At 40.4% G+C, this 53104-nt stretch carries 40 protein-coding genes and 2 pseudogenes; 19 read left to right on the plus strand and 23 right to left on the minus strand.

Features of this window, described 5'->3' with window-relative positions; genetic code table 11:
• The first annotated feature begins 336 nt into the window (after window positions 1–336).
• Both RMZ95_RS27530 and RMZ95_RS27535 read left to right on the plus strand, forming a co-directional pair.
• The gene (locus RMZ95_RS27530; RefSeq protein WP_322685842.1) at window positions 337–846 is read left to right on the plus strand and encodes a hypothetical protein; all 510 of its coding nucleotides are present in this window, start codon (window positions 337–339) and stop codon (window positions 844–846) included.
• A gap of 48 nt (window positions 847–894) precedes the next feature.
• Entirely contained in the window at window positions 895–1782 is an 888-nt protein-coding gene (locus tag RMZ95_RS27535) for a hypothetical protein (protein ID WP_322685843.1), read from the plus strand.
• Between the two features lie 45 nt (window positions 1783–1827).
• On the opposite strand, the gene RMZ95_RS27540 is transcribed toward RMZ95_RS27535, so the two are convergent.
• From RMZ95_RS27540 to RMZ95_RS27560, 5 genes are all read right to left on the minus strand, one after another.
• On the minus strand, window positions 1828–2550 hold the full coding sequence (locus tag RMZ95_RS27540; protein WP_322685844.1) for a hypothetical protein: 723 nt from the start codon (window positions 2548–2550) through the stop codon (window positions 1828–1830).
• A 214-nt stretch (window positions 2551–2764) separates the two neighbouring features.
• On the minus strand, window positions 2765–3103 hold the full coding sequence (locus RMZ95_RS27545; RefSeq protein ID WP_322685845.1) for a hypothetical protein: 339 nt from the start codon (window positions 3101–3103) through the stop codon (window positions 2765–2767).
• Between the two features lie 380 nt (window positions 3104–3483).
• The gene (locus RMZ95_RS27550) at window positions 3484–4842 is read right to left on the minus strand and encodes a Rieske 2Fe-2S domain-containing protein (RefSeq protein ID WP_322685846.1); all 1359 of its coding nucleotides are present in this window, start codon (window positions 4840–4842) and stop codon (window positions 3484–3486) included.
• A gap of 575 nt (window positions 4843–5417) precedes the next feature.
• Window positions 5418–5783, minus strand: a complete 366-nt coding sequence (locus RMZ95_RS27555) for a Lin0512 family protein (protein ID WP_322685873.1) — start codon at window positions 5781–5783, stop codon at window positions 5418–5420.
• A 105-nt stretch (window positions 5784–5888) separates the two neighbouring features.
• Entirely contained in the window at window positions 5889–6257 is a 369-nt protein-coding gene (locus RMZ95_RS27560) for a cyclic nucleotide-binding domain-containing protein (RefSeq protein ID WP_322685847.1), read from the minus strand.
• A gap of 434 nt (window positions 6258–6691) precedes the next feature.
• Between RMZ95_RS27560 and ileS the strand changes: the two genes are divergently transcribed.
• Together ileS and RMZ95_RS27570 are read left to right on the plus strand one after the other, a co-directional pair.
• Window positions 6692–9622, plus strand: a complete 2931-nt coding sequence (gene ileS / locus RMZ95_RS27565; protein WP_322685848.1) for an isoleucine--tRNA ligase — start codon at window positions 6692–6694, stop codon at window positions 9620–9622.
• A gap of 785 nt (window positions 9623–10407) precedes the next feature.
• Window positions 10408–11559: a histidine decarboxylase gene (locus RMZ95_RS27570; protein WP_322685849.1), complete on the plus strand. Its 1152-nt coding sequence runs from the start codon at window positions 10408–10410 to the stop codon at window positions 11557–11559.
• A gap of 74 nt (window positions 11560–11633) precedes the next feature.
• Here RMZ95_RS27570 and RMZ95_RS27575 read toward each other — a convergent pair whose 3' ends face one another.
• Together RMZ95_RS27575 and RMZ95_RS27580 are read right to left on the minus strand one after the other, a co-directional pair.
• Complete coding sequence (locus tag RMZ95_RS27575; RefSeq protein ID WP_322685850.1) at window positions 11634–15017, minus strand: amino acid permease; 3384 nt, start codon at window positions 15015–15017, stop codon at window positions 11634–11636.
• Between the two features lie 421 nt (window positions 15018–15438).
• Complete coding sequence (locus tag RMZ95_RS27580; RefSeq protein ID WP_322673996.1) at window positions 15439–16323, minus strand: ParA family protein; 885 nt, start codon at window positions 16321–16323, stop codon at window positions 15439–15441.
• A gap of 538 nt (window positions 16324–16861) precedes the next feature.
• On the opposite strand from RMZ95_RS27580, the gene RMZ95_RS27585 reads away from it, so the two are divergent.
• From RMZ95_RS27585 to RMZ95_RS27595, 3 genes are all read left to right on the plus strand, one after another.
• A complete protein-coding gene (locus RMZ95_RS27585; protein ID WP_322673997.1) occupies window positions 16862–17272 on the plus strand; it encodes a 2TM domain-containing protein in 411 nt (136 codons plus the stop codon).
• Between the two features lie 340 nt (window positions 17273–17612).
• Complete coding sequence (locus tag RMZ95_RS27590) at window positions 17613–17939, plus strand: phasin family protein (protein WP_190941652.1); 327 nt, start codon at window positions 17613–17615, stop codon at window positions 17937–17939.
• A gap of 78 nt (window positions 17940–18017) precedes the next feature.
• Entirely contained in the window at window positions 18018–18539 is a 522-nt protein-coding gene (locus RMZ95_RS27595) for an FKBP-type peptidyl-prolyl cis-trans isomerase (protein WP_322685851.1), read from the plus strand.
• Window positions 18540–18724: 185 nt separating this feature from the next.
• Here the strand turns inward: RMZ95_RS27595 and RMZ95_RS27600 are convergent, their stop codons facing one another.
• The 4 genes from RMZ95_RS27600 to gloB all read right to left on the minus strand — a co-directional run bounded on the left by RMZ95_RS27600 (window position 18725) and on the right by gloB (window position 23578).
• Window positions 18725–19243, minus strand: coding sequence for an alpha-ketoglutarate-dependent dioxygenase AlkB (locus tag RMZ95_RS27600; protein ID WP_322685852.1), 519 nt, complete (start codon window positions 19241–19243; stop codon window positions 18725–18727).
• A gap of 24 nt (window positions 19244–19267) precedes the next feature.
• A complete protein-coding gene (gene dnaB / locus RMZ95_RS27605; RefSeq protein WP_322685853.1) occupies window positions 19268–21883 on the minus strand; it encodes a replicative DNA helicase in 2616 nt (871 codons plus the stop codon).
• A gap of 144 nt (window positions 21884–22027) precedes the next feature.
• Window positions 22028–22486 carry a 50S ribosomal protein L9 gene (gene rplI, locus RMZ95_RS27610; RefSeq protein WP_322674026.1) on the minus strand — a complete coding sequence of 153 codons (459 nt, stop codon included), beginning with the start codon at window positions 22484–22486 and terminating at the stop codon, window positions 22028–22030.
• 318 nt (window positions 22487–22804) lie between these two features.
• A complete protein-coding gene (gloB, locus tag RMZ95_RS27615) occupies window positions 22805–23578 on the minus strand; it encodes a hydroxyacylglutathione hydrolase (protein ID WP_322685854.1) in 774 nt (257 codons plus the stop codon).
• 432 nt (window positions 23579–24010) lie between these two features.
• Here gloB and RMZ95_RS27620 point away from each other — a divergent pair, with 432 nt between their 5' ends.
• The 8 genes from RMZ95_RS27620 to RMZ95_RS27655 all read left to right on the plus strand — a co-directional run bounded on the left by RMZ95_RS27620 (window position 24011) and on the right by RMZ95_RS27655 (window position 34149).
• Complete coding sequence (locus tag RMZ95_RS27620) at window positions 24011–25375, plus strand: glycosyltransferase (protein WP_322685855.1); 1365 nt, start codon at window positions 24011–24013, stop codon at window positions 25373–25375.
• Between the two features lie 122 nt (window positions 25376–25497).
• Window positions 25498–26661, plus strand: a complete 1164-nt coding sequence (locus tag RMZ95_RS27625) for a glycosyltransferase family 4 protein (protein ID WP_322685856.1) — start codon at window positions 25498–25500, stop codon at window positions 26659–26661.
• A gap of 41 nt (window positions 26662–26702) precedes the next feature.
• Window positions 26703–28943 (plus strand): ATP-binding cassette domain-containing protein, encoded by a 2241-nt coding sequence (locus RMZ95_RS27630; RefSeq protein WP_322685857.1) that lies wholly within the window; start codon window positions 26703–26705, stop codon window positions 28941–28943.
• Between the two features lie 68 nt (window positions 28944–29011).
• On the plus strand, window positions 29012–30229 hold the full coding sequence (locus RMZ95_RS27635; protein ID WP_322685858.1) for a glycosyltransferase: 1218 nt from the start codon (window positions 29012–29014) through the stop codon (window positions 30227–30229).
• Between the two features lie 31 nt (window positions 30230–30260).
• Window positions 30261–31220: a glycosyltransferase family 10 domain-containing protein gene (locus RMZ95_RS27640; RefSeq protein WP_322685859.1), complete on the plus strand. Its 960-nt coding sequence runs from the start codon at window positions 30261–30263 to the stop codon at window positions 31218–31220.
• 3 nt (window positions 31221–31223) lie between these two features.
• Entirely contained in the window at window positions 31224–32204 is a 981-nt protein-coding gene (locus RMZ95_RS27645; RefSeq protein WP_322685860.1) for an Npun_R2821/Npun_R2822 family protein, read from the plus strand.
• A 3-nt stretch (window positions 32205–32207) separates the two neighbouring features.
• Window positions 32208–33098, plus strand: coding sequence for an Npun_R2821/Npun_R2822 family protein (locus RMZ95_RS27650; protein ID WP_322674007.1), 891 nt, complete (start codon window positions 32208–32210; stop codon window positions 33096–33098).
• Window positions 33099–33114: 16 nt separating this feature from the next.
• Window positions 33115–34149 carry an Npun_R2821/Npun_R2822 family protein gene (locus tag RMZ95_RS27655; RefSeq protein ID WP_322685861.1) on the plus strand — a complete coding sequence of 345 codons (1035 nt, stop codon included), beginning with the start codon at window positions 33115–33117 and terminating at the stop codon, window positions 34147–34149.
• Between the two features lie 225 nt (window positions 34150–34374).
• On the opposite strand, the gene RMZ95_RS27660 is transcribed toward RMZ95_RS27655, so the two are convergent.
• From RMZ95_RS27660 to RMZ95_RS27675, 4 genes are all read right to left on the minus strand, one after another.
• Window positions 34375–34749: a hypothetical protein gene (locus RMZ95_RS27660; protein WP_322685862.1), complete on the minus strand. Its 375-nt coding sequence runs from the start codon at window positions 34747–34749 to the stop codon at window positions 34375–34377.
• Window positions 34750–34778: 29 nt separating this feature from the next.
• On the minus strand, window positions 34779–36503 hold the full coding sequence (locus tag RMZ95_RS27665) for an AarF/ABC1/UbiB kinase family protein (RefSeq protein WP_322685863.1): 1725 nt from the start codon (window positions 36501–36503) through the stop codon (window positions 34779–34781).
• A gap of 506 nt (window positions 36504–37009) precedes the next feature.
• Complete coding sequence (locus tag RMZ95_RS27670; RefSeq protein WP_322685864.1) at window positions 37010–39652, minus strand: M1 family metallopeptidase; 2643 nt, start codon at window positions 39650–39652, stop codon at window positions 37010–37012.
• A gap of 412 nt (window positions 39653–40064) precedes the next feature.
• Window positions 40065–40358, minus strand: a complete 294-nt coding sequence (locus RMZ95_RS27675) for a hypothetical protein (RefSeq protein WP_322685865.1) — start codon at window positions 40356–40358, stop codon at window positions 40065–40067.
• A 378-nt stretch (window positions 40359–40736) separates the two neighbouring features.
• On the opposite strand from RMZ95_RS27675, the gene RMZ95_RS27680 reads away from it, so the two are divergent.
• Entirely contained in the window at window positions 40737–42413 is a 1677-nt protein-coding gene (locus RMZ95_RS27680) for a DUF3352 domain-containing protein (RefSeq protein WP_322674012.1), read from the plus strand.
• A 93-nt stretch (window positions 42414–42506) separates the two neighbouring features.
• Here RMZ95_RS27680 and mscL read toward each other — a convergent pair.
• Window positions 42507–42938: pseudogene (mscL, locus tag RMZ95_RS27685) on the minus strand (large conductance mechanosensitive channel protein MscL).
• A gap of 328 nt (window positions 42939–43266) precedes the next feature.
• Between mscL and RMZ95_RS27690 the strand changes: the two are divergent.
• From RMZ95_RS27690 to RMZ95_RS27700, 3 genes are read left to right on the plus strand one after another with little or no spacing between them, the layout of a single operon-like run.
• Window positions 43267–44190 (plus strand): class I SAM-dependent methyltransferase, encoded by a 924-nt coding sequence (locus tag RMZ95_RS27690; protein WP_322685866.1) that lies wholly within the window; start codon window positions 43267–43269, stop codon window positions 44188–44190.
• Complete coding sequence (locus RMZ95_RS27695) at window positions 44183–45151, plus strand: PrsW family intramembrane metalloprotease (protein WP_322685867.1); 969 nt, start codon at window positions 44183–44185, stop codon at window positions 45149–45151. The genes RMZ95_RS27690 and RMZ95_RS27695 overlap by 8 nt, the downstream gene beginning before the upstream one ends.
• Before the next feature lie 32 nt (window positions 45152–45183).
• A complete protein-coding gene (locus RMZ95_RS27700) occupies window positions 45184–45741 on the plus strand; it encodes a Uma2 family endonuclease (protein ID WP_322674016.1) in 558 nt (185 codons plus the stop codon).
• Window positions 45742–45845: 104 nt separating this feature from the next.
• Here RMZ95_RS27700 and RMZ95_RS27705 read toward each other — a convergent pair whose 3' ends face one another.
• The 7 genes and pseudogenes from RMZ95_RS27705 to RMZ95_RS27735 form a co-directional block, all read right to left on the minus strand.
• Window positions 45846–46718 carry a 6-carboxytetrahydropterin synthase gene (locus RMZ95_RS27705; protein WP_322685868.1) on the minus strand — a complete coding sequence of 291 codons (873 nt, stop codon included), beginning with the start codon at window positions 46716–46718 and terminating at the stop codon, window positions 45846–45848.
• A 163-nt stretch (window positions 46719–46881) separates the two neighbouring features.
• A complete protein-coding gene (locus RMZ95_RS27710) occupies window positions 46882–47583 on the minus strand; it encodes a J domain-containing protein (protein WP_322685869.1) in 702 nt (233 codons plus the stop codon).
• Window positions 47584–47598: 15 nt separating this feature from the next.
• The gene (gene cysK / locus RMZ95_RS27715) at window positions 47599–48561 is read right to left on the minus strand and encodes a cysteine synthase A (RefSeq protein ID WP_322685870.1); all 963 of its coding nucleotides are present in this window, start codon (window positions 48559–48561) and stop codon (window positions 47599–47601) included.
• 84 nt (window positions 48562–48645) lie between these two features.
• Complete coding sequence (locus tag RMZ95_RS27720; protein WP_322685871.1) at window positions 48646–49083, minus strand: Rrf2 family transcriptional regulator; 438 nt, start codon at window positions 49081–49083, stop codon at window positions 48646–48648.
• Window positions 49084–49473: 390 nt separating this feature from the next.
• On the minus strand, window positions 49474–51204 hold the full coding sequence (locus RMZ95_RS27725; protein WP_322685872.1) for an iron uptake porin: 1731 nt from the start codon (window positions 51202–51204) through the stop codon (window positions 49474–49476).
• 488 nt (window positions 51205–51692) lie between these two features.
• Window positions 51693–51974, minus strand: coding sequence for a 4a-hydroxytetrahydrobiopterin dehydratase (locus RMZ95_RS27730; RefSeq protein ID WP_322674022.1), 282 nt, complete (start codon window positions 51972–51974; stop codon window positions 51693–51695).
• 777 nt (window positions 51975–52751) lie between these two features.
• Window positions 52752–53104: pseudogene (locus RMZ95_RS27735) on the minus strand (photosystem II D2 protein (photosystem q(a) protein)); the annotation flags it as partial.

Consider the following 53104-nt stretch of genomic DNA (forward strand, 5'->3'; position numbering starts at 1 on the left):
CTGCTGGCGATTCTGCTCCTGTAGCAATAAGCGCTCCTGCTATCAACGGTTAATTATAATCTGAGATACGCTCTTCACGATTCTCTATAAATAAAAGACGCTCTCCCGAAAGGGGGGGCGTTTTTGCATTGGGTTAATTGCTACGTTACAGCTATTTTCAGATAAATAGACAACGCGGTAGGGGCGCAAGGCTTGCGCCCCTACTTTTTTGAAGTGCAAAATCGCCTTTATCGGTGAGAACTTAGGAAATAATTATCAAAAAGTAAATTTTACGGGTAATAATTGCTAGCAGCGCAGATAATTGCCTGAAAGCTAAAGTATAAGGAGAAGCCAAAAATGATTTTACACCGTGGGCATAGGGTAGTAGCCGCTTTGTTGCTGTCGGTGGTACTACTGACAACAGCCTGTAGTCCAAAAACACCGGGACGTTTTGACCAGGCACAAAAAGAAAGCACTCAACAAAAAAGCGGTCAATCGGTAGCTAAAACCGCAACTCAGGGTAGCGAATTTAATCAACTTTTTCCAAAAGCTGGTGATGGCTACCAACGCGTCTATACCCAAGAGAAAAAAGGCTTTGCGGAAGCGAAGTTGAAAAAAGGCGGTAAAGATATAGCGTTGCTGTCTATTTCTGATACCACTAGCACACCCAATGCAGCAGCAAAGTTCTCGAAAAGCACTAAAAAAATTGGCGGTTATCCCGCAATAGAAGTTGGTAAAACGCAAACTGCAATTTTGGTTGGTAAGTACCAAGTAAAAGCACTTTCTCGCGATTCGTCATTTACAGCTAGCGATCGCGAAGATTGGCTAGAGAAGTTTAATCTTAATGGTTTGGCTAGACTGAAATGATTTGCACTCCTAACATTCAGATAATAAAACCTAAATAAGGAGATTTTTGTGAGTAAATCGATTGTTGAGTTAGTCGATCAATTGCCAACTGGCGGCTTGACTGTTTCTATGTTGAAGTCTCTCGATTTTGTTGCTCCTGGAGAGTGGCAAAATACCGTTGGCTTTGTTAACACTATCAAGAAAGTCACTGGCGAAGACGACGAAGATTTAATTCAGCAAATTGGCGAACGAGCGATTTATCTATTCAATGATAAATCCCAAGGATACCAAACAGCCTTGTGGTTATATCAAACTGTTGATAATACAGATAAAGCGCTTGGTGCAGCAGCTTTAGCTAACAAAGTCGGCGAAAAAATTCCTTTGTTGGGTTTTTTAAACTCTGTCACTCCCAAACCTGATAAAGCCCAAACTATCGATCTGACATTAAAATTAGTGGCTGAGTTAGTAGCCTTCTGTCAAATTAACGGCATTCCGGGAGACAGTATTGGGGATTTTGTCGCCTCTTTAGGAGAGTACAGTGGTGAGTCGCTGATCCGCATGGTGGCATTAGTTTGCGTTGATGGTTTGATACCTTTGGGCCCAGATTTTATCAGCAAAGCGATATCTGGGCTGAATCAAACAAATCCACAGGAGTTAGAACAAAACTCGACTTTCCAAAACATCAAAGATGTAATTCCAGGGAACAATGCTGGCAGTAAACTCAACTTTATCGGTGAAAGCTTTGACTCTGTGAAAGGTTGGATGAGTGGGTTAGTTAGCGCCAATAATTTAACGCCGCAAAAGGTTGTCCACAACTTGCAAAGTTTTACCGATATTGCTGATGACAAGTTGGACTACCTCGCAGCATTCCTGGATGTAGCAACAAATTATTATGAGCACACTGGCACGCAAACTTTAGCACATCGCTTGATTGAACGCGCGGTGGCTGAGATTTAGGTTGATGGGAAGTGGGGACTGGGAAGATTTCCCAATCTCCAATTCCTATTGGGGTAAATGCAAATCTGCTGCGATCGCATATAAGTAAGGTTGAAAAATAGCCAAGTTCTCTAGTTTATCAAATTTACCTGTTTGCGTACCTGTGTCAAATGCAGTAGTAATTACGTAAAGTTGAGTGCCATCAAAGGCAACATGACCGATATGTTGCTCTTGTACTTCACCTTGCTGCTTAAGTCCGACGAACCCATAGCGAATTCCCTGAAGCTTACCAATGGTTACTGGTTGCGGTGGGTAGGCTGAGAAAATAATTTGTTTTCCATATTTACCCTGTCGATCTTTGGCAAACGCAGTGTAGCGATCTACAACCCAAGTCTTAAGTACTGGTAATAACTGGGTTTGGTACTTGGGACTTTGGTAGTCTACTAAAGAAGCAGTTGGAATACCAGCTGCTAAGAGTTTCTTTCGGAAATCCTCATTGTTTGCTAGGGGATAAATGTTAATCTCAACTGTACCCAAACGTTTTCCTTTGGAGGAGACACACAACAGAGGTGCATTTCCTTCACAGGGAGCAACTTGCCAGTTAGTTGGAGCAGCAGCACTTCCCAGAATTTTCTGCCAAATATTTCCTTGATTAGAGTTGGGAAGTTTGGCAACGGTAGGAGATTTTACTACTTTAGGTGAAGAAAATTGGGGTAAAAAAAATTTGGCTCCCACCGGTATTGACACCAGCAAAATAGAACCTAGTAATAAATGATAAAGTCGTAACATTTTTTCAATATCCAGAGCCAGGGATTGCAGACTAACGATATCTACAATACTTTATGGATCTCTACTTCGGGAGAGTTTCTGGCTATGATGTATATCTAAGAACATCAATCAAGTTGTTCTTAGATTACATCTTATGGTTTATTGCCTAAGTTGACACATTAAGCAATACTGTACTCCTAGAAATAATTTGTATTGCTTTCAATGGTTCAGCCGTTTAATCTTCGTCAAGGGCTGGGAAAGCTTCTTCAAGCTGCCACAACCGATCTTTATTTTCAACGAACCAAATACGAGTTTCTGGAGTTAATTTACTCCAAATGTCTTCAACCGGGATGTGAGGAGATGCGTACTGATAATGCTGACCAAGTGATTTAAGATTGTCCGCTACATCATGGGGAATTCCAAATTGTTCCCAGTCAACTGTGATATGTCTTCCCGAAACTCCGGCTGTGGGGTCGAAAACCAATTGTGCCGATCTGATTAAATCAGCAAAGTGTTTCGGTTTGAGTTTGGTGATTTCCTGAATTTGGAGTGATTCGTTATGCTCTTGAGACATGATCGCCGCAGTGGTAAAGATTAGTGATTCAGTTGAATTTACTGCCAGAGATTTTTATCCCAATATTTTTACTTTAGCGCAGAGCCACTAACTCGATCGCGACTTAACCACACAAGGGGTTTAAGTAAATCGTTTAAGGTGATAAAATTTACCACACATATACCAGTACAATGTCTAAGTTAGTAATGAAAAGTTTGTAGTAAGCACTAAAGTGCTTAGAAAATAAGGACTTTAGTCGAATGGCACTAAGTTAAGATACAGCCCTTGCCCCAACTGGTTCCCAGCCTGGAGGCTAGGAACAAGGATACAATAAGTCTTTGGGCTTTACAAGCGTGCCATTCGACTAAAGTCCTTACTACGAACTGTTCCCAGTACCTATTTTAGTGACGAGTATAGGAATGCTCAAAGTGAGTTTTGAGTGTATGAGCCATAACAGAGATGACAATTGCTGCTATGGAAACCGATATTGCTGCGATTTTGATTCTAGAATCATCTGCAAGTATTGCTACAGCAGCTAGAGCGATCGCTATCCCAATACAACCTTGTTTAACCCTATTTGTCAGCTTATAAGCTCGATTGCAAGAATTACAAATAAGTGTGTGTCGTGAAAATCTGTCTAGCAAAATCGGCTTTGAATTCAACTCGTCATTCTCAACATTTTTAAATGTAGAATAGCCTTGATAAAAAGGCAAAGATGAGCCAAATTTATCTAGCCACTTACGGAACTCAATCACTAATGTGTCAGATGTTTTCAGCGGCAAATATAATTCTTTAAGACTTCTTCCCAAGCGCTCAATTTCTGCCTGTTGTCCTGCAATCAGAGGCAAATCCTGCTCCAATATTTTGTTCGTATTCAAGTGATCGAGCCAGCGCGGCCTCAGCTTGACTCCCCAAGTCATGAAATTACGATAACCTCTAGCTAAAAGACGACATCGCCCTTTACCTAAAGGAATTGAATACAAAGCTAGTCCAAATGTCCAATCTTTTTTTTCAATATAAGCAGTATTTAACACAAGACTTGGAGCAACAAAATCAATATATTTCCAGGCTTCATTTGATTTGTTAGCTCCCCGCCACCTGCCTTTAACCCCCTGAGCCGAATTCTCTAGCACTTCCATTTCTAATGGTTGGGCATTTTTACGATTACCACCACCCCTAGTGCCACTATGGCTAATAGCAACATGAGCAGGATCGATGACGTTTTCTACTAGATATGTTTGGTCATAAGGCAGATCCAATATAAAGTCTGCACACACAAATCCTGGCTTGTCTAAATCTGGCAAAATTGGAATAATTTCATCAACAGCAGTTTCTTTTTCGCCAGCCCACACCCAAATCATGCCTTGACGTTCCACAACCTTAAAAGATGGCACGCAAGCATTGACTGGAATTTTTGCATCTGCTGCTAATTGGGGAATGTGCAGACATTCACCATCACTGCCAAACTGCCAACCGTGATATAAACACTCAATTTTGCCGTCAATAATTTGTCCTTCAGAAAGTTTGGCTGTACGGTGAGGACAACGATCTGTTAAACAGATAAGCTGTCCATTTTGGTCTTTGAACAAAACCAAAGGTTCATCGTACAAGGAAAAGCTATGAGGGCGGTTGGCAGGTAAGTCTTTGACGAAGGTGACGGGATACCAGCATTGCCTCCAGTTAAATTCTTGCTTTTCCTCTAGTTTCTCAAAAGTAGAAGTTGGTGGTATCGCCTGTAGTGTTTCTGTTTCTAATGACATATTTATCTCCAGGTTTCTATTATTTTATACTTTTGGATTAGCAAATCTTTAGTCCTATAGATAGAACATTTCTAGAGTGAAACTTCAAAAATTAACCATGAGAAAGCATTCAAGCATTTTGAGAAAATCAAAGATCGTTTTGCTTGCGGAAAACACCCAAATGAGAAAGCAAACTGGGGTTTGAGTAAGTCAAAGGTCATTTTGCTTGCTGAAAATACCGAAATGAGAAAGCATTCAAGCATTTTGAGTAAGTCAAAGGTCATTTTGCTTGCTGAAAATACCGAAATAAGAAAGCATTTAAGCATTTTGAGTAAGTCAAAGGTCATTTTGCTTGCTGAAAATACCGAAATGAGAAAGCATTCAAGCATTTAGAGTAAGTCAAAGGTCATTTTGAGAAAGTATTTAAGTATTTTGAGCAAGTAAACGGGTATTTTTAGCAAGAAATAAGGCTTTTTGATAAAGTAATCAGCAAATATACTTGACAATGAAAAATAGCGCCAGCACAAATAAAGTAGGCGCTCAAATCACTTAATAACTTTTTTATAAGTTTCTGATTTCTAGAAGGATTGCCTCAGCTACTCATCTTCGATTAGAACTGTAACAGCAGCGATCGCAATCAACATTTCGTCATTTTTATCGTTGAGTTCGGGAATCGCCCGCCCTTGAACTATCATCCCCCCAGATTCTACGGTGAGGGTTTTTCGCCCAAATGGTAATACAGCGAGTACTTCTTCTTCTCTAACTTGTTCTGGATATGGCACTGCCACCTGAACTTCTATAATCATTTGATTGGGATGATTTAAACCTGCAACCTCCCAAACACCAGGTAAGGCATTGTGAGCGATCGCATTACGTACTGCCCTAGATGCTGCTACTGTTGGTTCTTGTCCGTGTTGATCGATTCCCATCCCCATTTCGATAATCAAGCGTTTACGCGCCATTGCTAACTCCGGTAAATCTTGCATCTTGACACTAAAAAAGGCAGAAGTTAAAGAAGCTACTTGGAAAAACACTTTGCTACTTACTGCATCCTCCTGCCCTCTGCCTCACAGCATACGTTGCAAGCGATTCAGACGCTCTGAGTAACTTTTCATTACCTGTAGAGCAAATACAGGTGTTTCCTGAACGGCAAAGAGAAACCCTTGCTCATTAAGGAAACCCAGCTTGGTATCCACCTTGGCAATAGCTGCGTAAGTTCTACTTTTTACTCCTACAAGTACCCCTGCACCAAAAATGTCGCCTGTTTCAATGGTTTCTACAATCTTGCCATTGACTAATATATCTACCTCTCCTTCGATAATTCCATACATTTCATCACCAGACTGCCCTTCTTCAAAGATGACTTGGCCTGCTGAAAATACTTTAGGGTCGGGTTGTTTTTGAAAGATACTGACTGTGACTACAGGACTTAGCATTAGAGCAACCCCAAAATTATTTATTTTTAGACGAAACTTTTTGATAGCTTTAGGCGAACCCAGAAAAGTATACTACTTTCTGTTGGTTAACTCTCAATCTCCGCAAAATTCCTGATTAGTCTGCTTATCGCCTAGAAACTTCTCTCTGGTTTTACTACGCAAAACCGTCTCTCTCTTCGTCAAAGAGACAGTTTTACCCCACCCTAACCCTCCCCTTATAAAGGGGAGGGAACTAAATTTTCTATTTCCCCCCAAAACATCGGGGGGATTAAGGGGGGTAATTCGACTTGTGTATGCACGGTAGCCGAAGCTGAGAGGGGCTGGGGGAAGGTCAAATAATACTTATCAAACTCAGGTTAAAATAGCGAATTTTGGTTTTCATGCCATCTTCTATAATTAATAAAACCTGCACACCTAATTTTAGGCATGAGACTGTGACCGAATCAGGAAGTTACAAAGATACTGTAAACCTACCCAAGACTAATTTTGATATGCGGGCAAACGCAATCAAGCGTGAGCCTGAAATCCAAAAATTTTGGGAAGAAAATAAAATTTACGATCGCCTCTTTGAAAATAACCCCGGCGAATTATTTATACTCCACGATGGGCCTCCCTACGCTAATGGCTCACTCCATATTGGTCATGCCTTAAATAAAATTCTCAAAGATATTATTAACCGCTACCAAATGTTACAAGGGCGTAAAGTTCGCTACGTTCCAGGTTGGGATTGTCACGGATTGCCAATTGAGTTGAAAGTTTTGCAGAATATGAAGTCAGCAGAACGGCAAAACTTAACATCTTTACAACTGCGGCAAAAAGCGAAAGAATTTGGTCTAGCGACGGTAAACGACCAGCGCCAAAATTTTAAACGCTACGGTATTTGGGGTGATTGGGATAACCCTTATCTAACTCTAAAGCCGGAATATGAAGCGGCTCAAATTGGCGTGTTTGGTCAGATGTTCTTAAAAGGCTACATCTATCGCGGTTTAAAGCCGGTTCACTGGAGTCCCAGTTCTCATACCGCTTTGGCAGAAGCTGAGTTGGAATATCCTGAAGGTCACGTTTCCCGCAGTATCTATGCAGCTTTTGCAATCACAAGTTTGGCGGAAACTGTAAAACCACTGTTGGCGGAATATCAGTCAGATTTGGGTGTGGCTATCTGGACGACTACACCTTGGACAATTCCAGGGAATTTGGCTGTAGCGGTGAATGCAGATTTGAATTATGCAGTGGTGGAAGTGGAACCCCACCCCCCAACCCCCTCCCCGCAAGCAGGGAGGGGGAGTGAGGAAGTTTCTTCCCTCTCTCCGTTAATGGTGAGGTTCCGTTATCTTATCGTTGCTGCTGATTTAGTGGAACGTTTATCTTCAACCTTAGGAGTTGAGTTAACTGTAAAAGCCACCTTCAAGGGGAATGATTTAGAACATACTACTTATCGTCATCCTCTATATGACCGCGAAAGTCCGATTGTTGTCGGCGGCGATTACATCACAACTGAATCGGGTACGGGGTTGGTACATACTGCTCCCGGTCATGGTCAAGAAGACTACATTGTTGGTCAGCGTTACGGTTTGCCCATCCTTGCACCAGTGGATGACAATGGCAATTTTACCGAAGAAGCGGGAGAATTTGCAGGGTTGAATGTTCTGGGTGATGGAAATCAAGCGGTAATTGATGCACTGGCTGCGGCTGGTTCTTTGTTGAAGGAAGAACCATATCCCCATAAATATCCTTATGATTGGCGGACGAAGAAGCCGACAATTTTCCGCGCCACGGAACAATGGTTTGCCTCTGTGGAAGGATTTCGGGAAGAAGCATTAAAGGCGATCGCCACGGTAAAATGGATTCCAGCCCAAGGTGAAAATCGCATCACGCCAATGGTAGCGGAACGTTCCGATTGGTGTATCTCTCGTCAACGCGTTTGGGGTGTACCCATTCCCGTTTTCTACGACGAAGCCACGGGAGAACCACTGCTGAACGAAGAAACTATCAACCACGTCCAAGGAATCATCGCAGAAAAAGGTTCCGATGCTTGGTGGGAACTTTCAGTTGAGGAATTATTACCAGAATCTTATCGTAATAATGGCAAGTCGTACCGCCGGGGTACAGACACAATGGATGTATGGTTTGATTCTGGGTCATCTTGGGCAGCTGTTGTCCAACAGCGTCCATTACGCTACCCTGCTGATATATATTTGGAAGGTTCCGACCAACATCGCGGTTGGTTTCAATCAAGTTTGCTCACTAGTGTAGCGGTAAATGACATTGCGCCTTACAAAACTGTACTAACTCACGGCTTCGCTTTGGACGAACAAGGGCGAAAGATGAGTAAGTCTGAAGGAAATGTAGTCGATCCAAATACAATCATTGAAGGCGGAAAAAATCAAAAAGTAGAACCGCCTTACGGTGCAGATGTATTGCGATTGTGGGTATCATCGGTTGACTACTCCGGCGATGTTCGCATTGGCAAAAACATCATTAAGCAGATGAATGATGTTAGAGGTAAAATTCGCAATACGGCGCGGTTTTTGTTGGGTAGCTTGGATGATTTTGACCCAGAAAAAGATGCAGTTCCCTTTGAAGAATTGCCAGAACTTGACCGTTATATGCTGCACCGCATCACCGAAGTGTTTGAAGAAGTAACCGTTGCCTTTGAGAGTTTCCAATTCTTCCGCTTCTTCCAAACAGTGCAGAATTTCTGCGTGGTGGATTTATCCAACTTTTATTTAGATGTGGCCAAAGATAGGCTGTACATCAGTGCAAAAGATGCTTTCCGCCGTCGCAGTTGTCAAACGGTGCTGAAGATAGCAATAGATAATTTAGCACGAGCGATCGCACCAGTGTTATCTCACACTGCCGAAGATATCTGGCAATACCTCCCATACAAAACACCTTACAAATCGGTATTTGAAGCCGGTTGGGTGCAGGTTGAGGAAAAATGGCGTAATCCAGAGTTAGCAGAATTTTGGGAAACGCTGCGACAACTCCGCACCGATGTGAATAAAGTGTTGGAACAAGCCAGGATAGAAAAACTCATTGGTTCTTCTCTGGAGGCGAAAGCTTTGATTCATATACCTAACAAACAATTAGGCGATGCTATCAAAGCCTTTAACCCGGTTAAGGGTAACGGGATTGATGAACTGCGGTATTTATTGCTGACTTCCCAGGTGGAATTATTAGATTCTGCTGAAGGGTTGCAAGGATTGAAATATACAGCGCAGACGGAAGACTGGAGAATTGGGGTAACGAATGCAGACGGGCAAAAATGCGATCGCTGTTGGAACTACTCTATTCATGTGGGAGAATCAGCAGAACATCCCTTAATTTGCGAACGGTGTGTTGCAGCCTTAGCTGGAGAGTTTTAAAAGCAAAAATTCCCCGGCACTAGCAAACTAAAAATGGCTAAATGCACTGACAGCAGTTTTCTTTTACATGAAGTACAAAACTACAGGATTTGAGGCAAAAGACAGAAACAAGCAAGTAGAAACTCTTGATGTTTGATGCCTGAGTCCTGCATTTTGTGCCTCATCTACTGGAAAACTGCAAGAATATAGAGACGAGCAGTGCTAAGTCTCTATTAGAGGATGTTTGAAAAGTCCTCTTGTTGGTAGCAAAACGTTCCAGATCCCCCTAAATCCCCTGATAAATTAGGGGACTTTAATTCCGGTTCCCCCCAATTTATCGGGGGGTTAAGGGGGATCAACAAGTGCCTAAAATCATAGGTAACTACTTTTCAAACAACCTTTTAGCGTTCTATATAACCGATATTTAATTTATAGAAATCTCTTTTTAACACGATGAAGTCCGCATAAGCGGACTTCGCTGTATAGCCTAGTCATTCCCAGAAATTACGCAACTGACACAAAGTTAAATATGTAATTAAATCAGGTTGCAGTCAGCGAGTGAAAGAATATTTTACGTAATACGTATTATAGTTATTTCGTATTATGCAGAAGTTTCAAGTGTAATATACTATAGTAAAAAAAAATTGGGTATTATTACTGAATATTTATCAGTATTTTCACTGTATTATCTTCTCTTAAATCGATAAATTAGGTTATTATTAAAAAAAAATAAAGGTATGGATTAATACGTGTAATCTGGTTTAAAACATCCATTAACTCAATCAAAATTTAAGAGATAGAGAGATATGTCAAACAAAATTGCTAAGGAATTGGCTGATTTTCTGGTGCAAATAGAACAGCGATCGCAGTTTCATACAGGCTATCCATATAATTTAAGTTGTGATTACAGTGCGATCGGTAAATTTTTCAATTTTCTGTTAAATAATGCTGGAGATCCATATATTGAACCAGATTTTGGTCTCCATTCTCGTAAGTTTGAGCAAGAAGTATTATCTTTTTTTGCCCAACTTTATAAAATTCCAGAAAATCAGTTTTGGGGTTATGTTACTGCTGGCGGAACTGAAGGTAATTTATATGGAATGTTCTTAGCAAGAGAAATCTACCCTGATGGTATTCTTTACTCATCACAAGACTCTCATTACTCCATACCAAAAGCAGCAAAATTATTCCGCATTCAACACAATGTTGTTAACTCACAAATTAATGGGGAAATGAATTATGAACATTTTGAAAAACTGATTAGCGAAAATCGCAATTATCCTGCGATCGTAAATTTGAATATTGGGACTACTGTCAAAGGCGCAATTGATAACTTAGACAAAGTTCTTGAAATTTTAGAGCGCAATCAAATTAAAGACTACTACATTCATTGTGATGCCGCCCTTTCAGGATTAATATTACCCTTTCTAGATGGCGCTCCACAAGTTAACTTTCAAAAACCGATAGATAGTATAGCTATTTCTGCTAAATTCATTGGTTCACCCTTGCCTTGCGGTGTAGTTTTAACCAAGAAAAAATGGGTAGAAAAAGTTGAAACAGCAATTGAATATATTGGTTCATCAGATACAACCATTTTGGGTTCTAGAAACGGTCATACCCCTCTGATTCTTTGGTATGCAATGAAAACAAGAGGTTATGATGGATTAGCCAAAGAAGCAAAGACTTGTATAGATAATGCTCAATATCTTTTCCAACAACTTAAAATCAGAGAATATCCATGTATGCTCAATAAATTTTCCAATACCGTAGTGTTTCAAAAACCTTCTCAAAGATTAATTAAAAAGTGGCAGCTAGCGATTTATGAAAATTGGGTACACATTATAGTCATGCAAAATATCGATCGGCACAAAATAGATGCTTTTGTTAACGAACTTTTGTTAGAAGAAGGATTAGTTGATAACGTAGATAATTTCCACCTACAATCAACACTACACTAAAAATAGATTCCCAAGTGAAATTAATCACCCAGTTTAACAAAGTGTTTCTTTAAAAAGAATTTGCTCTCAAGATTTTATCTTTTTAAAAAGTTTTTTCCGCACAAGTTAGCAGCAAGGAGTATTTCTACTTCAGACCGTTCCATAGGTGGTAAGAAAAAATACCCTTGCCCATAATCACATTCTAAAGCCTTCAATTGTGTTAATTGGTCTACAGTTTCTATGCCTTCTGCTGTTACAGACATATTTAAATTATGGGCTAATGTCACAATCGCTCGAATAATTTCTAAATTTTCTCCTCGACTACCTATACTGGTGACAAAAGAGCGGTCAATCTTAATGGTTTTGATTGGTAGGCGATGTAGATAACTCAAGGATGAATAGCCAGTCCCAAAATCATCCATGTGCATTTCAACATTCAGCGCTGTTAATTGGGAAAGCACAGTGGTAGCTAATTCAAAATTATCCATCAACAAGCTTTCAGTAATCTCCAATTTCAAACAGCATGGCTTCAGTCCAGTTTGCTGCAAAATATGTTTAACTTGTTTAAACACATCGGGTTGTGTGATTTGTTTACCAGAAAAATTTACGCTCATCGTCAAAGGTTGTGAGGTAGGAAATTGTTTATGCCATTTCTGCATTTGGTGACAGGCTTCATAAAGCACCCATTGCCCGATACTAACAATCATTCCAGTTTCCTCAGCTAGGGGAATAAAATCTTGAGGGGAAATAAGTCCTCGTTCTGGATGATACCAACGTATCAGTGCTTCAAATCCAATAATTTTGCCAGTTGTCAGAGAAACAATTGGCTGGTAATTAAGGCGAAATTCTTCTTGCTTGAGCAGCGCATTTCGCAGAGCAGTTTCTAACTCTAAAAGCAAAGCTGCACCCTCGTGCATCTTTGGATCAAAAACCTCATAACGTGCCTTACCAAGTGATTTAGCACAATACATTGCCACATCAGCATCGCGTACAATCTGTGCTGCTTGCTCATAATCTGCTCTACTCAAAGCGATGCCAATACTAACATTAGTAAACACGCGATGCTCATTTAATTGAAATGGCAAAGCTAGCACCTTTTTAATTCGCTCGGCTACCTGTATTGCGGTGTTGATATCCTCAATTTCCTCAATTAAGATTGTGAACTCATCTCCGCCAAAACGAGCTACTATGTCTCCACCTCGCAGAACTGACTTGAGCCGATGAGAAATTGCAATCAGAAGTTGATTTCCTAGTAGATGTCCAAGGCTGTCATTAACAACTTTAAAGCGATCTAGGTCTAAGAATAGTACAGCAAATAAATAATTATTTTGCTGTTTAGACTGTTCTATTGCCTGCTGCACCCGCTCCATAAATAACCGTTGATTAGGTAATCCAGTTAGCCCATCATGAAGACTATTGTGCAGTAATTGTTCTTGTGCTTCTTGACGTTTAACAATGTCTTGTTGAAGTTGTTTATTAACCCTAATAAGTTCAATAGTGCGTTCTAGCACCAACTGCTCAAGTTGATAACGATACTGGATTAATTCTTTCTCTGCTAGCTTCCGCTTAGTGATATCACGGACAATAACAATATACTCCCGTAGCAAAGAATTAAATGGCTGGGAAATCGTTGATTCAACAATTCGCAAACCTTGGTTAATTTTCAAGCTTTGCTCGCTTCTAGTAGACCATTGCTCCGGTTTGCCGCGATAGCATATTAGAAGTTGATTTAAGTTTCGCCCAAGTAGCTGCTGAACACTTGTTTGAAATAATTCTTCAGCAGCGGCATTTGTCTGAGAAATTGTCCCATCTTCATCTAATACTAAAACAGTATCTGGAACAGTATCGAGAGTAGTGATAAATAGGTTTCTTGCTTGTTTGCGTGCTTCATCAATAGCAATGATTTGTGGTAAGGTTGTCCAACAAGCGATCGCAACCCCTGTAAAAGAAAGCGTCACTAATAAAATCGCTAGAAAGGAATTTTGAGGATGATTAGAAAATCTATCTAAAAAATCGCGAATAACCCAACTGATTGTGGCAGTAATACAAATTAATGATACTAAAACAATCACTTGTAATACTACAAAATCTGGATTATTTCTACTAGGCTTAGTATCGTAACGCTGTGTCCACCAATTTGGATGTAATGGCGCAAATCTTAACTGCCTTAGAACTAAATCTCCAATTGTCAAAATAATGGGTAATAATAATCCCACTAAGAAATCTCTCCAGTTCCAAGCTAAACCTCCCACTATTAGAACTACCGCTTCGACCATGAAAAAACCAAGTGACCACCAAGGCCATAACACGTATGGTTTGCCACGACACATCCATAATCCCAGATGTAGCCCCATAATAGACATGAGATAACAGGTGCCTGCTACTGTGACAAGTTGAGATATATTTCCCAAATTTAGACAAAGCAAACTGAGTAGAAAGGTAACTAAAATAGCAGGAACAAGGACACCTTGACGGGAAACTAATGCAAATATAGGAGAAAGCTGTCTGTCTAGGGCAAGCTGGTATAATATCCGAGGAGAGTTAGAAACTGCTGTAGCAGAACTTAGAAGGCAAGATATAGTAATCAGAAGTGTTACTAGAAAAGGGGCAGATTCACCCCAAAAAGGTTTAGAAGCTTCTACTAGATTTAAGAATGCATCCTCACCTATTGTTGAATTTGGAGCCGAACGCATTAATACCCAAGAACCACCTAGAAACACCGGAGGAATTAACCAAGCAGCTACGGTTAAAAACTTTAAAGTTTTATATGGGTGGCGGCTATCAGCAACAAAAGAAGAAGTGGTTTCACAAGCATAAATTGAATAGCTAGCTAGAAAAAACCATTTTGTCCATTCTTGAAAGCTCAGGCTATGGGTGCTAGTTGGGAGAAAATTTAAATTAGCAGATGAGAAGGCTAACCATAATACGCCTTGAACACAAAACAATAACAGTAATAAAATCGCTGGAAATACAAAAAATAAATGTAGAAGCGCCAAAGCACGGGTGCCACTGAACGCTAAAACAAATGGAATCGCTGTAAATAAAACTTTTAAGAAAGTTTCTGGACAAGAAATACCTAATGTTTCAAAATTGACTTTAATTAAGTTGGTGAGAATAATTGCATACAGTGCAGGTGCTGCTGCCCAGCTAAAAAAGTATCCTAATGCTACGTAACGGCCTAAGCCAGGAAACTTCTTTAATAGCCTAGTGGTATAGTTTGGTGTTCCTCCGGCAACATCTGACCAATGCCTACCTAGACTTTGTACCTGCAAGTTAAGCAAAAAGGAGATAATCGTGCCAAAAAACCAAACTAAGATAGCTTTCGGCCCTAACGCTGCATGAATGATAGGGGCAGTACCAATCCATCCAACATGACCAGTTAACCCAAAGCCCCAGGTTTCGAGATAACTTAGAGTCCGTGGTAGGCGCATTAGCAAGTGCTCATTGTTCTGTGCCCGTGCAGAATCGTTACTAACCATTGTTTCTTAGTGAGATTTACTGACCTTTTCACTCAATAGCTGAATCTCACCAATTATAGCTTCCGTATAACTGCTGAACTTTAAAAAAGGATAACTTATTTGTTACTGAATTGGGGATTTTAGATTTTAGATTGACCTTATGCCTAAAGAGCTTTCTGGAATAGAGAATTTTCAATTGGTTATTTGAGATTTATTCCATATAGCTTGTTTCTCACTGAGTAAGTATAAATTCTCTTTCTTTAGACCGTTAAAAAAATGAAAGGTTCAGATTTGTGACCTACTTAATAGACATAGACATCTCCAACAATCAATTATTCATTGCCTGAAACCCTTGTAAAGACGTAGCATTACTACGTCTTTACATTGATATCTCTAATTTAATAAATCGGAAATCGTGTTGTTCATCAATAATTAACTAGAGCTATAGCTTTTGCAACAACTCCTGAGTTAATTGCAAGAAAGCTTTTGAACCTGCTGATTGGGGAGCAATTAAAACAGCTGGCATAAAACTATCAACAGCCTTAGCAACATTGACATCAACTGGTATTTGTACCTTACAGATTTTTTCGACACCAAAATCTTCGACAACGCGGTGCATTACTTGTTTATAGTATCTGCCAGTGAGCAGGTTAGCACTGGACATACTAAATACAATTCCCAACATTTTTATATCTATCTTGGTTTCATGTCCGTGACTATCTTTTAATTGGGCAATCCGTCTTTCTAAGAGTTGAATACCCACTACAGATAATGGTTCTGGTTTTGCAGGAAGTATGTAGAAATCACTGGCAGCTAAAGCGCTACGAGTCAAGAGATTATAGCCCGGTGCGCAATCGAGAAGGATAAAATCATATTCTTGATGTACTGGTTTTAAGATATTATTAATTAAGACCCTTTCAAAGCGATTCCAAATTGTTTCAAAGTCTTGTTCGCCCAAAGCAGTTGCTTGCTGATGCAGCATTTCTGAAACAACAAATTCATCATATAAATCGATATCTCCCGGCAATAAATCTAGTCCGGGAAGATTACAAACCTGGGATTGAATAATATCCTGAATTGTAAATTTTGCTTGGGGATCTGGATTGATAACTTCGTCTATCAGATACCTAAATGTCTTACTTTGTTTACGAAGCTTGGCAAAATCTAAAGGCGACATCAAACTGAGTGTGGCACTAATTTGGCTGTCTAAATCAAGGACAAGCACCCGCTTGCCATGATTTTTAGCTAAACAAGTAGCTAAGTTGACAGTGAGGGTGGTTTTACCAACACCACCTTTCATATTGGCAGTAGCAATTACATATCCCATTGATTGAGTCCTCTATTGACGCATTCCCATTAGTGGTCTGTCCCATTAAATATTATGGGTTTGTAGTAAGCACAAAGCGTGCTTAAAAATCCAGGACTAAAGTCCTTATTACGAACTTATTCACCCCTCGTAACTAATGGGACAGACTACTAGGTAGCGTACACCTCTGCTGATATTTTAAATCTTCCATTAAATTTAATATTTTCAGAAATTCAAAAGAGTGATTTCAGCGATTTTTACTCATTGAGGCAGTAACATGTAGTTGGCTCTTTACCTGGAATCGAGCTATCAGCCTCCTTTACTCCATAATGACAATAGTTTGGCTTAATCCTGTAACAGCTCGCTCTCCAAAGCAATTATAGAGGTATTGACAAATACAGTAGCCCTAAATCAATTGTGAGAAAATAATAGTGTTGTGAATATCACTAAGTATTGGGTGCAAAATGTGGATGCATTTGCTAATTGAATTGAACGAAGCCGATCGATAATTTCGTGAAATCAAAGGCGCATTTACACACAAACTTATAAGGTAATTAAAATGACTTACGATTCAGAAGATGTAGAACAAATCCTGCAAAAAGCACTCACTCGTAAAGACAAAGGTGAATTTTCACGAGAACAGCTTTTAGAAATGGCATCTGAGTTAGGTATTTCTTCTAATATTTTGGAAGCAACTGAAAAAAAGTGGCTGGTTCAACAAGAAGAGGAACGTTCGCGACACACATTTAATACTTTCCGACGCAGAGCCTTTTGGACACACTTTGTTTCTTTCGTAGCGGTGAATTTATTCCTCATTCTTTTAAATTTAATCACTAGTCCTAGTTATTTTTGGGCTATTTTCCCAGTATTAGGATGGGGGTTAGGATTATTTTTTCATTGGTGGAGTGTTTATCAGAGTAAATCAGAGGATGACGAGATCGCTTTTCAGAAATGGCGTACACAAATTTAACTTCTCCTTTAACGATCAATCTCAGATATTTAGCGATCGCTGTTATCCAAATTTGTGCGTCCTTCTAAATAAAATCTTCTCATGAACTACTCACATTCACCGCCAGGGGTGAGTGTGAGCTTTGTAATTTATAGGGAATTGCCTGTGACATTGCAAAATATATAAATCTGGGCAACCTTAAACTTGAGGAGTTGTATAATCACGACCTTTGATCCTTATCTTTGTGCTTGCCAATTTGCCAAAATAGAGCTGTAGGCTAGAATAACTACGCTTTAAGAAGCTTGATTGCCTAAACTCAGGAGCAAGGGTCGGCTGGTTAATAAGATAAGAGGAAGGGAGTATGGACAACAACAACAACTGGTTGCAACAGCTAATGATGGTGGGTCTTGGCACAACGTCTATAGTCGCAGAAAAACTGCGGCAAGTCAGCGATGATTTAGTCAAAGACGGTAAGCTCAATCCTGAGCAAGCCAAGGCGGTAATAGATGATATTGCCCAGCAGTTAAAGTCGGAACAGGGAAACTTCGATGTGCAAATGCAACGGCAAATGCGAAACATGATGCAGGATTTGGGGGTGGCTCGTCAGTCAGAAGTGGACGAACTTAGGGGTAGAATTGACCGTTTAGAGCGTCAATTACGCGATTTAGAAAATAAGCTTTGGCGTTAGAATGCCCTTTCTGATTTAAACTAAATGTGTCCTGTTGGTAATCTTTTTGCCAGGATACCTAAGTAAGGAGAACTGATTTTGAAACCAATTTTCCTCAGCGTGGCGTTCATGCTGGTGTGTGTTGTGCTTTTGGTTGTGGGGCAAGTAAGCAGTAAACAGAATACTGCAATTGCTGCCGAGTTAACCCAAACGCCGCCAGTATCCACAACTGTAACTGAAAACAATATCTTAATAGCGAGTAATCCTATGTCTGATGCTAATGCCGTAACCACTCCCTCTGGATTAAAGTATGTGGAGTTAAAAGAGGGGACTGGGGCGACTCCTAAACCGGGACAAACGGTTGAAGTTCACTATGTCGGCACTTTAGAAAATGGTACTAAGTTTGATAGTTCACGCGATCGCGGTCAACCGTTCAGCTTTAAAATTGGTGCTGGACAGGTAATCAAAGGTTGGGATGAAGGACTTAGCACTATGAAAGTAGGCGGTCTTCGTCAGTTAATCATCCCCTCTGAGTTAGGCTATGGTGCTCGTGGTGCTGGTGGCGTGATTCCACCCAATGCCACTCTAATTTTTGAAGTGGAATTGCTGGGAGTTAAATAGGGATTGGGGACTAGGGATTGGGTACTGGGAACAAGGAGGAGTTATTAACATAAGTTTCTATTCTCTGTGTTCTGAATGCCCAATACCCTATCAGATAAATTAGGTATTTCAAACTACAGATGGGACAGAAGTATAGCTAGAAAAGATGAGAAAAAATATCTGTAACTTTAATCGGACTGCCGCAACTATACTAACAACCTAAAAGCCAGACTGATACGCCCGAATGTTTCTGGTTGCTTGAGAATTCCATGCTTCCAGTATTGCTGCGTCTTTTGAGACATAAAAAGTAGAGAACCACTTTTGAGTAAGTAACTATGTTCAATGGTTTTGTCTAGTTTATTTTGAAATGTAATTATTCTTTCAGCCCCTAACGAAATAATAGAGATACCAGTATCGTCCATGAGTTCATCAATTGAATCGGAGTGAAATCCCATTGTTGAGTTACCATTTGTGTAATAATTGACTAAACAATTGTTTGGTCGAAACCCAAAGTGTTTTTCAAGCCTATCAATAATAGGAATTAACTCATTCAGCATCGGGCATGAGTCGTAAGAAATGTTTGAGTAATTATATGGTGAACCAAAGCTAGCTGTTTTTCGTGCCTGTATACGCTCATCCCAGTTAATTATGGATACAAGACTATTAAATAGAGAATGACTATTCGGCAAAAATAGATCACTAATGAGTAAATCAGGCTCATTCATTGCTCAAATAATTACTTAGTCTGGCTAAATTTTTAAATTTTGAAACTTTGTAAACTGTGGATTAAACAAAAGTTTCGCAGTACCTGTAGGCCCGTTGCGATGTTTAGCTATAATTACTTCTGCAATGCCGCGATCGGGAGTATCGGGAGAGTAGTACTCGTCGCGGTATAACATGATTACTAAATCCGCATCTTGTTCGATCGAACCGGATTCTCTCAAATCAGATAACATCGGGCGTTTGTTAGTACGTGCTTCCACTCCTCGACTCAACTGAGATAAGGCAATAACTGGTACAGATAATTCCCGCGCTAAACCTTTGAGTTGTCGCGTAATTTTTGATAATTCTTGTACGCGATTATCACCTGCTCCTTCCATCAATTGCAAGTAATCTATTACAATTAATCCTAATTCAGTTCCAATTTCAGCTTGCAGTCTTCTTGACTGACTACGCATTTGTGTAACTGTAATATTCGGCGTGTCATCAATATAAATTGGCATCTCGGAAAGTATACCAATAGCACGGCTTAAAGGTTCCCACTGTGTTTGACTGAGGCGACCAGTTCGCAAATAACTACTTTCAATTTGCGCTTCACTAGCTAATAGACGTTGCGTCAGTTGCTCTTTGGACATTTCCAAGCTGAAAAAAGCAACTGGTAACTTATAAGAAGCAGCGATATTATGAGCTAGATTCAGACAGAACGCGGTATTGTGAACACAGATATCATTGGCGACAAAATTGTGTGTTTCTGGGATTGTTAAGTCATAAACTTGTTTGCATCCCATCGATTCAATCGAAACTATTTCATCCCAGTACACATCACTCGCTGCTAACTGTTGAAGTTGCGAATTTTCTAAAGTACTTGCTAATATCCAAAGCCTTTCTCGTGTTAAAGCACGTTTCCCAACATGGATATTTAAATATCCTTGAATTCCGGCACGTTGAGCTAAAAGAGTCCAAGGTTCATTACCTTTAGCTGTTGTTATCTGTTCCCAAATTTCTATTGGAATGAGGTCATGATTTGTTTGATATCTCTTTTTAGCTATTGCATCTGCGACCTTAGTTAATGCCTCTTCTTTGCCAAAAATACCAATTTCTGAGATAAAATTTTTGATGCTCTGGGCATCAGTAATATCTAATTGCCAAGCTTGTCTGCGAGTGTCTTTATATTTCACAGAGCGTTCTTTCAGACTGGCAATAATTCCAAATCGCAATAATAAATGTTGTATTTGTCTAGCTAATTTTTCGCTGACAGTACAGTAGCCTAACTGCGATTGACCGCTTGTAAGTACTGTAGCCCATCCATCGGTTGCAAATAAACGATTGAGGAATAAGGAAACTTGCGATCGCTCCAATTTAAAAATAGCTTGCGGAATGATTTTGGCATCAGCTTTTTTGCCCCATAGTCCTATGTTTTCCAACCATGTTGTTAAAGGATTCTTTTGCCCTTGAGACATAGCTGCATAGAGTATTGGGGTGCGTTCACTCCTAATTTCTATCCTAACTTTCAAGTTGGGTGAAAAGCTGATAACAGCGTATGTGAAATCATTTTGGATGCGAGAGTTAATATTAGTAAATTCTGGTGTTGAATCTGTTAAGCACCCATCACCTATGAAATATGCCAATAATTTAACTTCACACTCGCGGATAGTTTCTGTACCAAATACATTAAGTTTACGAGCTACAGCAATTTTATCCCCTACTCTTAATTCTGAAAGTTGTCGCCATCCATTGATGGTTAAATAAGGATGGGTGATAGTACTTTCAATATATCGTCCTAAGCGAGTAGTAACACTAAAAACTGGTTTAATGCCGTCATTAACAAAGGCTGAAGCTTGAGTTAAATGAAACTTCCAATCATTTCCTAAAGTTATTAACTCAGCTTGCCGACGATGATATATTTCTTTAATAGTTGAGATACTCCCGTCACTCAAAAGTATTTCCACATTTTCATGCAAACATTTCCCCATCGATGGACGGCCCGCAATAATAATTAAATCAGAACGCTGAAAGCCGCTAGTCATGGCATCTAAATCGTAAAATCCGCAGGGAATTCCAGGTAAAGCAATGCCTTGATTTCTATCTTCAATATCCTGGAAATTATTAATTAGAGTATCAGAAATATGAACTAAACCCGATTGGGGACGCTCTTGAGTAACACCAAAAACTTTCTGTTCTGCCCGATCTAAAACTTGTGGTAACTCGGTTTCTGTTTCGTAACCAAGATGTACAATTTCATTGCCAGCTTTAATTAATTGTCGCCGCAGGTATTTTTCCATCACTAACCCTGCTAAGGCGTCGATATTCACGGCTGACACTGTACGGTCTACCAGAGTTGCTAATTTATTTCTACCACCTATCCGGGCTAGCATTTCATGGTCGGTCAGCCAACTTGTCACAGAGAGTAAGTCTGTGGGTTTACCTTGGGTGTGGAGCCTCACAGCTGCTTGATAAATATCTTTGTGAGCGCTAATGTAAAAAGCTTCGGGAAGAAGGCGATCGCTAACTCGACTAATCGCTTCTGGATCTAGCAAAATACCCCCCAAAATCGCTTCTTCCGCCTCAATATTTTGTGGTGGAAGGCGTAGTTGACCGCCGTAGGCATCGCTACCATCGCCTTGAAAACTCAATTCTTCAGCCATAAACGATTTTATTTTGAGATTTTGCTAGAGACGCGATTAATCGCGTCTGTGTAGGATTAGAGACGCGATTAATCGCGTCTGTACAAGAGTTAGGAGTTTCTCTTGCTCCCTCATCCCCCTTATCCCTTTGTCCCTCTTTTGAGATTAACTAGCTACTACTTGAATATCGACTTGCGCCGCTACTTCCGAATGCAGCTTGATTTCGGCTTGATAAGTACCAAGGTGGTTAATATCAGGGATGGTAATTCCACGCCGATCGATTTCTTGACCAGTGGCTGCCTTAATTGCATCTACAACATCTTGGGTGGTGATAGTACCGAAAATTGCTTCGTTTTCACCAACTTGTTTGGCAATTGTCAAGCTGCCAACTTTTTCTAAAGATTCTTTTTGCTCAAGAGCTTGTTGTCTGAGTTCTAATTGCCGTTGACGCTCTTGCTCGCGACGGCGTTCTACTTGCTTGAGAATACCAGGAGTGGCATTGGTTGCCAATTTCTGGGGAATCAGATAGTTACGAGCGTAGCCAGGAGCTACTTCCACTAAGTCGCCAGATTTTCCCAGCTTGCTGATATCCTGATTTAAAACTAACTGCACGCGTTTCGCCATCGTTTTTCGTTTTTCCGGTAAAATATGATTAATTTGGGTTTGGGCAGCATAGCTCACAATCTCAGTGCTGTATTCCAAGCTTTTTGGCCTAATACCCTAAAGCTTACAGATCGTAGCGAAAGAAAGGGTGCGATCGCAACTATTAGCGCTAGAAAGTTGAGGAGTGGAGGCAGGGGAGCAGAGGAGCAGGGGAGACAAGGGAGACAAGGGAGACAAAGGGACAAGGAGATAAACAAAACTCTTAACTCTTAACTCCTAACTCAGCACTCAGCACTCAGCACTCAGCACTCAGCACTCCTAACGTCCAATGCCCAATACCTAAAAGTTATTTTTCATTTCCCGTATCCGCGCAAAGGTTTCCACTCCATCGCTACCCTTAACGGTTGATTGTAATGATGGTTGATCCCAACGTAAAAAGGGATTGGTTTGCTTCTCCATTCCCAGCAGCGAGGGTATGGTAGCTTCTCCTCGACTACGGAAAGTTTTCACTTCATTGAAGCGTTTTTGTAAGTCGGCATTGTCGCCATCCACAGTGAGGGCAAATTGCAGATTTCCTAAAGTGTATTCGTGGGCACACCAAATACGCGTATCATCTGGTAAAGAGCGTAGTTTGCTTAAAGAATCTACCATTTGGGTTGGTGTTCCTTCAAATAAGCGACCGCAACCGCCAGAAAATAAGGTATCGCCGCAAAATAAATCGCCTGTCTCACCAGATTTTTCGGGGGGAAAGTAGTAAGCGATGTGAGCGCGGGTATGTCCGGGAACAAAAATAACTTCAGCTATGCGGCCTGCAAACTCAACGCGATCGCCTTGTTGCAAAAACACTTGCTGTCCCGGAATTCGCCCGCGATCTTCGACACCACCGTAGACTGTTAGTTGCGGGAAGTGTTCTATTAATTGCTGATTTCCACCTACATGGTCATTGTGGTGGTGTGTGTTGAAAATTGCCACCAACTCAGCTTTTAACTGTGCAAGTTGCTTTAGTACTGGTTCAGCCTCTGCTGGATCGACAACCGCAGCAATTTGTTTCTGGCGATCTACCAGCAAAAATATGTAATTATCTGAGAGTGCCTCAAGCCTGATTACTTGCATTACTTAATATCTCCCTTTCAAGTAAATACTTTGGAACTTTTCAACAATCTTAAATATCTCAGTCAGAAAAGGTTGAGAAAGTCTATAAATACTATGATAGTACACAACCGTAATAATACTTAAAAATATGATAAGTAACTATAAATTATGATTTGGGTATATCAGTAAAATTTCTCTGGGAGGAAGTGTAAAAGCTAAGTTAGATTTATTCTGTTCTTTTTGTCCTAAATTGTCTTTTTTACTCAAAAACACCAAATCAGTTATCGAAAAACTTTTATTTATACATATTAACTATTAATACGGATAATACGGAATTTTATAGATTCACCTTGGATTATTTATAAAAGATAGATGTTAATAACAACTAAATAGAGCAATCAATCGTGGTGAAAAAAAGATGAGCTTTCCAATTTTTCATTTGCAGGTTCATAAATGAAGCTAATCCATACAACTAGCTGGTATTTTCCAGATTCATCAGCCGGTGCTGAAGTATACTTAGATTCACTACTGCATGGCTTACAAGTACATGGACTAGAAAGTATTGTCGCTGCTCCTAAACAAGGTACAGAGGAAGATACTTACGAATACAATGGCATCTGTGTTTATCGTTATCCTGTTTTTCCTAACCCCAGCAAGATACAGGTACACAAACAGCTACCCCACGGCGGCTTTAAAACTTTTGCTAATTGGCTAGAAAACAATCGAGTCGATATATACCATCAACATTCATGGCGATTTGACTGCGGTTTACATCATCTTGCTCTCGCCCGCCAGTTAGGGATGGCTACTGTAGTCACCGTCCACATACCTGAACCTATATGTCTGCGTGGTACGATGATGCGCTGGGGTGAAGAACCTTGCAATGGGCTGATTGACTCTGTTAATTGTAGTCAATGTTTGGGAGTAGCAAAACAAGTATCGCCTTGGATACTTAAGGCTTTAGGTGAAGTTCCCTTGGATGTTGGCATCGCAGCAGAAACAAAATTACTTACTTCTAAAAGTTTTAAGCTACGCCTGCTTGGTAAAACTCTTGGTATTCCTACCCTAGTGTCTCAACATAGACGCAATTTGATGCAACTAGCAAAACTAGCCGATCGCATTGTTGTAACAAGTAATTGGCAATACAATGCTTTTGTTGCAAACAATGTTCCTCCCGAAAAACTTACTGTCTCTCGGCAAGGTGTTGCTAACACTTTCAAACGTGAAGTAACATCAAATAAACTACAAAACTCTACATTAAAAATCGGCTTTTTGGGTCGCTGGCAAGAAACTAAAGGGGTACAAGTTTTAGTAGAAGCGGTACATAGTCTACCAAATGATATACCTGTAGAGTTAATTCTTCATGCTACTCATCCGGGAAAATACGGTGCTGCCAATCGTGAAAAAGTTATGGCGATCGCTGCTCGTGACAGCCGGATTCGGATTGCTGAACCACTTTCACGCGAAGCAGTACCAGATGCATTAGCAGGTTTCGATATACTAGCAATACCGTCGCAGTGGTTAGAAACTGGCCCCATAGTTGCCTTAGAAGCACAAGCTATGGGCATTCCCGTACTAGGTTCAAATTTAGGAGGGATTGCTGAGTTAGTCAATCACGGCATCGATGGTTGGTTAGTTCCAGCCAAAGATGTCCAAGCATGGGCACAAGCGATCGCAACTTTAGCCAAAGACGCCGATTTACTAGCTAAGTTACGTCAAGGTATCCAGCCAGTACGTACAATGGATACTGTTGCTTCAGAGATGTTGGCACTTTACCATGAAATCTTAAAAATTCCTCAGAAAAACTTTATATCTTGATGGATTGACACCGAATTTCTTTAGTTGCTTCAACTCCGACAAAACAAATTAAATTAATATTTGCAGATTTAGCAACATCTGACAAATATTGGAAAAATTAAATAAAAATAAGTATAAAAATAGTGAAAAAGTTTTCTAAAATATCCTTGTTGGTTTCCGATTTATCAAGTGCAGCAATTCTGCGTGCATACTTGATAGCAAAAGCTCTTAATCAGTTAGGATATGAAGTTGAAATTATGGGTTTTTTATTTGGAAATAACTTTTATTTAAATTTACCATCAAAATTCAACGTTTATAACTTACCAGGCAAAGACTTTCCAGAGTTTTTTGGCGAAATCCAAAAATTTTTACCAAAAATAAATGGCGATATAATTTATGCTATCAAACCACAAATAGCAAGTTTTGGAGTTGGACTATTAAGGAAAATATTCACTAGAAAGCCATTAATTTTAGACATAGATGATTGGGAACTTAGCTGGCATGGCGGTGATAACTGGCATTATCATCCTACACCCAAAGAATTAGCTAGGGATTTGTTGAAACCACAGGGCGCACTCAAAAATCCTCATCATACTTTATATGTGAAATGGATGGAAGGTTTGGTAAGCCACGCTGATGCAGTGACAGTGCATACTAAATTTTTGCAGCAGCGTTTTGGTGGTACATTTGTTCCAAATGGCAAAGATGTTTCCTTATTCGATCCCGCTCAATATGATGCTGAGTCTAGTAGAAATCGTTATGGTTTATCTGAATATCGGATTTTAATGTTTCCCGGTGCGCCAAGACCTTATAAAGGTTTAGAAGATGTTCTGATCGCGCTCGATAAACTTAATCAACCAGACTTGAGACTAGTAATTGTAGGTGGTAGTCCTTATGATGATTATGATAAACAACTTCAACAAAAGTGGGGACGTTGGATTATCAAATTACCTAAGTATCCAGCCGACGTTATGCCTGACTTGGTAGCAGCTGCTCACATTGTAGTTGTTCCCCAGCGAGATACTCCAGAAACTCGCGCTCAATTTCCCTTGAAGTTGACAGATGGGATGGCAATGGCTAAACCTGTATTATCAACACGCGTTGGAGATATTCCCCAACTTTTAGGTGATACTGGTTATTTAGTCGAGCCTGGTTGTCCTGAGCAAATTGCTGAACAAATTCAATTGATTTTTCAGAATTTAGAGTCAGCAAACCAGAAAGGTATCAAGGCAAGAGAAAGATGTGTGGAACACTATAGCATCGAGGCTATGGCTTCTGTGCTCAAATCAGTAATTGCTCAGTTGTGAATAATATTATTAATTAAGTTAAATTGGCATAAAAATACCCAATGTCTACCAGAAAACTAATACTAAGATTCGCCAAACCCTATCCAGGTTTAATTATCCTAACAATGCTGTTGGGATTTTCTGGTGCTTTATTTAATGGTGTCGGTGTAACTTTGATTGTGCCAGTAATTTTGAGAATTGTCGGACAACCAGTAGATTTAACTGGTTTTCCTCCGATTCTCAAAGCTGTGATGTTTCCATTTGATAATCTTCCCGAAAATTCTCGGAATTTGGGAATGGCTGGAATAATTATATTAATAATTTTCTTAAAAAACTTATCTAGTTATTTTAGTATTTTAACATCGAGTGTTTTCACTCGGAGATTAAATGCGGATATTCGCGAAGCTAGCTTAGAGCTATTGCTAGATATTGATATAGACTATTATTCAAAAACGAAAGTAGGCGATATTATTAATCGCCTTGGTTCGGAAACTGCCCGCACTTCTAGCGCTATCGGGAGTATTATTAATTTAATTATTTTAATAATTACAATTTTAGTTTTCGTTGGTTTATTATTAGCAATTTCTTGGCAGCTAACCATCGCAGCAACAATTTTATTGGGTTTTATAACATTAATCAATCAATACACAATTAGTAGAGCGAAAAAATTTGGTCAACAACTATCAGAAATGTCTACATCTTATTCCATCAGTGTTTTAGAAACATTGAATGGAATTCGTTTAGTAAAGTCAACTGCCAATGAAGACAGAGAATATCAAAAAATTACTAAATTAATCCGCGATCGCGAGAAAGCAGATTTTCAATCTCAGATAAACTCACAAGCGATCGGGCCGATAAGTGAGGTGATGGGAGTTATAGCCTTACTTTTGATTGTATTCTTGAGTAAAACTTTCTTTGCCAACCAGGTTTCTTTCCTTTCAACAGTACTACTGACATATTTATTAGTATTACTGCGACTGCTACCTTTGGTCTCTCAGTTAAATAGTCTTCGTAGTAGCTTTGCCAATAGTGCTACTAGCGTAGAAATAGTGAGTGAGTTTTTAAGTCGCGATCGCAAGCCGTTTATGAAAAACGGTAATATTATATACACAGAATTAAAAGAAGGAATAGGTTTTAATTCACTTTCCTTTGCCTACCCCAGTCATGAAAAGTTAGTACTCAAAGATGTAAATTTATTTTTACCCCGTGCGACAACTCTCGCTTTGGTAGGTGGTTCTGGTGCAGGTAAGTCAACCTTGGCTGACCTCTTACCCAGATTTTACGATCCGACATCTGGCAGTATCTCTATCGATGGCACAGACCTGCGTGATTTTGATATCAAATCTCTCAGATCGCACATGGGAATTGTCAGTCAAGATACATTTCTCTTTAATGACTCGGTGCGAAATAACATTGCTTATGGAAGACCGGAAGCTACTGAAGATGAAATTATCTCAGCAGCCAAACGAGCAAATGCTTATGAATTTATTGATAAATTACCTCAAGGATTTGACAGTCAAATTGGCGATCGCGGTGTGATGTTGTCTGGTGGACAAAGGCAAAGATTAGCGATCGCTCGCGCCCTCCTGCAAAATCCAGAAATTTTGATTTTAGATGAAGCCACCAGCGCTTTAGATACCGTTTCCGAACGCTTAGTACAAGCTGCACTCGACGACTTAAGTCGCGATCGGACAACCCTTGTCATTGCTCACCGCCTTTCCACAGTCCAAAAAGCCGATCAAATTGCCGTATTAGACCAAGGACAGGTGGTAGAAGTAGGAACCCATGAAGCACTTTTACAAAAAGGGGGTTACTACTCACGCCTCTACTCAATGCAATTTGCCGCTCAAACTGAAGTTTCCACCAAAACTAATCCCAGCTTTAATCGCATTTCTCACGAACTGCGTACAAGGCTTAATTCAATGATTGGTTTCCTCGGACTATTAGTTGACGATCTAGTAGACAATTCTCAAGAACGCCAGGAATTAATTGACCACTCATACAACTCAGCCTTAAGAGTTCTCAACGCCATCGATCTCTTCAGCGATGTAGTTAACCTGAAAATTAACTGGCAGTCATCGTCAGATATAGACCAAAATCCAGATGAACATAACCAATATCAAAACTTTAGTCATATCTCGGATGAGTTTCGCACGCGTCTCTATCCTCTAATTAGCTCTCTGCACTTGCTAGCCGATAGATTAGAATCCGAACCCCAAAAACAAAATCTATTAATTGCAGAATCTTATCAATCTGCTATTTACCTATTAGATGTATTAAAGCTTTTTGAAAATAAAGTTTAATTTTAATTAATGTCAGGAACAAAAGTACTTATACCCCAATCTTAAAAAACTTATCATCCCCAAAAAAAATGGTAAATTCTTCCAAGAAAAATCAATATATTTTCTACACCGGAGAGCTATCATTCAAGCCGGACACAGCACACGAAATTCATGATGTTCTTTGTGCCAACGCCGCAGCTAACTTAGGCTACTCGTCAGTTTTAATTTATCAAGATAAAAAAAATTCTTCTGTTAATCTACTATCGTTAATTTATCCTTATAAGCCCAAAAGACCCGGAAAAGAATTTATCGAATTTTACGATGTGCAAGAAAAACTTAAAATTGCAGCATTGCCAATGCCTTGGCCTATCGATCGAATCGGTGGTAAATTTACTAACTCTAGTACAGTAGTAACTAAATATTATTTACCAGTTCATATCCTACCTCATACTAAAGTTGTCCACACGCGAGATTGGAACTTTGTCAAAGCCGCAGTCAAAAATAAAGTTCCGACAATTTATGAACGTCACTACTTTCAAGACCGAAAATTTGAGCAAGAAATTGTCCACAGTCCCTATTTTCAAATAGCTATAACTCAGTCAGAACCCATCCGGCAAAGCCTAATAGAAAATGGAATGCCACCGGAAAAAGTAGTTTGGCTACATAACGGATTCAATCAATCATTTTCAATCAGACAGCCCGAATCAGCCGAAAGGTGGCGGCAAGAATTGCTTATAAATGGACGTAAGCATTTAGTTGTCTATTCAGGCGCTTTGTATCCTTTCAAAGGAGTCGATCTCTTAATTGATTCTGCCAAAGAATTACCAGAAATTCAGTTTGTCATCACAGGAGGAACAGAAGCACAAGTACAAGCATATCAACAAATAGCCAGAGATAAAAATGTCGAAAACGTTAAATTTTTAGGCTGGATACTTCCACGAGAACGATTAGTCAGCTTGTTTCAAGCAGCTGATATTTTGGTTCATCCTCACTGCGCTGGAAAATCAGCAGATTTCACGAATCCAGTTAAGTTTTTTCAGTACATGGCTGCTGGCACTCCTATAGTTGCAACTGAAATTCCACCTTTAATGGAATTCAAAACATCACCTTTGATTGCCAGTTGGTGTACACCAGATAACCCGCAAAAACTTGCCCAATCCATTCAACATACTTTAGAAACCTATCCCAGAAAAATAGAGGGTTATGCAGCTAGTATAGATTTTGCCCAGCAATTTTCTTGGGAAAATAGAATTACCAAAATATTAAGCTACGTAGAAGAGGATCAACGTCCACCAATTTTAGGGTAACGGTACAAAAATAACCGAATAAATACGATTTATGACTATTAAAACTGTTGGCATGATTAGCAGCTATTCAGGCCTTGCTAAAAATAAAGATTGGTTATGGCAACAAACTCCGCACTATTTTGGTGTTTGGAACAATATTCAAATGTTGAAAATGGCAGAAAAGCCAGACTTTATGTTGCTATATCAATTTGATTTTCCCCAAGCACCGCCACCAAAATCTTGGTTAGATAGTTTTCGCAAACAGCAGCAAAAACCAGTAGTAAATGTTGAATCTCTACTGCGTGGCGTTAACAAAGAGCGGATTATTTATTTGCTCAGAGAACCGCCTTTAGATGAAGTTCTAAAAATAACTAATCATAATTATCAAGAAGCCCAGAAGTATTGTGGCTACGTTTCTGGCCCCGATGATTTTGCTCCCATTCCTGACTATATGCCTGCTATTTGGTATCACTCAAATTCATTTCAAGATTTAAATGAAATGCCACCACCCCCAAAAGTTGCCCCATGTAGTTGGATTACTTCGGGAATTAGCCGTACAGCCAATCATCGCCAGCGTTTAGATTTTTTACAATCTTTGCAATCTAGTGGCATGAAATTTGATTTGTATGGGCGTAACTTACCAGAATGGGCGAACAGTTCGGGAGAACTAGGTAACAAATGGTATGGCATGGCACCATACTATTACAATCTGGCAATTGAAAATTATGCTGATAATAATTGGTATGTGAGTGAGAAACTTTGGGATAGTTTACTTGCTTGGTGTTTACCAATTTACTATGGCGGCCCGGCTGCTGATAAGTTATTGCCGCCTGGTAGTTTTTTGCGGTTGCCCAGTTTAGATGAAAAAGGCATTGCCTACATCCAAGAAGTGACAGCTACACCTGATGCTTGGTATGCTGCCAAGGATGCGATCGCAGAAGCACGTCAAATCATTTTACACAAATTAAACCTGCTTAACTGGTTATCAAACTTTGTCGATCAACACTCATAAATTATGAATGGTATTTGTACCCTTGGCAATGATTATGTTTTCGATCAGCTGGTGGCTTTGCTCAATAGTATTGATGTTATCTTAGGCCCAGAAACTCCTGTTTGTATCTATCCTTTTGACGATCGGACACAACGAATTGCTGATGAAATAGCTAAACGCCCGAATGTATTTCTTTACGACGATCGAGAATCAATCAACCGCTGGGATCAATTTATGCTCGCAGCAGCCCCAGAACGATTGAATCGGAGTAAATCCCGTCTTTATGGCGCTCACCGTCGTTTCTGCGCTTTTGATGGGCCATTTGAGAAGTTTATCTATTTAGATGCAGACACATTGGTAATGAAGTCACTTGCAGCTGTGTTTGAAAAGCTAGATAGTTATGATTTTGTGGTCTACGATTTTCAATTTACAGACGTTAGTAAAATATATAATGTTAATTCTCCCAAATTACTAAAAGTTTTTGAGCAAAAACACATTGATTCCGAAATATTTTGCTCAGGCTTTTATGGCGCTAAACAAGGGCTATTTGACTCAGATAAAAGAGATTGGCTAATATCAAATCTACAAAATGGTGAGTCAGAAATTTTGTATGGTGGTGCTGGCGAACAACCATTAATCAACTACATGGTAATGAGGTCTAATCTTTCTATTTATAATTTTGCTCGCCAATTGCCAGATAATGAAAAAACAGGATGTTCTGCTAGCTCCAAACATTTCGAGGAACGAGAACATATTCTTTACGATCGCGGTAATCAGCTAACTTATCTCCATTACATTGGGATTCCTCCTAATATCAATCAAGCAGTCTGTGCAGGAGAAAATATTGAGTTTCCCTATCGAGAGTTATTTCTCTATTATCGTTACCTACACGAGCCAGAAAAGCGTCCAGTATTTACCAGTCCTCCTAAAAATTATAATGACGCTCCAGTACCAAATTTACTTACCAGAGCTTTGCAAAAATTTAAGTTAATTAAACAAGGATAATTTATGAGTAGGGGCATTTATATAGTTGCCAATGACCGCGTTATCGATAATGCTATTGCTTTACTCAATAGCATTCGTTACTATGACCCAGAAGTTACCATTTACCTCATACCTTTTAATGAAAATTATCACAAGGTAGCAGAACAGCTTGCTACCTTACACAACGTCCAAATTTTCCCAGATTTAGAACTTATTGATACCTTTACCAAACGCATCGGCGAAATTTTTGACCGAGATTTCCTTGCCTTACCCAACAAGATGCGTAAATTGGTGGCGTGGTTTGGGCCTTTAGATGAATTTATTTATATTGATACGGATATTGTCGTTTTTGAAAAAATTGCCGACAATTTAGACAAACTTTCAGAAGTCGATTTCTTCTGCTGTGATTACCATCATGCTAATGAAAAGCTGCGAAATATTTTTTCCCCATTTGTGAAAGAGCAGCAAATTTTTTCTGATGCCCAACTTCAAGATGTTTTCAACAGCGGTTTTTGGGCTTCGAGAAAAGGAGCTATTACCGAACAACAAATGGATGAAGCTTTGCGCGAGTGTGCCGCACATCGTGAATATTTCGATTTTTCTGAAGGAGTTACAGACCAACCAATTTTAAATTATCTTGTTCTTAAATTAATTTCCAAACGTGGAAATCTCGTAAAAATTCCTGGGGGAGGGCCTGGTAGTTGGGCCGGTTCGCGAAATTTCCAACAGCAAGATTACGCCTTGTATGACCGAGGACAACGACTCAAATATCTTCACTGGGCTGGTACGCGGATGAAAACTGGTAGTCCCTATTGGCAATTGTGGGAACACTATCGTTATCTGCATGAGGGTAAATTTGCCTTCATTCCCAAACTGACTCGCCGTTTATTTCCCTTTGTTTCTGCGCGTACTTAATATTAGGAGTATCCCAATGATTGATGGTATTTATATCCTAGCCAATGATGTTGTCTATGACCAATTAGTGGCGTTACTCAATAGTATGGAAGCTAATGCTGGTAGGAAAATTCCTATTTGTATAATTCCATATAATGAGCAGTTAGACAAAGTAAAGGCAGAGATTGCATCTAGAGATAATGTTACTTTATTTGAAGATTCTGATTCTATAGCTTATTGGGATAACTTTGCAACCCAGGTATGGCAAAATCACTCAAGGGCACAAAAAACTTGGCGAAAATGGGGGCTTCCAGAACTTTATCGTCTACCAATGCATCGTAAGCTTTGTGGTTTAGATGGTCCCTTTGATAAATTTATTTATTTTGATGCAGATACGCTCCTTATGGGGCCTATAGACTATATATATGAAAAATTAGATAAATATGATTGGGTAACAAATGATTTTCAATATAAATCTGAATTAAAATATATTTTTGATGGTTCACCAGAACTTATACAGCAAATTTTTGACCAAGAAAAATTGCATTCTCATATATTTTGTGCAGGTTGGTTTGCCACTAAAAAACATATTTTTTCTCAAGCTACATTAGCAGACTTACTCGACAAATTACAGGTTAGTGAAGCTGATGTCATGGCTCTTGGAGGCCCTGACCAATCTTTATTTAACTACATGGTATTGAGAAGTGGAATTTCCTATTATAATTTTGCTTTTCATGACTGCGAACAGGCAACTGGCAACCATTGGAGTTCTCAATTTGATGTGGTAGATAACATCCTTTACGACCAAGGACGGCGGCTGACATATCTGCACTATATGAGTATAAGTTCACCACACTTTACTCAACTTTGCGCTGGTGAAGATATCGATATTCCATATCGAGATATATTTTTGCATTATAGATATTTAAACTCACCAGAACAAAGACCCAAAAGCTTTAGGCGTGAGAGTCCGCTAATGCGTTTGCAAAAGACTACTACAAGTTTTTTCAATCGAAAAGTCAACAATATTAAGCTTAATTATCGTAATTTAAAGGATAAAATGACTAAGTAATTAAGTAAAAGTTGATTAAAATGTTGTTTAATTTCTAGCTTATCTATTGCTCACTAATTAGGAAGGTAATTTTAACGCAATTAAATATTGGAATGATGAAATTTCAGTAAAAAATAATTATTCACCACTAGTTAACGATCTCATTTTTAGTAGAGCATCATTGCTGGCGGTGAGTATTTACGGTAATTTAGATATTTGTGAGGCTTCCTACTATTTAACCCTCTTCTAAGAAAAAGAATCTAAATCTAAAGATTGCATACCTTCGCGTTGTATGAAGGTCATCATACTTCCCAACTGCAACCAAACTAGCAAACAAGTAAATAGACTAATTGGTAAACCGACTCCTAAAGCCAAGGATGAGGGAAAGCCAAATATCTCTAAGCCTGAAGACATAAATAAACAAGTACCGCCTGTTATGCCGATAAATGGTACAAGTAATTGTTTCAGTGAGGAACGTGGCTGAGTATTTTCTGTTCGTTCGCTTGGCCAGTTCTGCACAATTACTTTCAAAGTGCCAGATAATGCCAAACCAGATGTTAATGCTATCAAAAAGCCAACAACTAAGAGAAAGTAAGGCGGTTGCTCAGGAAAATAATACATGAAAACTCCTAATTTATATTAAAGATTTTTTACTTTTTATTTGTTGACTGGTTCTCAGCAAAAGACCCAAGTAATGTCGCTTTTGGCAGAATAGCGGCTGCACCTTCTCTGGATAATTCTGTTAAAATCCCGATCGCTACATTTAATAAACGATCCGGTTTTAAGTCATCTTTAACCAGATTCCACAGGCGTTGCACATCTTCGGTGTGGAGGCGGTCATCTTCTGTGAGAGCAAGCACCAACTGTCGCCTTAGAAACTTGCCTTCTGCCGACATTAAGTATTGGAACCCCATCTGCGCTGTGGGCAATACATCAAAGTTGTTATCGCTACGAGCGATCGCAATTAAATTCTCTAACCGCTGCCACTGAAATTTACCATCTTTGAACAACACATTCAATAACCGCCGCCGTAATTCTGGTGATTCCCCTGTCAGCAACCGCCGCGCTATGTAGGGATAGCCCACTTCCACAATTTTGAAATCTGGGTTAAGGCTTAGGGCAATACCTTCTTGAGTTACCAGGGAACGAATAATCAAAGCAAACTTCGCCGGAACTCGGAAAGGATATTCGTACATCAGTTCCGAAAATTCATCGGTAATAGTTTTGAAGTTAAAATCCTTGACATTTTTACCAATAGCGTTTCCTAGCACCGCTTCTAATGCTGGCACTATTGGACAAATATTCGTGTCTGGAGTCAGAAACCCTAATTTTACAAAGTCTTCGGCTAAGTCGGTATAGTCTTTATTCACCAAATGCACTAGTGCATCCACCAGCGTTTCTTTGGTGCTTTCTTCCAACTGATCCATCATGCCGAAGTCAATATAAGCCATACGACCATCGGCTACAGCAAACAAATTGCCGGGATGAGGGTCAGCATGGAAGAAACCATATTCTAAAAGCTGTTGCAATCCTGATGTAACACCAATTTGGATAATCGCTTCTGGGTCTACACCTGCTTCGCGGATGCGTTGAGTATCCGTCAACTTAAAGCCGTCAATCCACTCCAGGGTTAAAACGTGGGTATTGGTATAACGCCAATAAATTCCTGGAACTTTTACTTGTGGAGCATTGTGGAAGTTGCTAGCAAATTTTTCGGCGTTGCGGCCTTCATTAATATAGTCAATTTCCTCAAATAACTTTGTGCCAAACTCATCCACAATTAAAGTTAGGTCGTGACCGAGATTTAAAGGCAACCAAGGAGCTAGCCAACCTGCTGCCCAACGCATTAGATATAGGTCGCGTGTAATTACCGGGTGTAAGTTGGGGCGTTGCACCTTCACGGCAACTTCTTCGCCGCTCACCAGACGACCTCGGTATACTTGACCCAAGCTAGCAGCAGCGACTGGGTGAGGTGACAGTTCGCTAAAACTTTCGTGAATTGGACGACCTAGTTCTGTTTCGATAATCTGATAAGCGATCGCATTATCGAAAGGTGGTAACTGGTCTTGTAACTTGATCAGTTCTTCTAAGAAATCTTTGCGTATCAGGTCAGGTCTGGTGGAGAGGGCTTGACCAACTTTAATAAAAGTCGGGCCGAGGCGGGTGAGCAGTTCTCGCAACTGGATAGCTCGTTTACCCTTGTTTTGCTCAACTTTATCTTGCCACTCGTCCCACTTCAGATTGAATATAAATCCTGCAAAAGAGGAGATAATTCTCAGCAGTCGTCCCCAGGCTAGCCAAGGACGGTAACTATAGTAGCGAGCGATCGCATCTGGATTATAGAGTTTTAGTTGAGCAGGTTGATACTGACCCACGCCTTTTTTTGCCTCTTCAACTGAAAAATTTACAATGATTGTTTTTCTCCTAACCCACAAGTTGGTTGCAAGTTCAGGATGGCGGTAGTTTTTTATCTAAAACAACTAGAACTCTACCCTTTGGGATAGCGTTCGAGGCGATTTTAGCATCTGTTACTGCCTAGATTTGTTTATCTTTTTCTTAATTATACTTTATAAAACTACAACTACTTATCCAACTTTTAGATGATTTTATCTTTTCTTAACTTTAATTTATATAAATATAAATATGTATCTATATATGCAAATTGAAACTCAGTAACCGCTTACAACATAAAGATCCCCGACTTATGTTAGAAGTCGGGGATCTTAGTACTATGTTTATTTATACCTGTGATTTAAGTGGAAAATAAAATATTTTATGTGTCCACAATAAAATTACAGTATCAACTAAAACCTTGGTAATTGTTAATAGCTTTGCCACAATTACCAATTACCAATTACCGACTTTTAATTATCGTGTAGTGCTATTTAGATTTAGCCTCCAAGTTTTCTAAACGGCTTCTCAATTCCTGATTTTGTTGTTTGAGTTGGTCGAAATCTTCACGCAGTTGACGCAGGGTTTTTTCCGAACCAATGTTCTTTTGCACCTTGGAAATTTCTTCCTCAGCAGAGCGACGTACACGCCCATCAGCTGTTTGTTCAGCTAGCGATCGCAAAATCCCCACGGCTTTGGGTGTTTCCATTTGTCCTAATGCTGCTGCTACCGACACTTGCGTTAAGAAGAAGCTTTCTTTGGCTAGTTCTGTTAATTTTTCTAAAATCCGCTCCAAATTAACCGGACTTTGACCTACAGAAATCTTTCCTAAAGCGCGAATTGTAGCTAAACGTAGGGGTTGTGGCACACCGAGTTTGGTGTATTCTAGCAGCAGATTTAAAGCTGCTTCCGAAGTTTTGAATTCAGCTAAACCAGCGATCGCCCCACTCCGCACGACTTCATTCCAACCCGCCTTTTCTTCTAAAACGCCTTTCAGCAGCTTTAAAACCTTGTCTTCCTTGGGTTTTTCTTCCAAGTTTGGCGATGCGATCGCCCCGATAACACGAGAAGCTGCTGCTTCCACGTAATAACTGGGATCGCCCTTTTGCACTAACCCTCTGACAACTTTATAGCTTTCAGCAGTTTTGAATTGAGTAAGTGCTTCCACTACAGCTCGTCGCACGTAAGCATTTTTATCTTTTAACCCAGGAATTAAACCATCAAAGGCTTGATCTAAATTGATTTGGGCTAGTTGTTTCGCCACTTCCACGCGCACACCCCACAATGGGTCATTTTTTAGCGATGCAGACAGTGCAACGATCGCTTCTAACCCACCTTTTTTTGCCAAAGCTGCTGCTGCATAACTACGCGAAATTGAGTCGGGATCGAATTCTAACTGTGCTTTTAACTCCGCGATTGGATATTCTAAAGCTACTGTTTTTAGGTAATTATTTCCAACATCAAAGCTGATAAATTGGGGCTTATTTTCTAGAGGAAAGTAGAAGCTTTGTTCGCGTTCATTCACCCGGACAGTAAAAATTTTGAGTTGTGAGTTAGGAGTTATGAGTTTGGAATTATTTTTAACTCCTAACTCCTCACTCCTCACTTTTTCTTGTTGGGTATAGCCAAAACCAATAGGTATTTTTAAATCAAATAAATCCTTACTGCCATTTTTACCTTCATCAGCTTGGGTTTGAGTGACTGTAATTTTTGCTAAATGAGCATCTCCATCCCAAGAGTAAGCTACTTTAAAATCAGGATGACCACCACGATAAACGTATTGGTCAAACAGAAACAAAAGATTACGTCCGGTTGCCTTTTCAATCGCCCTAAGTAAGTCTACTGTTTCTACAGTTTTGTGGGCATTATCTCGGACAAATGTTTGAATTGCCTGCCAAAACAACTCATCTCCCAATTGGGCCCGAATCATGTGATAGACACAAGATCCTTTTTCGTAGATGTGGCGATCGTAAAGTTCAATAGCTTCTCGGTAAACGTGCGTTACCATTGGACGGCGATAACGACTGCTATCTTCGCTTAAGTAACGACGAGCTTCCAATAAACGATAGTAAGCTGCTTCTTCTAAACTATATTCCTGTTCTGTCCACATTACCTCAGAGTAAGAAGCCATCCCTTCTTTAATCCAAGCATGAGACCAATGCTTAATCACCACCAGATCGCCAAACCACTGGTGCGCGAGTTCGTGGACGACTAAACTTTCAGTGTTGCGGTTATCTAAGGCGGCACGTTCATCTAGCAAACATCTGTCTGTTAACAGTGTTGTGGAAGTGTTTTCCATGCCGCCAAAGATGAAGTCGTCAACGCAAACTTGGGCGTATTTCGGAAAAGGATATGGATAACCATACTTTTGGCTCAAAAATTCGATCATTCGGGGAGTTTTTTCCATGCTGCGTTTAGCATCTTCCTCCCGTCCCTTTTCTACATAGTAGGTGACAGCTTTACCGTTCCACTCATCTCGAATTTCAGCAAAATCACCTACTGCTAAAGTCATCAAGTAGGTAGGATGAACTTGTTGCTGTAACCAATGGTAGATTTTATGATCGCCATCTTCTGTGGTGTTAATCAATTCGCCGTTGGAAATCGCCACGAGAGGGTTGGGAACGCGGACACGAATTTCCGAAGTAGACAGTTGTCCTGGATAGTCAAAGCAGGGGAACCAAAAGCGAGAGTCTTCGTCTTCCCCTTGAGTCCACACTTGAGTAGGTTTGTTAGGGTAGTGCTTATCTGGTTGAATAAAATAAATACCGCGTTGCGGTTTTGTCACCGAGTAAGCGATCGCAATCAGCAAGCCTTGACCAATTTGGGTTGCCTGAGAAAGTTGAATAGAAAGCTGTTCCCCGTCATGGTCAAAATTTTGTGGCACTTCGTCCACCTGCACAGACTCGATATTTAGATTGACAGCATCCAATGTCAAACGATCAATACCATTACGGATTGGCAAGAGGCGAATGCTACAACTGCCCTGATAGCTTTGCTTGGGGATATCCAGGCTGAGATCGAGAAAAATATGCTCTACCTGTCCGGGGCGATCGGGGTTGTAGTGTGGTCTTGCTCCCGGTAACTCAAAAGGTTTGTGTCCGTTATTATCTGTATCAAAATAAGACTGCGACATTGATGCTTACTGACCTTGTAATCCTGAAAAGTCTGGCTTGGTTGGATGTAGTTAAGTAAAATAGCGGTATCTGATGTATTTCCCTCAACAGGGCATTATGGAGGTGACTTCTCACCTTGGGATTGGAAGATTGAAATTAATCTCACCCGAATTTCCAAAGATCGGCAACCGATCGTGGAATTTTTTCCATATCCCTGCCGCATTTACTTTTGCTGATGTTCTGCATTTGGTATTGAGTCAAGAGTCTCTTGCACCTCGATAGATTCTCATTAAGTACAAATACTCCTAATTATTTTTATAACTTTAGGATAGCTTGCTGCTAAACACGCTATTTTGTTTAAAATGAACAGCATATCATTTGCAGATTCGCTCCTCATCTGGTTGAAGTATTTTTGAGAGTAATTTTAGACCGCTAATTTGTAGGATTACTAATTTTATCAGTAAATACCATAAATGCAGGATACCAGTTGTGCGAGAGTACAATAACCGATTTCTGTCTCCGTAAAAACTCTTGTATTGGCGAGTGCCCGTAAAAGTCGCTCAGAGAGAACGCTTGTAGATTGACGTTGCGCTTCCCAAATCCTGTTAACCTCTTTAACAAATTGGCGACGCCGAATAGCCCGTCGTAGACATCGCTAGCTTGTTTGCTGCATAGATGAACTGTGAGATCCAAGTGCGATCGCAATCTTAAATCATTCGTAAACAATTGAGATTCTCAACTTCATAAGAGTTGTCGGGAATCTTACCCTTGCAATTTTTACAAATCAGATAGGATTGCTATGTATTTAATTTGCAAAAACCCATTTGTAGTGAAAAATCACTTTTAAGTTGGATGTTTGCTGATTGAGACGTCACGTTTAACTGAGAATCTTTATAATTAATATCCGATTAATAATGGATGTCAAAAGCAATAATTGTCTGCAAGTAGGAGGTAGATGTGCAGCTTGTCAATCAGCGTGCTGCTGAATCCTTTTGTCATGGGTTAGTCTAGCGATGGATTAGCGGAAATTATTATAAATCCGAAAACTCTACAGTGACACTTGTATAAATCTCGGTGACAATCTGAGCAAAAGAGGATAACAAAATGCCTGAAAGTAAATCAAAATTTCTCATTCCTGCTGTTGGTGCTGCCGTCGTTGTCGTAGGAAGTATAGCGGCTTATACGTACTTTAAAGGCTCACCAGTAGGTACATCAGATGCTTTAGGCAGTGCTAAAGTAGTACCTTCAACAGCACTGATGGCAACTTATATTACTACTGACTCTCAAGCCTGGGCAAAATTACAGCAGTTTGGCACTCCAGAAGCACAAAAGTTAGTGGCAAAAGGTCTGGAAGATTTCAATAAGCAAATGTTCAGTGACAGTAACGTTTCTTATGAACAAGACATAAAGCCTTGGGCTGGTGGTGTGATGATTGCTGTATTGCCACCAAATCCCGTCAAACCAGCACAGTTAAAGGTACCCTCTGGGGCACCTAATGTACCAACAAATTTACAGCAGGAATCAAATATCTTGATAGTGGTGGGAATCAAGGACAAACTCAGCGCCTTGAATTTTGCTAACAAATTGAAGTCACAAAAAGGAGTGAAATTACAGGAATCTGACTATCAAGGTCAAAAAATTGTCGAAACTACACAAAATGGCAAGCCGACGTATAGCGTAGTTTTAAATGATAGTCAGTTGGTATTGGCCCCTGAAAAGCAAGCTGTAGAAAAAGCAATTGACACCTTTAAGGGACAGTCTTCTTTTGCCAGTAAAGAAGGTGCTAGCAGCATTCTTAAAGGAGTGGATGTTAAAAACAGCCTCGCCCAAATTTATGTACCAGACTATGCCGAAATGATACAGCAATTAACCGCTGGAAATCCGCAGGCAAAGCAGTTACCCCCACAAACCCTGACGCAACTGAAGCAGATAAAATCTGTGGTAGCGGGCGTTGGAGTTGATGATGCGGGAGTGCGGGTAAAAGCGATCGCTAATTTAGATCCACAATTAAATAAATTTCAGTATCAATCAAGTCCTGGGAATATAGTCGGGCAATTTCCTGCTGATACCTTTGCTCTGATTAGCGGAAATGGCATCAGCCGTGGTTGGGAAGTGCTAGTAGAGCAGTCAAAAGATTATCCAGAAATGAAGCAAGCTCTGGAACAAGCGCGAGGACAGTTGAAAACTGTCAATATAGACCTGGATAAGGATGTTTTTGGTTGGATGAATGGGGAATTCGCCTTTGGTGCGATTCCATCAAATCAAGGAGTATTAGCGAGTGTTGGTTTTGGAGGTGCTTTAGTATTTGATACTAGCGATCGCAAAACTGCCGAAGCCACTTTAACAAAATTGGATACCCTTGCCAAAACCCAACAAATCAACGTCGCCAATAGAAATATTGGTGGTAAAGACGTAACTGAGTGGCAAATTCCCCGACAAGGAGCTTTATTAGCACATGGTTGGCTAGATCAAGATACTGTATTTGTAGCTCTTGGTGGCCCCATTGCTGACGCAGTTAGCGATCGCAAAAATCCATCTCTTGACACTAGCGACGCTTTCAAAGCCGTGACTGGTTCTTTGCAAAAGCCCAACGGTGGCTATTTCTACCTAGATATGGACAAAACTAAAACTGTGCCCCTAATCAATAGTTTGGTATCATCTAACGCCGATACCCTCACCATTTTGAATTCCATTCGCGGTGTTGGTTTTACCGCTATTAGCCCTGATAAATCTACTAGTGAATTAGAAATGTTATTAGCTCTTAAGCCTGCTGCAAAGTAGGGCATTGGGTATGGGGCATTGGGCATGGGGCATTGGGCATTGGGTATTGCGTATTGATTATTCTTTCCTGCTCCCCTGCTCTCCCACTCCCCACTACAAAACTTGATTATTCCGAGTTTCCAAGGTTTGGTTGAGTCTATCCAACGCGCCAGTCAATCTTTCTTGGGCTACAAGGTTAGGGTCTGCTAGGGGTTCATCGGCGACTTCTTCTTGTCTCTTGAATTTTTGTAAGGCTCGAATTGCTACAAATAAGACTAAGGCAATGATTACAAAGTCAACTATTGCGCCAAGAAAGTGACCAATCTTGATTCCCGGGCCAATGGCGATTGTTCTCTAGTCTGTGCCAGCAAAACTAACCAAGGGATTAATCAATGGCATGATTACATCTTCAACAAAGGAAGTGACAATCTTGCCAAAAGCACCACCAACGATCACAGCGATCGCCAAGTCAACTATATTGCCTTTAAGGGCAAAATCTTGAAAATCTTTTAAAAAGCCACTTGCTCTTCTTCTTGCTCTGGCCATACTTGACTCTCAATAAGCTGAAATTTTTGTAATTTTCTTCATAAATGCCACTCAGTTTTTTGCCATCTCTGTTGAGACAGATGTTGCTAAGAATCAAAATTTTACCAGTCTTAAATAAAATTCTCTGAATAAAAATATAAATTGTAAACTGGCATAATTCACAGTTTCTCGGAACTTTGCTGTTCTCCAAATATAAACTTTCTATAATATTTGTTGCTTGGGGCAAGCCAAAGGAGGAAGACTACCGTTATACAATTCAATTCATTTCTAGACTCCTGTCTAGCAAGTATGTCATAAGTAGAAAAGGCTGTTAAATCCAAACTAATTTATGACTGCTGCTGTAAACACTAATCCTGGTTTAGCTTCCCGCTTGGTGAATGGCATACTGGCAATTCAGCCTTTAGCTAACTTAGCCAAGCATCAAGCTAGACAAATGATGATTAAACGTGCCGAGAGAATTGGTGTGCCTTGGACGCAAGAAGTCGAAACACTACAAGCGCGTGATTGGAAGAACGATCTCGCTCAAGTACAAAATCCTCAGCTTTCCTACCCCGATTACTACGTCACCTCATTCCATGCCTACGAAACCGGAAATCTCAGTTGGCAAGCGGCTTTTGAGGTAGAACCTGCTGCTTACGCTGTCCACGCTAAGATTTGGCAGAGCGCTGAAGAAGCGCAAGGCGATCCAATGCTGCGCCAAAGTTACCACAATATCCTGAAAAGTCAAATCCCCAATGAGCCGCAAGACATCTTAGATGTAGGATGTAGTGTGGGCTTGAGTAGTTTTGCCCTACAAGAAATTTATCCCCATACCAAAATTACAGGCTTAGACTTATCTCCCTACTTTTTAGCCGTTGCCAATTACCGGGCTGGGCAACGTCAAGCTAAAATTAACTGGCTTCATGCCCAAGCTGAATCTACCGGGCTACCTGATGCCTCGTTTGATTTAGTTTCCATTTTCCTGATGTGCCACGAATTACCCCAATCAGCAACCCGACAGATTTTAACTGAAATGCGGCGTGTGTTGCGTCCGGGTGGCTACTTGGCAATTATGGATATGAATCCCAAATCTGAAGTTTACAAGAAAATGCCAGCCTACATTTTGACTTTGCTCAAAAGTACTGAACCGTATTTAGATGAATATTTTGCTTTGGACATTGAGCAAGCTATTGTTGAGGCGGGTTTCCAAGCTCCCACTATTACCAACAATACCCACCGTCACCGTACAGTAATTGCTCAGGTGAGTGGTTGATTTATCTCTATTGTTGTGGGCAGCAATACCACCCTTACTGCTGCTTGGCTACTACTACTGTCGAGTGCCATTTGCCCCACCTCTGTTAAAGTTACTCATGTTCTTTATCATTGGGGCAATATCTGGTTTTTTAGCCCTTAGCCTCGAATGGGTTTTTGAAATTATAGCCAACTGGTTTGTAGACTGGCAGCAAATGAAACGTTGGCTTCCTGGTACAGCCTTGCGACAGCTTGTGGAAATAGGCCCAATTGAAGAAGGCTGCAAGTTGGCTGCGGTTGTTATCCCAATCTCCTATCTGCAACGCAAGTATCGATTATTTAACTCTACAGTTTTCCTCTTCGCGATCGCCGTTTCCTTGGGATTCACTGCTGAAGAGAACTGGATTTACTTTTTCCACGGTACAGCATCAGTTTTTGAACGTACTATCGGCACGCCAGTCCATGCTATGTTCTCTGCACCTTGGGGATATGCATTAGGAACCTATATTTCCTCTAAAAATCGGTTAAATCGCGACAAAAAGTTTATTTTTAGGGCTTGGCTAAATTCTGTCAACTGTCATGCCCTAGTGAATGTTCTATCTAGTGCTTGGGGTTACTCATTACCTCTACGTTTCCTGAGTTATGGTTTATTTCCTTTTCTGTTATGGATGTTTTGGCGCCTGGAACAATTACTGCGAAAAGTACAAGGTAAACCTGTAATTACCCTGATTTGTGACCGTACAATCCAGCGCCGTTACTGGCAGAGGAGTTTAGTGCTGTTTGCCCTTGTGCTGGGTGGAAATGCTATTTTTGGGCTGTTTCTCTTAATCAGGAAAATTAGTCCTTTGAGTCCGTCAAAGCTTTTTGACACTTATATTTTATGGTTTATATTTAGCCGCTTTTTACTAAATCTCTTTTTTGGAGTTTTAGCGTGGGGCATTTATCGCTATTTGCGACATTCTGCCCGCCGTCGGTATTTTTAAAATATGATTTAGGAAAAGGCTAGGGGGTTTCTATGCAAACAACTCCAGTGCGTTGGACGACTGCTGACCTAGAGCTATTTGCTAGCGATCGCAGAAATCGCTATGAGATTATAGATGGAGAACTCTTTGTGACCAAATCACCTAGTTGGGATCATCAATCAAGTTGTGGCAATATTGTTACAGCTCTTAACAATTGGTCAGATGAAACTGGTCTGGGTAAAGCTGCGATCGCACCTGGAATTATTTTCTCAGATTCGGACAATGTGATCCCTGATGTGGTATGGGCAAGTCATGAACGCTTAAAAAACTTACTAGATGAAGCTGGACATCTCACGGGCGCACCAGAGTTAGTAGTAGAAGTTTTATCTCCTGGCGAAAAAAACGAGAAACGCGACAAGGAAACAAAGCTAAAGCTGTACTCGGTGCAAGGAGTTCAGGAATATTGGATTTGCGATTCTATACAGAAAAAAGTTGAGGTTTATCGACGCGAACAGGCTGTATTAAAGTTAGCAGCTACTTTATTTAATCAAGATGAATTGACAAGTCCTTTGCTACCTGGTTTTAACTGCTTAGTAAGTAAACTTTTTTAAGTGGGCATTGGGCACTTGTACTGAGCGTAGTCGAAGTATTGGGCATTGGGCATTGGGATGATATCAGTTCCCTATGTCCTATGCCTAACTAAATTTTCAATTACCTAAACGCTTGCTAATACTGGCTGACTCGCGGCTGCGCTGACTGAATTTGATTCAGATTCAGTACAGTAGATTTCGCAGGAGTTATTGGGACTTTCAATCAGTTTCACTTTGTAAAGTTTAGCTCCCAATTCTTGAATAGGCGATCGCAGTAAATTACTAATGTAAAGTGCGATATTTTCAGCAGTCGGTACAACTTCGGCAAAGTAGGGAATATCTTTGTTTAAAAAGGTGTGATCGAATGGCTCCACCACATAATCTTCTACCACTTTATTCAGGGCACCTAAATCAATAATCATGCCAGTGCGTGGATCAATTTCCCCTTTGACGGTAACTTCTAGATGATAATTGTGTCCGTGACCGTTGGGACGAGCGCACTTACCATAAACAAGCGTGTTTTCTTCGTTACTGAGTTTAGGATGAGCTAGCCGATGCGCGGCGCTAAAGTGAGTACTGATAGTAAGGTAGGCTTCCATTGCATTTCCCATATAATCTGCCCAAAGTTCAGGATGTTCAAATAACTGCACGCGGACTAAAGGCAAGTGCGGTGCTAGTCGCTGCCAGATAATCCGTGCAATATTCTCAGTGGTAGGCAGAGTTTGTTGAAATTCTGCCCACACATCATTGAGATAAGAGAAGTCCAATTGACTGGTAACTTCCCGTTGAATTACGTGTTTCACATCAGACAAGTTCAGCACCATACCATAGTCATCTAATTCCCCAGCTAGGGAGATGAATAAGACATAGTTATGCCCGTGTCCCGGAAATCTAGTACCAGCACCAAATTTCTCAATATTCTCGGCTTCACTCAGTTCTGGCAACCAATAACGATGACTTGCTGCAAACTGGGCGCGGCGATTAACAATGCATTGCATGAGTACACTATCAGCAGAATTTAAAATTTCTTAATCTTTTTCTGTTTTCAGCATAAACTAATTCCTAAGTTATGTGTCATTAGTCATTAGTCATTTGTCATCTGTCCTTTGACATCTAGCGATATTGACTTATACCTAATGCCCAATGCCCAGTGCCCAATAATTATGTAACAGAAGCTTGTGCTTCACAGTGCAATCTCGTAGCTATGCGGAATAGTTCATGACCTGTGTGTAAATAACGCTCATCGTAGTTCAAAGGAAAGTAACCTAATTCATCAAGTCCATCTGCTACTTGATCCAGACTGTAGTAGAGGTGAGCCGCTGTTCTTGCTAAACTAGGGGGATTTGGCAGGGAGCGAAAAGTAGTTTGTGCCTGCTTGAGGTCATCTCGACAAGTTTTTAAGTATTCCTGAAATTCATCTAACAACTCATCATCAAAGGGATCGGCAGCTAATTGCTCCATTTGTTCTTCTAACGAATAAAGAATCGTACAAAGCAAGCGATTTACTGGTTGATAAACTTGGCGCAGCCATTCTTCAACTTGCTCGTCAACATCGCGTCCAGTTTTTCGTGTTGTCTGGTAATGCTTTTGGGCTGATGCTGTACGCTGTTGGCGATCGCTATTTAATTTTTGGGAGTCATTTTGCAGTTCTTGGTCATAATTACGGCGATTTTGGTTGTCGCCTAAGACTTCATAAGCTGCATTGATGCGGATAATTTGCTCGCGATCGGCACTTTCCTGATTACTGTCAGGATGAAACAACTTAACCAAGCGGCGATAAGCTTGCTTAATCTCCGCAAGGCTTGCACTTGGACTAACTTTGAGAGTTTCGTAATGGTTAGAAACGCGGTTATAATTGACCATTGATTCAATGTATCGTTAACTTACGCTAGCGGCCAATCTTGCCTCCAGGTCTTGGAACAACGGTGTACTCAAATACCTCTCACCAAAACTGGGCTGAATCATCACAATTAAACGTCCCTTATTTTCTTGACGTTGGGCGACGCGAATTGCCGCACATAAAGCTGCTCCACTGGAAATACCAGATAGTAGCCCTTCTTCTTTTGCCAAACGCCGACTATAAGCGATCGCATCTTCATCGGTGACGGTAATCACTTCATCAATTAATTTTATCTTGAGTACTTGGGGAATAAACCCAGCACCAATTCCCTGAATTTTGTGGGGGCCTGGTCGTCCCCCAGATAAAACTGGGCTATTGGCTGGTTCAACTGCGATCGCCTTAGAATTAGGCTTACGTGCTTTAATCACTTCTGCTACACCAGTGATCGTACCACCTGTACCCACTCCTGCCACAATGATATCGACTTGTCCATCGGTATCTTCCCAGATTTCAAGCGCCGTAGTTTCCCGATGCACTTTTGCATTAGCTGGATTGCGGAACTGCTGCAACATATAAGTATTTGGTGTAGTATTAACTATTTGTTGCGCTCGTTGAATTGCCCCACTCATGCCTTCCATTCCTGGTGTTAGTTCCAGTTCTGCTCCATAAGCTCGTAACATTGCCCGACGCTCTCCACTCATCGTCTCTGGCATTGTCAAAATTAATCGATAACCCTTTGCTGCTGCTGCCATTGCTAGGGCAATACCGGTGTTTCCAGAAGTGGGTTCTACCAATACTGTCTTCCCAGGAGTAATTAGCCCCTCCTCTTGGGCAGCGTTAATCATACTTACCCCAATCCGGTCTTTGACTGATGCCGATGGGTTCATACTTTCTAGTTTCACCACAATTTCTGCAACACATCCTTCTGTTTGAGGAATCCGGTTCAACTGCACTAGGGGTGTACGACCGACAAGTTCTGTAATGTTACGAGCTATTCGCATAAATTAGTCCTTGATTATTAATTATTTGTTATTGGTCATTAGTCATCAACAAATGACCAATGACTAATGACAAATGACTCTTGACTAAATGTAGTACATGATATCTAATTGCTGCCGCGAATCTCGTTTTTCACAAAGATCCTGGAGCGTATATTTTTGCAAGACTGAATTTGCCGCGCGACTTGCTTCTTGCCAAATTTCTTCTATAACTGAACTGTCTATGCTTTTGGAATTAACGTTTTCTTCGCCAGCCCGCGCCTCTAAGCCTTCTAAACATTCCAAAATCTCAAAAAGGATGATTTTTCGGGGTTCTCGCGTTAACAGATAGCCACCTTTTGACCCACGCTGACTTTTAACTATACCGCCACGCCTCAAGGTTGCTAGTAGCTGTTCCAGATAGCGATCGGGTATATTTTGTTGTGCTGCAATTTGTCGAATTTGCAGCGGTTCGCCGCTTTCGTAATGAGCGGCCATCTCTAATAAGGCGAGAATTGCGTATTCCGATTTACAGGATAGTTCCACAAGCAGCAATAAGTTAGGGGTAAAAATTAGTTAGGAATTAGGAGTTAGAACTCATTCAATTTGAATTTGAGATTTTTTCTTCAATCTCAAATCCAAAGTTCAAAATCTCAAATTGGTAGAGTTAAGATACTACGCAATATGTAGCTTTATACCGCCAACTTCTACTCAAAAAGCTCGCTCAGAAAAAGTTACTCACGGCGTAAGTCACTTGTAGAGTAGGCATTACTCTAGTCTATTCATATCAAACCCGCCATAACTCATAACTTCTAACTTTTCTATTATACTCCGGTTAACTACTGGGGTTTATCCATTATTATTACCGAAAACAAAAAACCCCGCCTAATGGCGGGGATAAATAGAGTTCAAATTTGTCAGCAGATAATCAACACTCTAGAAGGTGAAAGTTGTTCTGAGCGTACCGATAATAGCATCATCGTTATCGCTATTTTGACCAGGAGAGGTCAACCAGATTACACCAGGGGTTACAGAGATGTTATCCGACACACGATACTTGTAGAAGCCTTCAAAGTGGTAGGGTATATCATTGTTGCCACCAAAACCTGGGCGGTTAAAGGAATAGGGTTCTGCACCAGCAAAAACACCTAAAACGTTACCTTTTTTACCGAAATCAGGTAAGGCTACCCCTAAACCGTAGCTCCAAGCTTGATAATCATCACCTGCACCTGCACCTGTAACATCATGGTAAGAGACGAATCCACTAACGGAGAGTTTGTCGCTAGGTCTAAACGCAGCCGACACACCGTAGGAGTTGCTGTTAGATCGGGTTACACCTGCTGCATTACCTAAAAAGTTAGCTTGTCCAGTACCTACATCAAAAGCTCCAGTTGTTCCGTCTGTACCAGAGTCAAATAAAGCACCACTGGCACTATATGCGTGGACATAGGTAGCAGCTAAAGCCAAGCGATCGCCAACACTAAAGTTCAACTGTCCGAGAGCTGCATAGTCACCGTTGGTCAGACCTGTACTAAGACCAGGATTATTAGCTTGTGATGCCAAGTAACCCGCAGTGATTGAGCTATTTCCCAGGATACCGCCACCTTTACCAAGGGGTACATTGAGTGCTATACCAGCACCGCCACCAATCCGATAGATAGGACTTTCAGAAGCAAAGGTAGATAAAGCGCCGTTACCACCGTCGTCAGTGTTGTCAAAAAAGTAAGGATTGTTGACAGCAGCATACTGGCTATGCCGTCCGCCACTAGCTGCGAGGTAAACTTGGGCTGGCCCGATGGGAGCTTCATAAGTCAAGCGGTCAATTCTGACACTGTTGTTACCATTGCCTATACCAACTTGATATGTTTGTGTGCCTTCAGCAGTACCGATCGGATTATTAACGTCATCCCTTATTGAAAAGGCTTGTGCATTACCTGCTGCCAGACGTGTATGCAAAACATCTCTACCAGTGAAGCTGGTTTGCAAGTCTAAACGTACCCGATCTTGGAAGACAGTATTGTTAGCGTCACCAGTGTTACCTCCAAATACATCACTAACGGCGAAAACGGCTTCACCGACTAGTTTTGTGGTAGTGGAAAACTGATTAGCTTCCAATTCAGCAGTCCGCGCTTCTAGGGAATCTACGCGACCGCGTAGGGTTGCCAATTCTGCGGAAAATTCTTCTTGTAACCGTTGTAAGGTAGCTAAATCTTGTTTTGTCACCAAGTCAGCTGTTGCTGTGGCAATCAATTCGTTAACCCGATCCAAACAGGCATTCAAACCAGCAGCAAATTCATAACGGGTCAAAGCACGATTACCGCGATATGTGGAATTCGGATAACCTGCAATACAACCATAGCGCTCAACCAAGGACTGCAATGCTTGGAATGCCCAGTCAGTAGGTTGTACATCGGAAAATTGAGAAACCGATGTTACTTGAGACTGAGAATTGCCTTGGTTGCCTTCGTTGCTGTAGCGATTAACTTGATCTATGGTTGTTTGAGCTAGTATTTCTGGCTGTTGGGCAACTTCATTTACACCTAGTTGCTTGGCTGGTGATACTTCTGTGGTTTTGCTTGGGGCCGCCATTGCTGTTGCCGAAACTAACAATGTTGCTCCCAAAACTGCTGGGCTAACCACTAAGGATTTCCATAATAGATTAGACATTTTTCCTTTACTCCTCACACCTTGTTTAGATAATTGGTTTCGTTACACCTAATTCTCGAAAATGCGACATCTCATTGAAACCTATGGATGAGGCATAGTTGTCTCTACTACAATTCTAGTTTTTGCAAAGCTAATAAACGATTAACTTTGGGTTAAAAACTGATGTGATTAACTTATGCAAAAACATATCTTTATATCATAACATTATAAAACATCCGATCTAGATGGCAATATTGGAGCGATCGCCTTAATAACTGTCACACATGCTTATCTAAATATCTAAGCAGGGAGTAGAGTTTGGGTCATTCGCTCTCTACACAAGCTAAATTACTGAAGTTTTAGACACTTAGAGTTTGCGAGCGAAAATCGCTTCTTCCACTCGCTCCTAGTAGAAATCTCACCCCAGTTAAGACATACTGGCTCGGCTATATAAACCGTATATTGTAGTGACTTCTTATAGTTTGGTACAAGATATTAAAAGAAATCACTTAGTTAATCTGGGAAATCACCCGTGCTACATCAAAGTCTGGCTGCGTCAATCCGCCTACATCATGTGTTGTAAGTGTAATCTTTACTTTATTGTAGGAAATCTCTATATCTGGATGATGTCGGGCTGACTCAGCCGGTTCAACTAGTTTATTGACAAACTCCATTGCTTCAATAAAATCTTTAAATGTACGGGTAATCTGCAACTTGGAATCTTGAATAGTCCAATCTGACAAAATCTTTGCCTGTTCTTGAATTTGGGCTTCGGTGAGTAGTTGTGCCATATCAAGAAATTCCTACTTTTATATTTGTTACAACATTTTGGATCTGACAAAGACAAACTCCTTTATTCTCCACACAGAAAATATGGGAGAATAAATTCAGTCAGAATTCGTGTGTCTAGATTTCAATCAGACTTGGCAGATAGACGCTATTTCTCATATTTGGTCAAACTCCAAGGTTTAACCAAGATATTTATGCTTTTTAAGAAAACTTAAATAGGTTGGCTTTGTTCGTGGCAGCCATCCCTATCTCTCTTTTAAAAGTAAGCATTGATAAAACAAAAATCACTTATAAAAAACTATCCGCCCTGATTTAGATCGGATGATCTAAGTCAGAGCGGTCTAGCGGGTCTTCAGGTTGCAACCAGACTGCCGGAAGGAACTCCGAGCTTGCCTAGCTACTTGAGCTAACTTAGTATCTCAAAGATAACTAAGGCTAACTTTTAGAGAACAGCCCCGGCGCGCAGCCGGCTAACTGCAACCTGATGACCCATGCGTATACTACTTTCTATCATGGGCATCACCTCCTTGTTGCCTAAGCGGTCTTAGTCTCAAAAGGGCAGAGAATTTACTCTGGGTTTATAACCTTCATCTAACATAACACATAAATTTAGAGATATTAACCAATATATAAAAAATCTCCCACCTTTTTGATGGGAGATTACTAGAGATAGTGAAAATTGACACTTTATTGGTTGATTACAAGGAGATTATTTTATCTGGGTGTGCCAATTTTCGCCAACCACAACCCTAACTGAGGTCATGGTCAAATTTGAATTCTTAGAGAGCGTTACCGCGAGGTAGAACTTCTTCAGGGAATACAAATTGTTCGTGGGGTTGATCTTGAGGAGCCATCCAAGCGCGGAGATTAACTCATCCACAAGCCTGTAACTGGCACGAACAACATAAAGAAGTGCAACCAGCGCTTGTTAGAGAAAGCAATCCCGAAAATCTGTGACCAGAAACGGTTTGCTGTCACCATTGAGTAGGTTTCTTCCGACTGGGTTGGATTGAAGGCGCGGAAGGTGTTAGCACCATCACCATCTTCAAACAAGGTATTTTCGACTGTGGCACCGTGAATCGCACACAGTAGCGCACCACCCAATACACCCGCAACACCCATCATGTGGAAG

Source organism: Nostoc sp. DedQUE07 (genome assembly GCF_034530975.2).
Classification (GTDB): domain Bacteria; phylum Cyanobacteriota; class Cyanobacteriia; order Cyanobacteriales; family Nostocaceae; genus Nostoc.

Excerpts from the sequence above, each read along its gene's own strand:
- cysK (WP_322685870.1), bottom strand. The coding sequence starts at position 48,561 with ATGCGAATAGCTCGTAACATTACAGAACTTGTCGGTCGTACACCCCTA.
- RMZ95_RS27640 (WP_322685859.1), top strand. The coding sequence starts at position 30,261 with ATGACTATTAAAACTGTTGGCATGATTAGCAGCTATTCAGGCCTTGCT.
- RMZ95_RS27530 (WP_322685842.1), top strand. The coding sequence starts at position 337 with ATGATTTTACACCGTGGGCATAGGGTAGTAGCCGCTTTGTTGCTGTCG.
- RMZ95_RS27600 (WP_322685852.1), bottom strand. The coding sequence starts at position 19,243 with ATGAATGAGCCTGATTTACTCATTAGTGATCTATTTTTGCCGAATAGT.
- RMZ95_RS27540 (WP_322685844.1), bottom strand. The coding sequence starts at position 2,550 with ATGTTACGACTTTATCATTTATTACTAGGTTCTATTTTGCTGGTGTCA.
- RMZ95_RS27650 (WP_322674007.1), top strand. The coding sequence starts at position 32,208 with ATGAGTAGGGGCATTTATATAGTTGCCAATGACCGCGTTATCGATAAT.
- RMZ95_RS27555 (WP_322685873.1), bottom strand. The coding sequence starts at position 5,783 with ATGGCGCGTAAACGCTTGATTATCGAAATGGGGATGGGAATCGATCAA.
- dnaB (WP_322685853.1), bottom strand. The coding sequence starts at position 21,883 with ATGGCTGAAGAATTGAGTTTTCAAGGCGATGGTAGCGATGCCTACGGC.
- RMZ95_RS27620 (WP_322685855.1), top strand. The coding sequence starts at position 24,011 with ATGAAGCTAATCCATACAACTAGCTGGTATTTTCCAGATTCATCAGCC.
- RMZ95_RS27590 (WP_190941652.1), top strand. The coding sequence starts at position 17,613 with ATGGACAACAACAACAACTGGTTGCAACAGCTAATGATGGTGGGTCTT.
- RMZ95_RS27660 (WP_322685862.1), bottom strand. The coding sequence starts at position 34,749 with ATGTATTATTTTCCTGAGCAACCGCCTTACTTTCTCTTAGTTGTTGGC.
- RMZ95_RS27560 (WP_322685847.1), bottom strand. The coding sequence starts at position 6,257 with ATGCTAAGTCCTGTAGTCACAGTCAGTATCTTTCAAAAACAACCCGAC.
- RMZ95_RS27730 (WP_322674022.1), bottom strand. The coding sequence starts at position 51,974 with ATGGCACAACTACTCACCGAAGCCCAAATTCAAGAACAGGCAAAGATT.
- RMZ95_RS27670 (WP_322685864.1), bottom strand. The coding sequence starts at position 39,652 with ATGTCGCAGTCTTATTTTGATACAGATAATAACGGACACAAACCTTTT.
- RMZ95_RS27645 (WP_322685860.1), top strand. The coding sequence starts at position 31,224 with ATGAATGGTATTTGTACCCTTGGCAATGATTATGTTTTCGATCAGCTG.
- RMZ95_RS27550 (WP_322685846.1), bottom strand. The coding sequence starts at position 4,842 with ATGTCATTAGAAACAGAAACACTACAGGCGATACCACCAACTTCTACT.
- RMZ95_RS27630 (WP_322685857.1), top strand. The coding sequence starts at position 26,703 with ATGTCTACCAGAAAACTAATACTAAGATTCGCCAAACCCTATCCAGGT.
- rplI (WP_322674026.1), bottom strand. The coding sequence starts at position 22,486 with ATGGCGAAACGCGTGCAGTTAGTTTTAAATCAGGATATCAGCAAGCTG.
- RMZ95_RS27705 (WP_322685868.1), bottom strand. The coding sequence starts at position 46,718 with ATGCAATGCATTGTTAATCGCCGCGCCCAGTTTGCAGCAAGTCATCGT.
- RMZ95_RS27570 (WP_322685849.1), top strand. The coding sequence starts at position 10,408 with ATGTCAAACAAAATTGCTAAGGAATTGGCTGATTTTCTGGTGCAAATA.
- RMZ95_RS27635 (WP_322685858.1), top strand. The coding sequence starts at position 29,012 with ATGGTAAATTCTTCCAAGAAAAATCAATATATTTTCTACACCGGAGAG.
- RMZ95_RS27690 (WP_322685866.1), top strand. The coding sequence starts at position 43,267 with ATGACTGCTGCTGTAAACACTAATCCTGGTTTAGCTTCCCGCTTGGTG.
- RMZ95_RS27725 (WP_322685872.1), bottom strand. The coding sequence starts at position 51,204 with ATGTCTAATCTATTATGGAAATCCTTAGTGGTTAGCCCAGCAGTTTTG.
- RMZ95_RS27710 (WP_322685869.1), bottom strand. The coding sequence starts at position 47,583 with ATGGTCAATTATAACCGCGTTTCTAACCATTACGAAACTCTCAAAGTT.
- RMZ95_RS27655 (WP_322685861.1), top strand. The coding sequence starts at position 33,115 with ATGATTGATGGTATTTATATCCTAGCCAATGATGTTGTCTATGACCAA.
- gloB (WP_322685854.1), bottom strand. The coding sequence starts at position 23,578 with ATGCAAGTAATCAGGCTTGAGGCACTCTCAGATAATTACATATTTTTG.
- RMZ95_RS27700 (WP_322674016.1), top strand. The coding sequence starts at position 45,184 with ATGCAAACAACTCCAGTGCGTTGGACGACTGCTGACCTAGAGCTATTT.
- RMZ95_RS27585 (WP_322673997.1), top strand. The coding sequence starts at position 16,862 with ATGACTTACGATTCAGAAGATGTAGAACAAATCCTGCAAAAAGCACTC.
- RMZ95_RS27575 (WP_322685850.1), bottom strand. The coding sequence starts at position 15,017 with ATGGTTAGTAACGATTCTGCACGGGCACAGAACAATGAGCACTTGCTA.
- RMZ95_RS27545 (WP_322685845.1), bottom strand. The coding sequence starts at position 3,103 with ATGTCTCAAGAGCATAACGAATCACTCCAAATTCAGGAAATCACCAAA.
- RMZ95_RS27580 (WP_322673996.1), bottom strand. The coding sequence starts at position 16,323 with ATGGGATATGTAATTGCTACTGCCAATATGAAAGGTGGTGTTGGTAAA.
- RMZ95_RS27680 (WP_322674012.1), top strand. The coding sequence starts at position 40,737 with ATGCCTGAAAGTAAATCAAAATTTCTCATTCCTGCTGTTGGTGCTGCC.